Origin of the sequence: Nocardia miyunensis NBRC 108239 (assembly GCF_001613065.1) — a bacterium.
Lineage (GTDB): Bacteria > Actinomycetota > Actinomycetes > Mycobacteriales > Mycobacteriaceae > Nocardia > Nocardia miyunensis.
In genome coordinates this window covers 344,578-401,693 of sequence record NZ_BDBQ01000001.1, presented here as the reverse complement: position 1 = coordinate 401,693, position 57,116 = coordinate 344,578, and the positions used below count along the sequence as shown (strand labels likewise).

Annotated in this window: 54 protein-coding genes and 2 pseudogenes (1 of these 56 running past the window's edge); 34 read left to right on the top strand and 22 right to left on the bottom strand. The window is 65.9% G+C overall.

Features of this window, described 5'->3' with window-relative positions:
• The 5 genes from NM2_RS01830 to NM2_RS01810 all read right to left on the bottom strand — a co-directional run.
• Positions 1-1,495, bottom strand: partial view of an acyl-CoA dehydrogenase family protein gene (locus tag NM2_RS01830; RefSeq protein ID WP_067662883.1) — the 5' portion only. The gene continues 647 nt to the left of window position 1, outside the view; 1,495 of the gene's 2,142 nt are visible here — the first part of the coding sequence; the start codon lies at positions 1,493-1,495; its stop codon lies off the left edge, out of view.
• A 28-nt stretch (positions 1,496-1,523) separates the two neighbouring features.
• The gene (locus tag NM2_RS01825; protein WP_067662881.1) at positions 1,524-2,282 is read right to left on the bottom strand and encodes an SDR family NAD(P)-dependent oxidoreductase; all 759 of its coding nucleotides are present in this window, start codon (positions 2,280-2,282) and stop codon (positions 1,524-1,526) included.
• 319 nt (positions 2,283-2,601) lie between these two features.
• Positions 2,602-4,974, bottom strand: coding sequence for an acetyl-CoA acetyltransferase (locus NM2_RS01820; protein ID WP_067662879.1), 2,373 nt, complete (start codon positions 4,972-4,974; stop codon positions 2,602-2,604).
• An 86-nt stretch (positions 4,975-5,060) separates the two neighbouring features.
• Complete coding sequence (locus NM2_RS01815; RefSeq protein ID WP_067662877.1) at positions 5,061-6,176, bottom strand: acyl-CoA dehydrogenase family protein; 1,116 nt, start codon at positions 6,174-6,176, stop codon at positions 5,061-5,063.
• A gap of 10 nt (positions 6,177-6,186) precedes the next feature.
• Complete coding sequence (locus tag NM2_RS01810) at positions 6,187-7,422, bottom strand: acyl-CoA dehydrogenase family protein (RefSeq protein WP_067662875.1); 1,236 nt, start codon at positions 7,420-7,422, stop codon at positions 6,187-6,189.
• Positions 7,423-7,712: 290 nt separating this feature from the next.
• Between NM2_RS01810 and NM2_RS01805 the strand changes: the two genes are divergently transcribed.
• The 5 genes from NM2_RS01805 to NM2_RS01785 all read left to right on the top strand — a co-directional run bounded on the left by NM2_RS01805 (position 7,713) and on the right by NM2_RS01785 (position 14,855).
• On the top strand, positions 7,713-10,106 hold the full coding sequence (locus NM2_RS01805; protein WP_281182371.1) for a CaiB/BaiF CoA-transferase family protein: 2,394 nt from the start codon (positions 7,713-7,715) through the stop codon (positions 10,104-10,106).
• Positions 10,107-10,188: 82 nt separating this feature from the next.
• Entirely contained in the window at positions 10,189-11,109 is a 921-nt protein-coding gene (locus tag NM2_RS01800; protein ID WP_067662868.1) for a LysR family transcriptional regulator, read from the top strand.
• Between the two features lie 388 nt (positions 11,110-11,497).
• Positions 11,498-11,806, top strand: a complete 309-nt coding sequence (locus NM2_RS01795; protein WP_040831124.1) for a hypothetical protein — start codon at positions 11,498-11,500, stop codon at positions 11,804-11,806.
• Positions 11,807-11,845: 39 nt separating this feature from the next.
• Positions 11,846-13,342, top strand: a complete 1,497-nt coding sequence (locus NM2_RS01790; RefSeq protein WP_067662866.1) for a class I adenylate-forming enzyme family protein — start codon at positions 11,846-11,848, stop codon at positions 13,340-13,342.
• A gap of 241 nt (positions 13,343-13,583) precedes the next feature.
• On the top strand, positions 13,584-14,855 hold the full coding sequence (locus tag NM2_RS01785) for an FAS1-like dehydratase domain-containing protein (RefSeq protein ID WP_040831019.1): 1,272 nt from the start codon (positions 13,584-13,586) through the stop codon (positions 14,853-14,855).
• A gap of 383 nt (positions 14,856-15,238) precedes the next feature.
• On the opposite strand, the gene NM2_RS01780 is transcribed toward NM2_RS01785, so the two are convergent.
• Positions 15,239-15,880 (bottom strand): TetR/AcrR family transcriptional regulator, encoded by a 642-nt coding sequence (locus NM2_RS01780; protein WP_174435114.1) that lies wholly within the window; start codon positions 15,878-15,880, stop codon positions 15,239-15,241.
• Between the two features lie 133 nt (positions 15,881-16,013).
• Here NM2_RS01780 and NM2_RS01775 point away from each other — a divergent pair, with 133 nt between their 5' ends.
• Both NM2_RS01775 and NM2_RS01770 read left to right on the top strand, forming a co-directional pair.
• Positions 16,014-17,429: an amidohydrolase family protein gene (locus NM2_RS01775; RefSeq protein ID WP_067662859.1), complete on the top strand. Its 1,416-nt coding sequence runs from the start codon at positions 16,014-16,016 to the stop codon at positions 17,427-17,429.
• Between the two features lie 130 nt (positions 17,430-17,559).
• Positions 17,560-18,141: a nuclear transport factor 2 family protein gene (locus NM2_RS01770; protein ID WP_040831021.1), complete on the top strand. Its 582-nt coding sequence runs from the start codon at positions 17,560-17,562 to the stop codon at positions 18,139-18,141.
• 61 nt (positions 18,142-18,202) lie between these two features.
• On the opposite strand, the gene NM2_RS01765 is transcribed toward NM2_RS01770, so the two are convergent.
• The 4 genes from NM2_RS01765 to NM2_RS01750 form a co-directional block, all read right to left on the bottom strand.
• Complete coding sequence (locus NM2_RS01765) at positions 18,203-18,997, bottom strand: FadR/GntR family transcriptional regulator (RefSeq protein WP_067662858.1); 795 nt, start codon at positions 18,995-18,997, stop codon at positions 18,203-18,205.
• Between the two features lie 216 nt (positions 18,998-19,213).
• Positions 19,214-19,948: a hypothetical protein gene (locus NM2_RS01760; protein ID WP_067662855.1), complete on the bottom strand. Its 735-nt coding sequence runs from the start codon at positions 19,946-19,948 to the stop codon at positions 19,214-19,216.
• The gene (locus NM2_RS01755) at positions 19,945-20,448 is read right to left on the bottom strand and encodes a hypothetical protein (RefSeq protein ID WP_157120833.1); all 504 of its coding nucleotides are present in this window, start codon (positions 20,446-20,448) and stop codon (positions 19,945-19,947) included. The genes NM2_RS01760 and NM2_RS01755 overlap by 4 nt, the downstream gene beginning before the upstream one ends.
• A 93-nt stretch (positions 20,449-20,541) precedes the next feature.
• Complete coding sequence (locus tag NM2_RS01750; protein ID WP_067662849.1) at positions 20,542-23,034, bottom strand: CaiB/BaiF CoA transferase family protein; 2,493 nt, start codon at positions 23,032-23,034, stop codon at positions 20,542-20,544.
• A gap of 303 nt (positions 23,035-23,337) precedes the next feature.
• Here NM2_RS01750 and NM2_RS01745 point away from each other — a divergent pair, with 303 nt between their 5' ends.
• The 5 genes from NM2_RS01745 (at position 23,338) to NM2_RS01725 (ending at position 28,255) form a co-directional block, all read left to right on the top strand.
• Positions 23,338-24,531, top strand: coding sequence for a thiolase C-terminal domain-containing protein (locus NM2_RS01745; protein ID WP_040831024.1), 1,194 nt, complete (start codon positions 23,338-23,340; stop codon positions 24,529-24,531).
• Positions 24,528-24,959, top strand: coding sequence for a Zn-ribbon domain-containing OB-fold protein (locus NM2_RS01740; RefSeq protein ID WP_040831025.1), 432 nt, complete (start codon positions 24,528-24,530; stop codon positions 24,957-24,959). The genes NM2_RS01745 and NM2_RS01740 overlap by 4 nt, the downstream gene beginning before the upstream one ends.
• 190 nt (positions 24,960-25,149) lie before the next feature.
• A complete protein-coding gene (locus NM2_RS01735) occupies positions 25,150-26,193 on the top strand; it encodes a phosphotransferase family protein (protein ID WP_067662847.1) in 1,044 nt (347 codons plus the stop codon).
• A gap of 51 nt (positions 26,194-26,244) precedes the next feature.
• Positions 26,245-27,549 carry an acyl-CoA dehydrogenase family protein gene (locus NM2_RS01730; RefSeq protein WP_067662845.1) on the top strand — a complete coding sequence of 435 codons (1,305 nt, stop codon included), beginning with the start codon at positions 26,245-26,247 and terminating at the stop codon, positions 27,547-27,549.
• A gap of 256 nt (positions 27,550-27,805) precedes the next feature.
• On the top strand, positions 27,806-28,255 hold the full coding sequence (locus NM2_RS01725) for a nuclear transport factor 2 family protein (protein ID WP_067662842.1): 450 nt from the start codon (positions 27,806-27,808) through the stop codon (positions 28,253-28,255).
• A 99-nt stretch (positions 28,256-28,354) separates the two neighbouring features.
• Here the strand turns inward: NM2_RS01725 and NM2_RS01720 are convergent, their stop codons facing one another.
• Positions 28,355-29,341, bottom strand: coding sequence for an NADPH:quinone oxidoreductase family protein (locus NM2_RS01720; protein WP_067662839.1), 987 nt, complete (start codon positions 29,339-29,341; stop codon positions 28,355-28,357).
• 192 nt (positions 29,342-29,533) lie between these two features.
• Here NM2_RS01720 and NM2_RS01715 point away from each other — a divergent pair, with 192 nt between their 5' ends.
• Positions 29,534-30,382, top strand: coding sequence for an SDR family NAD(P)-dependent oxidoreductase (locus NM2_RS01715; RefSeq protein WP_067662836.1), 849 nt, complete (start codon positions 29,534-29,536; stop codon positions 30,380-30,382).
• Between the two features lie 54 nt (positions 30,383-30,436).
• Entirely contained in the window at positions 30,437-31,324 is an 888-nt protein-coding gene (locus NM2_RS47095) for an FAS1-like dehydratase domain-containing protein (RefSeq protein ID WP_084530371.1), read from the top strand.
• Between the two features lie 22 nt (positions 31,325-31,346).
• On the opposite strand, the gene NM2_RS01705 is transcribed toward NM2_RS47095, so the two are convergent.
• The gene (locus NM2_RS01705) at positions 31,347-32,177 is read right to left on the bottom strand and encodes a mycofactocin-coupled SDR family oxidoreductase (protein WP_067662833.1); all 831 of its coding nucleotides are present in this window, start codon (positions 32,175-32,177) and stop codon (positions 31,347-31,349) included.
• A 109-nt stretch (positions 32,178-32,286) separates the two neighbouring features.
• Complete coding sequence (locus tag NM2_RS01700; RefSeq protein WP_067662829.1) at positions 32,287-32,901, bottom strand: TetR/AcrR family transcriptional regulator; 615 nt, start codon at positions 32,899-32,901, stop codon at positions 32,287-32,289.
• 219 nt (positions 32,902-33,120) lie between these two features.
• Here NM2_RS01700 and NM2_RS01695 point away from each other — a divergent pair, with 219 nt between their 5' ends.
• The 9 genes from NM2_RS01695 to NM2_RS01660 all read left to right on the top strand — a co-directional run bounded on the left by NM2_RS01695 (position 33,121) and on the right by NM2_RS01660 (position 43,934).
• Positions 33,121-34,584: an aldehyde dehydrogenase family protein gene (locus NM2_RS01695; protein WP_067662827.1), complete on the top strand. Its 1,464-nt coding sequence runs from the start codon at positions 33,121-33,123 to the stop codon at positions 34,582-34,584.
• 70 nt (positions 34,585-34,654) lie between these two features.
• Positions 34,655-37,123: a CaiB/BaiF CoA transferase family protein gene (locus NM2_RS01690; protein ID WP_245717788.1), complete on the top strand. Its 2,469-nt coding sequence runs from the start codon at positions 34,655-34,657 to the stop codon at positions 37,121-37,123.
• Between the two features lie 85 nt (positions 37,124-37,208).
• Positions 37,209-38,741, top strand: coding sequence for an AMP-binding protein (locus NM2_RS01685; protein ID WP_169816085.1), 1,533 nt, complete (start codon positions 37,209-37,211; stop codon positions 38,739-38,741).
• A 647-nt stretch (positions 38,742-39,388) separates the two neighbouring features.
• Positions 39,389-39,784, top strand: coding sequence for a hypothetical protein (locus NM2_RS01680; protein ID WP_067662822.1), 396 nt, complete (start codon positions 39,389-39,391; stop codon positions 39,782-39,784).
• A gap of 222 nt (positions 39,785-40,006) precedes the next feature.
• Complete coding sequence (locus tag NM2_RS01675) at positions 40,007-40,783, top strand: SRPBCC family protein (RefSeq protein WP_218025823.1); 777 nt, start codon at positions 40,007-40,009, stop codon at positions 40,781-40,783.
• A 214-nt stretch (positions 40,784-40,997) separates the two neighbouring features.
• Complete coding sequence (locus tag NM2_RS01670; RefSeq protein WP_245717787.1) at positions 40,998-41,711, top strand: DUF7064 domain-containing protein; 714 nt, start codon at positions 40,998-41,000, stop codon at positions 41,709-41,711.
• A gap of 5 nt (positions 41,712-41,716) precedes the next feature.
• The gene (locus NM2_RS51270; RefSeq protein WP_245717786.1) at positions 41,717-42,070 is read left to right on the top strand and encodes a hypothetical protein; all 354 of its coding nucleotides are present in this window, start codon (positions 41,717-41,719) and stop codon (positions 42,068-42,070) included.
• Between the two features lie 64 nt (positions 42,071-42,134).
• Entirely contained in the window at positions 42,135-42,767 is a 633-nt protein-coding gene (locus NM2_RS01665; protein ID WP_245717785.1) for a hotdog fold domain-containing protein, read from the top strand.
• 252 nt (positions 42,768-43,019) lie between these two features.
• Entirely contained in the window at positions 43,020-43,934 is a 915-nt protein-coding gene (locus tag NM2_RS01660) for an NAD-dependent epimerase/dehydratase family protein (protein ID WP_245717784.1), read from the top strand.
• Positions 43,935-44,126: 192 nt separating this feature from the next.
• Here the strand turns inward: NM2_RS01660 and NM2_RS01655 are convergent, their stop codons facing one another.
• Positions 44,127-45,134, bottom strand: coding sequence for an alpha/beta hydrolase (locus tag NM2_RS01655; RefSeq protein WP_067662818.1), 1,008 nt, complete (start codon positions 45,132-45,134; stop codon positions 44,127-44,129).
• A gap of 84 nt (positions 45,135-45,218) precedes the next feature.
• Between NM2_RS01655 and NM2_RS01650 the strand changes: the two genes are divergently transcribed.
• The 4 genes from NM2_RS01650 (at position 45,219) to NM2_RS01640 (ending at position 47,078) form a co-directional block, all read left to right on the top strand.
• A complete protein-coding gene (locus NM2_RS01650; RefSeq protein WP_157120831.1) occupies positions 45,219-45,605 on the top strand; it encodes a beta-ketoacyl-[acyl-carrier-protein] synthase family protein in 387 nt (128 codons plus the stop codon).
• A gap of 14 nt (positions 45,606-45,619) precedes the next feature.
• A complete protein-coding gene (locus NM2_RS01645) occupies positions 45,620-45,853 on the top strand; it encodes a hypothetical protein (RefSeq protein ID WP_067662812.1) in 234 nt (77 codons plus the stop codon).
• Positions 45,810-46,139 (top strand): hypothetical protein, encoded by a 330-nt coding sequence (locus NM2_RS52870; protein ID WP_369690291.1) that lies wholly within the window; start codon positions 45,810-45,812, stop codon positions 46,137-46,139. Before NM2_RS01645 ends, NM2_RS52870 begins: the two co-directional genes overlap by 44 nt.
• A gap of 189 nt (positions 46,140-46,328) precedes the next feature.
• The gene (locus NM2_RS01640; protein ID WP_084530369.1) at positions 46,329-47,078 is read left to right on the top strand and encodes an enoyl-CoA hydratase-related protein; all 750 of its coding nucleotides are present in this window, start codon (positions 46,329-46,331) and stop codon (positions 47,076-47,078) included.
• A 56-nt stretch (positions 47,079-47,134) separates the two neighbouring features.
• Here the strand turns inward: NM2_RS01640 and NM2_RS01635 are convergent, their stop codons facing one another.
• Positions 47,135-48,220 carry an NADH:flavin oxidoreductase/NADH oxidase gene (locus NM2_RS01635; protein ID WP_067663285.1) on the bottom strand — a complete coding sequence of 362 codons (1,086 nt, stop codon included), beginning with the start codon at positions 48,218-48,220 and terminating at the stop codon, positions 47,135-47,137.
• A 109-nt stretch (positions 48,221-48,329) separates the two neighbouring features.
• On the opposite strand from NM2_RS01635, the gene NM2_RS01630 reads away from it, so the two are divergent.
• The 6 genes from NM2_RS01630 (at position 48,330) to NM2_RS51265 (ending at position 51,737) form a co-directional block, all read left to right on the top strand.
• The gene (locus NM2_RS01630; RefSeq protein ID WP_157120830.1) at positions 48,330-49,112 is read left to right on the top strand and encodes an enoyl-CoA hydratase/isomerase family protein; all 783 of its coding nucleotides are present in this window, start codon (positions 48,330-48,332) and stop codon (positions 49,110-49,112) included.
• A 30-nt stretch (positions 49,113-49,142) separates the two neighbouring features.
• The gene (locus NM2_RS01625) at positions 49,143-50,330 is read left to right on the top strand and encodes an acyl-CoA dehydrogenase family protein (RefSeq protein ID WP_067662806.1); all 1,188 of its coding nucleotides are present in this window, start codon (positions 49,143-49,145) and stop codon (positions 50,328-50,330) included.
• Between the two features lie 53 nt (positions 50,331-50,383).
• Positions 50,384-50,641, top strand: coding sequence for a TetR/AcrR family transcriptional regulator (locus NM2_RS52510; protein WP_281182368.1), 258 nt, complete (start codon positions 50,384-50,386; stop codon positions 50,639-50,641).
• On the top strand, positions 50,626-51,000 hold the full coding sequence (locus NM2_RS50815) for a hypothetical protein (RefSeq protein ID WP_218025821.1): 375 nt from the start codon (positions 50,626-50,628) through the stop codon (positions 50,998-51,000). The genes NM2_RS52510 and NM2_RS50815 overlap by 16 nt, the downstream gene beginning before the upstream one ends.
• 72 nt (positions 51,001-51,072) lie before the next feature.
• Complete coding sequence (locus tag NM2_RS01615) at positions 51,073-51,474, top strand: transketolase C-terminal domain-containing protein (protein ID WP_084530368.1); 402 nt, start codon at positions 51,073-51,075, stop codon at positions 51,472-51,474.
• A gap of 98 nt (positions 51,475-51,572) precedes the next feature.
• Entirely contained in the window at positions 51,573-51,737 is a 165-nt protein-coding gene (locus tag NM2_RS51265; protein ID WP_281182375.1) for a lipoyl domain-containing protein, read from the top strand.
• A 155-nt stretch (positions 51,738-51,892) separates the two neighbouring features.
• Here NM2_RS51265 and NM2_RS01605 read toward each other — a convergent pair whose 3' ends face one another.
• The 6 genes and pseudogenes from NM2_RS01605 to NM2_RS01585 form a co-directional block, all read right to left on the bottom strand.
• Positions 51,893-52,324 (bottom strand): carboxymuconolactone decarboxylase family protein, encoded by a 432-nt coding sequence (locus NM2_RS01605; RefSeq protein WP_067662790.1) that lies wholly within the window; start codon positions 52,322-52,324, stop codon positions 51,893-51,895.
• Between the two features lie 37 nt (positions 52,325-52,361).
• Positions 52,362-53,165, bottom strand: a complete 804-nt coding sequence (locus NM2_RS01600; RefSeq protein WP_067662787.1) for an SDR family NAD(P)-dependent oxidoreductase — start codon at positions 53,163-53,165, stop codon at positions 52,362-52,364.
• A gap of 36 nt (positions 53,166-53,201) precedes the next feature.
• The gene (locus NM2_RS01595) at positions 53,202-54,413 is read right to left on the bottom strand and encodes a cytochrome P450 (protein WP_067663279.1); all 1,212 of its coding nucleotides are present in this window, start codon (positions 54,411-54,413) and stop codon (positions 53,202-53,204) included.
• 26 nt (positions 54,414-54,439) lie between these two features.
• Positions 54,440-54,676 (bottom strand): annotated as a pseudogene (locus NM2_RS01590) (oxidoreductase C-terminal domain-containing protein); the annotation flags it as partial.
• A gap of 77 nt (positions 54,677-54,753) precedes the next feature.
• Positions 54,754-54,951: pseudogene (locus NM2_RS52505) on the bottom strand (FAD-dependent oxidoreductase); the annotation flags it as partial.
• Positions 54,948-55,142, bottom strand: a complete 195-nt coding sequence (locus NM2_RS01585; RefSeq protein ID WP_040831085.1) for a ferredoxin — start codon at positions 55,140-55,142, stop codon at positions 54,948-54,950. The gene NM2_RS01585 and the pseudogene NM2_RS52505, both read right to left, overlap by 4 nt.
• Positions 55,143-55,283: 141 nt before the next feature.
• Between NM2_RS01585 and NM2_RS01580 the strand changes: the two genes are divergently transcribed.
• Complete coding sequence (locus NM2_RS01580; RefSeq protein WP_040831086.1) at positions 55,284-55,934, top strand: TetR/AcrR family transcriptional regulator; 651 nt, start codon at positions 55,284-55,286, stop codon at positions 55,932-55,934.
• 118 nt (positions 55,935-56,052) lie between these two features.
• On the opposite strand, the gene NM2_RS01575 is transcribed toward NM2_RS01580, so the two are convergent.
• A complete protein-coding gene (locus NM2_RS01575; protein ID WP_067663276.1) occupies positions 56,053-57,084 on the bottom strand; it encodes a TIGR03617 family F420-dependent LLM class oxidoreductase in 1,032 nt (343 codons plus the stop codon).
• Between the last annotated feature and the right edge of the window lie 32 nt (positions 57,085-57,116).

Genomic DNA, 57,116 nt, shown 5'->3' with positions numbered 1-57,116 from the left:
AGTTCTGCGCGTTCGAGGTCCACACCTTCTGCCCGGTCACCCGCCAGCCACCCTCGACCCGCACGCCCCGCGTGCTCACTGCGGCCGCGTCCGACCCCGCACCGGGTTCGGAGAACAACTGGCACCAGACCAGTTCGCCAAGCAGACTCGCCCGGATCCACCGCTCGATCTGCTCGGGTGTGCCGTGCTGGCTCAGCGTCAGCGTGACCCAGGCGCCGATGCCGAGGTTGGGCAATGGCACGCCCGCGAACTCTTCGTCGATGACGAGCTGTTCGACCGGACCGGCGTCGCGGCCGAAAGGCTTGCGCCAGTGCGGCATCAGATAGCCGGAATCGACCAGCATCCGGCGGCGGCCGGATTCGGGCGCGGCGCTCAACTCGGCAACGAACGCGGCCGCCTCGGCGCGGAACTGCTCCGCCTCCGGCGGCAGGTCGACGGCGTATTCGCGGCGCACCCCCGCGAGCGCGCTCGCGTACACCGCGTCCAAGGCGGCATCCACCGTGCCGAACAGTGCTCGAATGCTTTGCGCGCGGCGCAGATACAGGTGGCAGTCGTGCTCCCAGGTGAAGCCGATCCCGCCGTGGATCTGCAGGCTCTTCTCCGCATTGCGCACGTACTCGTCGTAGGCGATCGCGCCCGCGACGTTCGCGGTCAGGGTGCCCTGGTCGCCGTGCACGCCCGCGCGCGCGGCGTCCCATGCGGTGGCCACCGCGAGTTCGGAACCGGCCAGCATATTGGCGAGGTGGTGTTTGATCGCCTGGAACGAGCCGATGGTACGGCCGAACTGCTCACGCACCTTCGCATAGCCGAGCGCGTGTTCGAGGGTGGCCCGCGCGCCACCCGCGGCCTCGGCCGCACCCAGAATCCGGGCGGTGCGGGCGGCCGCGCCGGCGGCGCCGGGCAGCAGCGCCTCGGGGACGACCTCCCGCAGTGTCACGTTGCGGATGTGCAGCGTGGGGTCCAGCGCGTCCACGGTGTGGGAGTCCACGCCGTCGGCGTCGGACCGGACCAGTGCGATATCGTCTCCGACCCGCACCGCCAGCAGGTTCGCCGCGCCCGCGCCGACGATATGACCGGCATCGCCACGCAACACACCGGAGTCGTCGGCGACGAGCGCACCGCGCAGGCCGAGTCCGGCGATCCGTGAGCCGTCCACGAAACCGGGCAGCAGTGCCCGCTTGGCGGCATCGGCACCGAATGCGGCCAGCAGCGATGAGGCGGCGACGGTCGTGATGAACGGCACGGGAGCGACCACCGCTCCGAGTTCCTCTGCGACGATTGCCAGTTCGGGCAGCCCGTAGTCGTCGCCACCGAATTCGGCCGGTAGGTGCAGCCCGAGCCAGCCCAGGTCAGCGAGCTGTTTCCACAGCGCCGAGGCGTCGGTTACCGGATCGTCGAGGAAGCGGCGCGCGAGGTCGTGCGCCTTCTGGTCGGTGAGGAAGGATCGGACGGCCTCGGAGATGGCGAGGTGGTCGTCCGTCAGTGCCAACGGCATGGAGATCTCCTAGCTGGTGCGGGTGGGATCAGCGGGGCGCGAACCGCTGGCCGGCGTCCAGTCGCAGGCACTGACCGTTGAGCATCTGATTGTCGACGATGGCGAGCGCGAGCTTCGCGTACTCTTCCGGGCGTCCCATCCGCTTCGGGAAGGCGGCGTCCTCCACCAGCGGCGCGACCTGTTCGTCGGTGAAGGCGGCGGTGGCGCCGGTGGCGAACAGGCTTGGCGCGATGGCCAGCACCCGGATGCCGAGCGGGCCGAGATCTCGGGCCATCACCAGCGCCATCCCCGCGATGCCCGCCTTCGATGCGGTGTAGGCGACCTGACCGATCTGGCCTTCGAAGGCGGCGATCGAGGAGGTGTTGATGATGACGCCGCGCTCGGAGTCCTCGGGCTCGTTCTTGCTCATATGCGAAGCCTGCAGGCGGTTGAGGTTGAACGTGGAGACCAGGTTCAGGTCGACGACCTGACGGAACGTCTCGAGATCGTGTGGGCCGCTGCGGCCGAGAGTCTTCTTCGCGGTGCCGCCGCCCGCGGTGTTGACGGCGATGTGCAGGCTGCCCAGCTCGGCGATCGCCGCCGCGAGTGCGGTTTCGGCGCCGTCGAAATCGGTGATGTCGATGGCGTGGAAGATGCCGCCGATCTCGTCGGCGATCTTCTTGCCGTCACTGGCTTCCCGGTCGAGGATCGCGACCTTCGCGCCGGCCGCCGCAAGAGCCTGCGCGCTGGCCCTGCCCATCCCGGACGCGCCGCCGACGACGACCGCGTTCTTTCCCTTGATCTGCATATTTGCTTCCTGTCCACTGGGTGCGTCGGGCTCGAGTTGAGCTGTTCGATGGGTCGTTCCCACGACGCATCGAGGCGTGTCTTGCTTCGCTTACTTATAGTACTATCTTAACTATGTGACAGGGCTGCCTGGGGACGGGTGAAATATCGACAGCGTTCACGCATGATGTGAGGCGCGGACAACCTGGATGATGCTCACCAGGAACGGATCGAGGCCGAGACCGCGGTGCGGTGGGGCCGGTCGGTCAGAGGCCGCCGCAAAACCCTTGCGCCCAGCCCCGACTCGTAGAAAATGCCCCGCCCGAGGGCGGGGCGTCTGATCACCGATTGCGCCAGCTCGGGCGGCGTTTGGCCGCGAACGCGGTTATGCCTTCTACGCTGTCCTCACTGAGCAGCAGTTCGTCGAGTGCTGGAGAGGGATGAGTGACGGCGTCGAGAGTGCCGGCGATGCCGGCGGTCTCGGTCATGATCTGCAGCGAGACCCGGACCGAGGTAGGGCTGCCATCGAGGATCTCCTCCGCCAGTGCCCGCGCTCCTTCCAACGCGGTGCCGGAAGCGACCACGCGGTTCACCAGGCCGTAGGACTGTGCCTCGTGTGCGCCGATGCGCCGGCCGGTGAGGATCATCTCGGTGGCCACTTTGGGCGGCACGGTGCGCGGCAGGCGCACCAGCCCGCCGGCTCCGGCTGCCAGCCCGACCTTCACCTCGGATAGCGCGAACTTCGCGGTCTCGTCCGCGACCACGAGATGGCAGGCCAGCGCGATTTCGCAGCCGCCGCCCATCGCGAAGCCGTTGACGGCGGCGATGACCGGTTTGGTCATCGAGCGGCGGCTGGTCAGTCCGCCGAATCCGTTCTTGGGCACCCACATCGGTTTTCCCGACGCGGAGTAGACCAGATCGTTGCCCGCGGAGAATGCCTTGTCGCCGGCGCCGGTCAGAATTGCCACCCACAGGTCGGGGTCGGCGAAGTAGGCGTCGAAGATCTCGTCGAGTTCTTCGTTCGCCGCCGGGTGCAGGCTGTTGCGCGCCTCCGGGCGGTTGATCGTCACCTCCAGCAGGTGCCCGTTACGGCGGACCAGCACATGGTCGTAGTTGTCGCGCAACACAGCCGGACGTGCCGGGAACAGCTCGTCCATTCTGGTCCGTGTGGTGGTCACGCGATTGCCGAAACCGAACGAACGCACGTAGACCCGGGTGCCGATCGGTTCGCCGGTGCCGAGGTGATCGAGGATCTCCTGGTCGCCGGTCTGAGTTCTGGCGACGAACCGGCGGTCGTCGGCGTCGAGTCGCCCGATCACCACGCCGGTCGGCGCCCCCTTGCCGTATTTGATCGTGTAGGTCTCGATGGTCGCCCAGCCGTCAGCCTGCGGTGCCTGCGCGGGTGCCGCCCACGCATCGATCTCGGCCTGCAGTTCGGCGCTGCGGTCGCGACGCCACTGTGCTGGGGTTGTGGAGTAGATCCCGGCGGAGTACTTGCTGAGTGTGCCCCCGTTGGCGCCGACGAGGCCGAACACACCCGGTTCCGCGCGCAGGCGGGCGACCGTTTCTGCGACGGCGTGCATCGAGTAGTTGTTGCCTGCACCTCCGAAGAACGGCAGGCCACCGGTGACGGTGAGGCCGCGGGGGTCGTCCGGTGCCAGGTTCAGACCGTCGCAGATATTGAATACCGCGATGGGAAAGCAGCTGTAGAGGTCGATGGTGGCGATGTCGTCCAGGCCGATCTCGGCGACCTCGAGCGCGTGCTGGATCGCACACACCGCCGTCGGCGCGGACGAAAGATCCGCGCGGTCCATCAGCGCGGGTTCGCGCAGGTCCGCGTGACCGTGCAGGAATACCCAGCGGTTCTGCGGCACACCGAGTCGCCGTGCCGCGCCGATCGACATCAGCACTACGGCGGCACTCTGGTTGACCTGGTCGCGGGCGACGAGGAATCGGGTGTAGGGCTCGGCGATCAGGCGATTGCGTTCGGTCGGTGTGCACAGTTCGGCCGCATCGCGTTCTACCGGCGCGGCGGCGTGCGGGTTGGCCGCGGCCACTTTGGTGAACGGGGCGAACAGTTCGCCCATCGCGTAGGCGTACTCCTCGCGTGACTGCTTCAGCCGGGCCCGCCGGGCGTTCTCGAACAAGGCATATTGGCTCGGCGCACCGGTGAGTCCGTGTGCGGCCAGATGCCGGGAGCTCAGTCCCTTCAAGCCATAACCCCGGTCCTCGAGACTCCCGGCGGTCGTCTCGGTGAAATCCGGCTTGTCCGGAGATTCGGCCAGGTGCCGGGTAGTCGAGATGGCCTCGGAGCCGAAGATCAGTGCGACCTCGGCATCGCCGTCGGCGATCGCGCCGGCCAATTCGGTGATCAGGTGCTGCGGAGACTGACCGCCGCTGACCTCGAGGATTGCCCGCCGGGGTGCCGCGCCCACTCGGTTCGCCACAGAACGCGGATAGTTGTCGGATTTGCCCAGCGGTGCGCGAGCACCCGGAGTGGAGATCTCGAACTGCCGCACGCCGGCGACGGTGTCTATCGCCGCACTGATCGCGGTCATGTCCGCAGCGGTGTCCGTCAGTGCGGCCCGGGCGGCGTCCGCGGCGAGGTCGACTGCGGAACGGGCACGGTACTGCGGGTCGTCGAGGCGTTCGGAGGATTGCCCGACGCCGACGATGACAGGTGTGTGAGGGTCGAGTGCGGCGTAGTCGGTCATGATGTGGTCCTGTCGTGAATGAGGCGGCCTGGCGCAGTCGAGTTCTGCCAGAACTCGTGGGTGAGTAGTGATTTGATCACTGCTGGTTAAATGCCGATGCGCTGAGCCAGTGCCTCGCGATGTGCGAAGGCATCACCCAGGAACACTTCCGACGAGCGGGCGCGCTTGAAATACAGGTGAGCCGACATCTCCCAGGTGAAGCCCATACCGCCATGGAACTGGATGTTCTGGTGCGCCGCGGTCACGAATGCCTCGGTGCAGTAAGCCTGGGCCAATGCGGCCGCGGCGGGAAGTTCGTCGTTGTCTGCTGCGGCGGCTTCGAGAGCGTAGTACGCCGCCGACTTGGCCGACTCGACCTCGATGAGCACATCGGCGGCCATGTGTTTCAGTGCCTGGAATGCACCGATCACCTGCCCGAACTGCACACGCGAGTTCAGATAATCGACGGAGGTGTCCAGCACCGCCTGAGCCCCGCCGGCCTGCTCGGCGGCGAGGGCGACGGCAGCGAAATCGAAGACCCGCTCCAATACGTGTCGGGCGCCGCCTTCGGCTCCGATCAGGCGTGCCGCAGCGCTGTCCAGCTCCACCGTCGCGAACTTCCGCGTTTGATCGAGAGTGATCGAGGTTTCGCGGGTCAGTCCGGAAGCCTCCGCGTCGACGGCGAACAACGAGATGCCGCTCGCGGTCCGCGCGGGCACGATGATCAGCTGCGCATTTGCTCCGTCCAGCACGAAAGGCATTGCGCCACTCACGGTCCAACCGTCGGGCGAGTGGTTCGCCCGAACGGTGACACCATCCGGGCCCCAGCGTCCGTGGTCTTGCGGCAGTGCCACGGTGGCGATCAGGGAACCGTCGGCGATCGCGGGTAGGTACTGTTGCTTCGCCTCTTCGTCACCCGACTCGAGCAGGGCAGTGGCAGCGAGTACCACCGTGGAGAAGAACGGCGCGCACAGCAGCGTGCGGCCCATTTCCTCGAGCACGATGCCCAGTTCGACCCAACCCGCACCCTGGCCCCCGTATTGCTCCGGGATCGCCAGGCCTTGCAGGCCGAGTTCTTGCGCCATCTGGGTCCATACCGCGGGGGCGTACCCTTCCTCGGTATCCATCAAGCGCCTGACCTCGGTTTCCGGTGACTTGGCTCGAAGGTAGTCACGGACGAGATCGCGCAACTGGTCCTGGGTTTCGGTGAATGATCCGAACATCGTCGTGCTCCTAGCTCTCGGACGGTCGGGTCGTGCCGCCCTTGCGGACGTCGCGGAATGGCACGCCCCGGTCTGGTTCGTAACCCTTGGGCAGGCCGAGGATCCGTTCGCTGATGATGTTGCGTTGAATCTGATCGGTGCCGCCGCCGATCGAGTTGATGAACGACCACATCAGCTCGTGGTCGACCTCGTAGGCTTGTTCGTCGGCTTGGTCGTAGAGCAGACCGCGTGCGCCGAGCAAACGGAACCGCAATGCCCAGGACGAGTGCAGGATGCGCGATTTCGCGAGTTTTCCCAGCGATGCGAGTGAGGAACCGCCGCCTGCCTCGATCTGCTTGCGCGCGCGTATCGCGTTCCAATCGTTCACCAGACGCCACGAATGGATGCGCATGATCTCCTGCCGCACGGCCTGGTCGTCGAGTTCACCGGCTTCCCGCGCCGCCGCGATGAGGTCGTTCGAGCCGGTGAAAATCGGTGCCCGGCCGTCCTTTTCGCGTTTCGCCGCACCGAGCTCGAAGCCCATCGTGCGGCGTTCCTCCTTGAGCGCGGTCTGCAGCACTCGCCATCCGTCGTTCAGTTCACCGATGAGCGCACCCACCGGAACACGGACCTCGGTGAGGAACACTTCGTTGAAGTCCGACTCCCCGGTCATCTGCTTGATCGGGCGGACCTCGATGCCGGGCAGATCCATGGGGATGATGAAGAAGCTGATCCCGGCATGTTTCGGCTTGTCCCAGTCCGTCCGCGCGAGCAGCAGCGCGCAGTCGGCTTCGTGCCCGCCGGTCGTCCAGATCTTCTGGCCGTTCACGACGAACACGTCGTTGTCCAGTTCTGCCCGTGTCTGCAATCCTGCCAGGTCCGAGCCGTTACCGGGTTCGCTGTAGAGCAGGCACCCGCGACTCCATTCGCCCGACAGCAATTTGGGCAGCACGTCGCGCTTGAGGTCCGGGGAGCCGAATTCGACGATCGTATTTCCAGCGAGCGCGGTATAGCCACGGCTCTCGATGGCCGCTCCGCGCGCGCCCACCGCACGGAATTCCGCCGCGATCGTTTTCGCATCCGCTCGGGATAGGCCCAGGCCGTAGGCATCCTTCGGCCAGGTGGGCGCGGCCCAGCCGGCGTCGACCACTCGACGTCGCCACGCGGCGTCGTTCACACCCTGCCAGTTGTCCGCGAGCCAGGAACGTACTTCCTCGGCAACGCTCACCTGTGGCGCCGTCACCGGCGGCCCATCCGTGCTCGTCATGTTTCCCTCTCCGAAATGTCACCCCGTTGCGGTCTGATCCCGACATTTCCATGTCCCGCGACGGCGGTAAACGATCTGCTTGCTCACAACCAGATGTGCGGTTCGGACATGCACCAGGTCCCGGTAGATGAGCGATCCGCACATGGGTCGGTGTCCCGATCCGTGATGTACAGCGCAGGGTGCGCGCGCCAGCATTGGGCTCACAGTGCCCGGTCGTACGTCGTCCTGAGCAACGACGCCGAGATATGGGCGGCGTGAGAACGCCAATCGCACCGACAAGGAAGTTGGCCTTGAGTAACAGCACCCCCAGCTACGATCCGCCCCTGCTCGGCGTCCGGGTCGTCGACCTCATCTCCGGTCCGATGCAGAACGTCGGCCGGCATCTCGTCGATCTCGGCGCATCGGTCACCCGTGTGCACCTGACAGGCGTCACCGATGATGACAGAGGCTTCGGCCCGGTCGTCGACGGTGTCCCTCTCGGCACCGCCATCGCCACCCGGGGTACCCGGGCGGTCGTTATCGATCGGTCGACTCGTGCCGGGCGAGCGGATTGGGACGAACTCCTGACGGCGTCGGACATTCTCCTCGAGAACACCGCGCCCGGTAGTCCGGCCGAGGCGGCGCTGGATGCCGCAGAGATCCGGAAGGGGCACCCGGGCCTGGTTCTGTTGTCCGTCAGCGATTTCGGCCGCGGCAACGACTTCAGCACCTGGCAGGCCACTACGCCTGTCCTGCACGCACTCACCAGCGAGCTGTCCCGTTCCGGCCTTCCGGGGCGCGACCCGCTCGTACCGCCTGGAGAGCTCCCCTACGACGTCGCCGCCGCACAAGCGGCGTTCCTGACTCTGAGTGTGTACCTCGACCGTCTGCGAACGGGACGGGGCGACCGCATCGACTTCTCGATCCTCGACGGCGCGATGCAGGCACTCGATCCCGCCTACGGCATGACCGGCAGCGCGTCGGCCGGGGTGCCGCTCAGCGCACTACCTCGAGGACGCGCCGACGAGCGGTACAAATATCCGATCATTCCCTGCAAGGACGGGTTCGCAAGGATCTGTGTGCTGGCCACGCGGCAATGGCGGGGCATGTTCGAGTGGATGGGCCGTCCCGAGGAATTCGCCGGCCCGGAGTACGACAAGCTGATAGTCAGATTCCGGTCATCGACTCTGCTGCCCGCCATCGCACGGCATTTCGCCGACAAGACGCGCGCCGAACTCGAGCAGCAGGGACAGCGATACGGGGTCCCGACGGCCGGGGTGCTGACGTTGGACGAAGCGCTGACAACCGAGCAGATTCGTGCGCGCGGATTCCTGCGCCGGGTCGAAGTCGCACCGGGTCTGGCCGGTCCGATTCCGGCCGGGGTGGTCGAGATCGATGGTGCCCGAGCGTGGGTCGACGCCGCGGCCGACGGCGCAGTGGGGCGGCCGAGCAGCGCGATCCTGGCTTCACGCCCGCGGACCCGGGACAACCTGCCACTGGACGGGATTCGTGTGCTGGACCTCGGTGTCATCGTGGTGGGCGGCGACACCGGGCGGCTGTTCGGCGATCTCGGCGCGGACGTGATCAAGATCGAGAATTCCGCCTTCATCGACGGCGCCCGCGGCTCGCAGGGGCCGGCCGGTATGACACCCGGATTCGCCGCCGGTCACCGCAACAAGCGCAGCATCGGCATCAACCTCCGCGACCCCGAAGGCAAGCGACTGGTCCGGGAACTCGCCCGCTCTGCGGATGTCGTGCTGACGAATTTCAAACCCGGAGTGATGAATTCACTGGGGCTCGACTACGCCTCGCTCGAAGATGTCAATCCCGGCATCGTGGTCGTCGACAGCTCCGCCTTCGGGCCCACCGGTCCATGGTCCAAGCGGCTGGGCTACGGCCCCTTGGTCCGGGCCGCCACCGGCTGCACCGATCAGTGGGTGTATCCGGGCGAGCCCGGCAGTTTCAGTGACGCGATCACCGTGTACCCGGATCACGTCTGCGCTCGAATCGGCGCGATGGCCGCGCTCGCGCTGCTGATCCGCCGTGAACGCACGGTGCGTGGCGGGTCGGCGAGCATCGCGCAGTCGGAGGTGATGTTGAGCCATTTCGGCTCGCGGATCGTCGCGGAAGAACTTGCCGAGGGCGGCCGCGCCGTGACCGGCGGCGTGCACGATGCCCCGTGGGGTGTTTTCGCCGCCGCGGGCGACGACGAATGGGTGGCGGTCACGGTACGCGGCGATGCCGATTGGGCGGCGCTCTGCGCGGTGATCGAGCGCCCCGATCTGATGTCGGATGCGAGCTTGTCCACCGCGGCCGGACGGATGACGCAGCGCGAACGCGTCGAGACGGCGGTATCGGACTGGACTGCCGAGCATGCCCCTTTCGACGTGATGGCGACATTGCAGGCCGCCGGGGTTCCCGCCGGTGCGATGCTGCGCGCGATCGATCTGCCGGAATGGGAATACTGCCGCGGCCGCAACACATTTCGCGTGGAGGATCATCCGTACGGGAGAGAGCCCTATGTGATGGAGAATGTGCAGATTCACGCCGAGAGTGTGGCCGTGCCGCCGCTCGGTCCGGCACCGCTGCTCGGTGAGCAGACCTACCGGATCGCGCAGGATCTACTCGGCTTGGACGAGGCGCAGATCGATGACCTCGTGAGCCGGGGAGTCCTCGAAGTCGCTTCTCGTCCCGAGGTCCGGTAGCCGTGGCGGACCTGGGCCATGGGTGGTTCGGCGTCCTCACATAGCATGCGTCCGGGGGTCGACGACGACGTGGGGCGATCACATGAATATTGACTTCACCCGCCTGAAGTATTTTCTGGCGGTCGCGGAAGAACTGCACTTCAAGCGTGCCGCCGATCGGTTGCACATCACCCCGCCCCCGCTCAGCAAACAGATCAAGCTTCTGGAACGCGAAGTCGGCGGCCCGTTGTTCGAACGCGACTACCATGCGGTGCGGCTGACGGCGTTGGGCGCTGCCCTCGTCACGCCTGCGCGGCGGATACTCGATCTGGTCGCCGAATTCGAGGCGACCGCGAACAGCATCACAGATCGCGTCGAGCCGCTACGGGTGGGCGCGACGGCGTATGCGCCCTCGGATCTGTTGTACGCATTCGAAGACGCGGTGTGTCAGCTGACTACACCGGCGGAGTTCAGCATTCCGGGTTCCGCGGCAGAGGTGGCCGCACACCTGGTCGCCGGTCATTTGGATCTGGGCTTGATCCATCTGCCGTGCACCGACTCCAGGGTCGATTACCGGGTGATCACCCGCTACCAGAGTGGGATCGCGGTACGCAGTGATGATCCGTTGGCGTCACGCTACGCCGTGACCATGGCGGATCTGCGTGATCGGCAGGTTGCCATAGACATCGCCAGTGTCAACCAGCTCGCAATGTCGACCCTGGTTCGCCAGCTCGACAAGCGCGGTGTGACCCAGGTCGTTCACGCCGCCCCGGGTCGCAGGGGAAGTGAGGTCGAACTCGCGGCACAGGTCCGCAGCAAACGACTGGTGCTTCTGGTCGCCTACGCTCCCGATTCGTCCTTGGGGCGGGTGTTCTCACCGCCGGAGTTCAAGCTGATCCCGATCGAGGACAGAAGTTGGCGCGAAGGTCAGCTTGCACTCGCATGGCTGCGTGACCAGGCAACGCCGCACCCAGCGCTGGCGTCGGCGATCGAGGACTTGACCGCCCTTTTCGAAACCGAGTGACAGATGTGGCCCGATGTCACCGCGCGGCTACTTTCGCAGTCGCAGTAATTCCTCCGGCACGGTGCTGGCTACCAGAGGGTGCTGTTCCGGTCTGGACGTGCCATTCGTCGGAGCGGAAGTCCTGGAACCGGACGGAATGGTGGAGGCCGACGCGCTGCATGCCCGGGTTCGTCGACGGTGATGGTGTGCGGGGAGTGCGGAGGACATCCGTGTCGAGCGGTGAATGCCGCTCGCCCGAGGGGACTACGCGAGGCACATTGCATGTACCTCGCATCGCTTACTTATAGTACTATCTAAACTATGTGACAGAGGCCACCGGCCGGTGCAGTATCGAGAACACTCACCGGTGATGTGGACCGGTCCGGCAACAGGCACACATGGAGGCACCGTGATTCTGAAGGTAGGCCAGGCGCTGGCGAGTACCACCGATGCGACCGCGCTCATCGTCGTGCGCGCACCCACCCGGGACATCGCCTTGACCTGCGGCGGTGCGGAGATGGTGGCAGGTAGGGCCGGGGTCGGCGACGGCAGCGGTATCTCCCCCGCGCATCGCGGCGGCACCCTGCTCGGCAAGCGCTACGTCGACGAGGAGGCCGGGCTCGAGGTGCTGTGCACCAAGGCCGGTGACGCCTCGTTGGCGGTGGATGATCGCCCGCTGGAGGTCAAGCAGGCCAAACCGCTTCCTTCCTCGGACTGACCACCGGCTCGATCAGTACGTGAACCCTTGGAGTTGCGAATGAATGTGACGATGCTGCTGGATATGGCGGTCGACGGCTTCGGCGACCGGGTGGTGATCGGCCGCCGCGAAGGCGGTATCACCGCCGTGCGGCTCGCGGAGATGTCCGCGGCGGGTGCGGCCGCGATCCGCGAATCCGGTGCGGACTCGGTGGTCTACCTCGCGGTCAACGGCCCGGCCTTCCCGGTCGCCATGTTCGCCGCCGCGCGGGCCGGGGTTCCGCTGGTGCCGGTGAACTACCGTCTCGGGGCGGAGCAGCTCCAGTCGCTGCTGGCCAACCATCCGCGGGCGATCGGTATCGCCGACGAGGCGCAGGTGCCGACATTGCAGGCGGCCGGGCTCACTGTGCTCACCCCCGAGCAGTGGCTGGCCAGGACCGCCAAGCCCGTCACCGCGTCGCCGGACGCCGGGGAAACCGGCGCCCCGGCGGTCGTCATCTACACCAGCGGCACCACCTCGGCGCCCAAAGGTGTGCTGCTGCGGCACGAGAACCTCACCTCGTACGTATTCGGTTCGGTCGAGTTCGGCTCCGCCGAGCCGACCGATGCCGCGCTGATCAGTGTGCCGCCGTATCACATTGCGGCAGTGGCGAATGCGATCACCAGCCTGTATTCGGGCCGGCGCACACTGGTGCTCGAGCGGTTCACTCCCGCGCAGTGGTTGCAACTGGCCCGCGAGGAGGAGATCACCAACGCGCTGGTCGTTCCGACAATGCTCGCGCGGATCGTCGAATCCGACGCGGACAAGGCGCTGCCGTCGCTGCGCGCACTCGCGTACGGCGGTGCGCCGATGCCGACCTCGGTCATCGAGAAGGCGCTGCGGATGTGGCCGGAGGTCGGATTCGTCAACGCCTACGGACTCACCGAGACCAGCTCCACCGTCGCGGTGCTCGGTCCCGAGGAGCATCGCGCCGCGCTGGCCGGCGACGATCCCGCCGTGCGTGCTCGGCTGGGGTCGGTCGGCCGAGCGGTCCCCGGCATCGATCTGGAGATCCGGGATGCGAACGCCGTGGTGGTGGGTCCCGGCGTCACCGGTAGCATCTGGGTCCGCGGTGAGCAGGTGTCCGCCGAGTACGCCGGCATCGGTCGCGCGGTCGACGACAGCGGCTTCTTCAATACTCGCGATCAGGGATTTCTCGACGAGGAGGGGTACCTCTACATCGGCGGACGGGTGGACGACACGATCATCCGTGGCGCGGAGAACATCGCACCGGCCGAGATCGAGGATGTCATCCTGCGGCATCCTGCCGTGCTGGATACCGCCGTCGTCGGTGTGCCGGACGAGGAATGGGGACACCGCATCGAGGCGGCGGTGGTGGTGCGCGCTGGAATGCGGCTGGACCCCGAGGAACTGCGCGCTTATGTGCGAAATGTGCTGCGCGGCAGTAAGACACCCGAGCGGATCGTCTACTGGGACGAGTTGCCGCGCACGGAGACCGGCAAGCTGGTCCGGCGGCACGTGCTCGAACGGATCGTCGCCGACGACCTGGTGGTCTGAACGCGTACACCTGTCGATACCGATGCCCCTTCCGGATTCCGGAAGGGGCATCGGTATTTTCGGGCTCACGCACTGCTGTCATCGCTAACTTAGATATCTAACTGATGCACAAACCTCCATCAACCTCTTTCACTTAGTATACTTTCTAGGTAAGGTGGGGTCTGCGCCCCTCAGGTATGGGGCCCTGTCGCCGAACCACGGCACGGGTCCACATCGGCTCACGACCACGGAGGTAATACGGATGACGACGGCGGAAGAGACGCAGAAGGACGCACCGAAGGTGTACACCTTCCGCGACGAGGACATCCAGCGCGCACACGATCTTGTCGGCATCTATCACGCGGTCACCCAGCGTGAGCAGTTCACTCGCGCAACGCCCGACGTCATGCGCAATTTCGCGCGCAGCTACGGCGACGACAACCCGCTGTTCGTCGACGAGGAGTACGGCCTCGACACCCGCTGGGGCGGGCAGATCGCACCTCCGATGATCAATATCGCGCTGACCCGGGAGCTGCGTGCGGATCCGGTCCCGAAACAGCAGCGCCGCCCGTCGTTCCGCGGTATCCACGTGTTCGTCTCGGGTACCACCACGGACTGGTACCGCCCGGTGTACGACGGCGACACCCTGTACTCGTTCCAGGGTTTCAGCGACGTGGAGCTCAAGGAGTCCGAGTTCGCAGGTCGTTCGCTGATCGTCACGCGCTCGCACGTCCAGATGAACCAGCGCGCCGAGGTCGTACAGGTGCAGAAGGTCATCACGATCCACACCGAGCGTCACGAGTCGAAGAAGCGCAACAAGTACCAGGCGATCGAGCCGGCCTCCTACACTCCCGAGGATATCGCGAAGATCGACGAGATCTATGCGGCCGAGCAACGCCGGGGCGCGAATACCCGCTACTACGAGGATGTTTCGGTCGGCGAGAGCCTCGGCACCATGGCCAAGGGGCCGCTGACGACCACCGATATGGTCGTCTTCCATTCCGGCGGTTACGGTTTCGCCCCATACACCCCTTCGACCGCGCGCCTGACCTACAAGAATCGGCAGCGCATCGCCCCGTTCTACATCCCGAACGAGCAGGGCATTCCCGATGTCGCACAACGCATTCACTGGGACAGCGACTATGCCCGATCGATCGGCCTGCCCGCCGCCTACGACTACGGCATGATGCGCGACTGCTGGCTCTCGCACTACCTCACCGACTGGATGGGCGATGACGCGTGGCTGGTGAGCATGTCGAGCCAGATGCGGAAGTTCAACTACCAGGGCGACACTCACACCATCACCGGTGAGGTCGTCGGCAAGCGGGTCGACGGTGATCGCCATCTGGTCGATGTCGAGTTCCGCGGCACCAGCCAGCGCGGCGAGATCACCTGTCCGGCGACCGCCACCATCGCCCTGCCGAGTCGCGAGGCCGGACTGGTCGCCTTGCCGACCCCGCCGAAGGAGCTCGAGGTGGTCGCGGCGCAGATGCTCGCCCGGCACGGCGAGCTGCGTGCCGCGAAACGCGGCTGAATTCGGAACTCGGACGGGCTCGCCGGGGTGCGCACCGCGCCGCCGGCGAGTGCGTCATATGTCGGGCAGGTTCGACGACGTAGGTCCTTCATGCCGTGTCGGACCGGTCACATCCATGCATGCGCCCGAAAACCCTTCTGCCGCAGCGACTTGCGTGCCATGAGCGGTTTCGATCCCTACTTGCCGGTCGAAGATCCAGCGCGCACTTGGAGGTCTGTCGCCGCGCCTACGACCGGTCCGGCGTTCGCCCGGTTTCTCCACCTGCTCACCATCGGCGGCGGACGCGACCGCCGCCGATGGTGCGGAACGGCAACTCCGCACGCTGTTCTGCGTGTGGTCTGTACACGCCGGCGGCCGATCCTGTGCCGAGGTGCCGCAGAGTCTCAAGATCGTTGGCGGCCGAGGGCTTCGAGTAGTCCGTCGATCACACCGATGGCCTCGTCGCGGGCTCGGAGAGGATCGGCGGAGTTGGCGACGAACTGTGCGGCCTCATCGGTGGCCGCGAGCAGCACATGCGCCAGCACATCGAGTGGCTGGGGGGTCATCGTGCCCTGGTCCACTGCGCGTGCGAGCAATGCGCGTATCGACCCGAGCCCGAACTCGACCTGAAGCTCGCGCCACTGCTGCCAGCCGAGGATGGCGGGACCGTCCACCAGCAGGATGCGCTGGACCTCGCCGGTCAGCGACGATTTCAGGTAGGCGCGCAGGCCTTTTCGGAGATCGGCCAGCGCGTCGTCGGTCTGGTCCGGCTGCGGCGCCTGACTGTGCACCTGTTCGGCGACGGCGAGAAATACGGCCCTGAACAGCGCCAGCTTATTGGGAAAGTGGTGGTACAGCGCGCCGCGGGTGCCTACGCCGGCAGCTGCGACAATCTCCTCGGTTCCTGTTGCGTGATAACCCTTTTCGACAAACAGCCGGCGTGCTGCGGCGATGAGTGCGGCGCGGGTGGCCTCGGCTCGGTCGGCGATCTCGGCCGTGCGCACGGGCCGCTTCTCGGATTTCGCCGCCGATTGACCCTTGTACATACAGCTTGTATCCTCCACATGCAGATTGTATGTCACCGGCCATACAAGGGTAGCGACATAGGCCTACCGGGGTCCGATCGGCCTGGTTGGACCGTATCGCCTGGCACCTGCAAGTCCGGAGCAAGGAGACAGTGTGGCTGACACACCCGGCAACATCGTGATTTTTTCGGCGGACGGGCACGCGGGGGCCAAACGGATGAAGGACTATCTGCCGTACTTCGCCCGCGACGTTCGTGACACCGTCGCCGACCTTCTGGTCGAGGAGGAACGCGCGTATCGCCGCATGATCGCGCCGGACTTCACCTCACGGCCTGCCGAACAGAAACCCGAGGGCTCGGAGCGGTTGTGGTCCCCGGCGGCTCCCGAACGCTTCGGGGGCTGGGACATCGCGGTTCGCATGGAACAGCTGAACCGCGAAGGGGTCGCGGGCGAATTGCTGGTGCCGGGGCACCAGTTCTCCTCGCTCCCGTTGTTCAGCGTGGTCAACAAACCGTTCGAGGCGGACCTGCGCACGGCGGGCGTGCATGCCTACCACCGTTGGCTGGCCGATTTCATGGCCGGGGGCGATGGTCGCCTGCACGGCATGGCCGATCCGGGGCCGTGTCACGACATCGATGCTGCCGTCCGCGAACTGCGATGGGCTCGGGAACACGGCTTCGTCAGCGTAGGGGTGCCCGGCATCATTGAGGATCCGAGTCTGCCCTCGCTGCTCAGCGACCACTACGAGCCGTTCTGGCAGGCATGTGCCGACCTGGACATGACCCTGATGGTGCACGCCGGGTGGGGGTTCCCGCAGGGCCGCTATCAGGAGTTCATCTCCGCATTCGTCACCACGCACCTGGGTGAGCAGGAGGCCACCCAGATGCTGGCCGCCCAGCAGCATCTCGACGAGGAGGCGCGGGCGGCGCTGCAGAAAGAATTCGCCGAGTCCCCGGCCTCGCCGTTCCGTCTGGATTTCGGTCCGCGGCGGCTGCTCTGGCAGCTGATGCTGGCCGGTGTCTTCGACCGCTACCGCTCGTTGCGCTTCGTGCTGGCCGAAGTCCGTTCGGACTGGGTCCCGGCGACGTTGCAGCTCTTGGATTCCTGGTACGAGCAGCGGACGACGCCGCTGAAGATGCGTCCGAGCGAATACTGGGCGCGACACTGCTTCGCGACGCCGTCGTCGATCCACAAGGCCGAGGTGGAGGCCCGCGAGGCCGTCGGTGTCGAACGGCTGATGCTGGGCATCGACTATCCGCACCCGGAAGGGATGTGGCCGGACACCTGGGACTGGATCCGGGTGGCATTCGACGGCGTTCCAGAGAGCGAGGCACGACTGATTCTCGGGGAGAACGCGCTGCGTGCGTTCCCGGTCGACGCTGCGCACATTCGAGCCGTCGCCGAACGGATCGGCCCCGATCCGAGTCGCTTGCTGAGTGATCGAGAGGATGTGCCCGCTGGGCATATCGAGCATTTCCATCGCAGAAGCGGATTCCTGCGTCCCGCTGAACGAGTGGATACCGATGCCACCCTGGAACTCGCCGATGAAGACCTCCGGTTGGTCGGTTGAGCGGTCGGCAGCCACCAGGCCACACATGACCGCCGACGTCGGCAGCGGCGGTCTCGGCAACCCACGGCATCGCTGGGCCGTTGACTCGATGCTGCTACCAGGAATGTCACAACGATTACGAGGGAGTTCCATGACGGATTACGCAGAGGTCGAAAGAGAGTTCAAGCGTTACTTCATGACGGGTCCGGTGCTGGAGGACTGGACGGCATGGGTGGATCTGTTCGCAGAGGACGCAACGTATTTCGACCATTTCTACGGAACATTCACCGGCCGTGCGGAGATTGCGGCGTTCATCGAAGGCACGATGGGCGCCTCGCCTCATGTCTATACCGTGCTGAAGTGGTATGTCATCGACGGAAATCGAGTCGTTTATCAGGCGCTCAATCGCGCCGACAACCCGGAGCCGGGCGTGCCGCCGATCGACTTCCCCTCCTATCAAGTCATCGACTACGCCGGAGGCGGTAAATGGAGTCGCGAAGAAGACATCTGGATCATGGGCGAGATGAAGAGCTTCGCCCGCGCTTACGCAGAGGCGGAACGACGCTTTCCGCAAGCCTTGGAGGACAAGCTGTCCCGCAATGACTGGGGTGACTGGGTGCGCTGGGCACGCCCCGAACCAGGACACGTCGCTCGCCCATCGTGGTTCGGCAGGGCGGACTTCAGACCGTTCGCCAGCATCGACGACATCGACGTCGGCGTGCGATCTCACTAGGGTCCGCGCTGATCGAAAGGGCTCTCCCGCAACGGATTACGGGCCCTCGGGCCGGGGGCGATCAGTCGAGGATATCGCGAACCTGAACGTCCTCACGGCCCTCCAACAACGAGAGCCGGGCGTTGACCATGTGCTTCTGCCAGTGCGCGAACACGCCGTCGGCATCGCGCGCACGCAGCAGTTTGATCAGGCGGCGGCACGAACGGATCTCGAGTTTGTAGGAGGACTCGTAGCCTTCCTTGTCCGCACGGGTCTCGAACAGCACCGCACCGGTGTGGCGCTCGGTGATCTCGTGCAGCATGCCGGCGATGATGGCGAGCGTCGCGTTTCCCGACAACTGCACGATCCGCAGGTGGAAGGCCGAGGTCCCGGCCGCCAGATTGTCGGAGGCGAAGGCGGCGGGGATGTCCTCGTCGACGATGCGCTCGAGCTCGTCGAAATCTTCCTCGGTGCCCTCGGTTGCGAGAATGCGTGCTGCATCGGGCTCGATGGCCTCGCGCGCGACGAAGACGTCGGCGACCGTGGCGCCGGAGAGTTCGAGCAGCAGCGATGCCGGTCGGGCGACGATCTCGGGACCGGGCACGCAGACGCGGGCGCCGGAGCGCGAGCCGCGGCGCACCTCGACGAGTCGTTCGGATTCCAGGACGCGCACGGCCTCGCGCAATGTGGGCCGACTGACCGAGTAGTGCTCCATCAGTTCGGCCTCGTGGGGGAGGTGGTCACCGTCCTTCAGCTCGCCATCGATGATCATGCGGCGAAGGTTGTGTGCGACCAGCTGGGCGGTCTTGGGCGTGCGGATCGCGCGTGAGGCCGCGCCGCGCGAATCGAAGATCGGTGCCAGGGCCCTGTCAGCCACGTGCTTCCTCCCAATGGATCGTTATCGTCGACCGGCTCGACCTGATAGCCGAGCCGATGCTCGCCGGTAGCCTATGCGCCGCTGCATATTCACGGTTTTCCTTGAACGCCAGAATATATCGTACTAGGTTTAATAAGTTTTGCAGGTCTACGCGTAGTCGTCGAGTGGCGATGTTCCGGCGATCGGTGTGACGGGCATCCGGAACATCGCTGGTCGTCAGCTGTTGCTCGGCCGGGTCGGCGACGGTGTGCGCGACTGACCTTGTTGCCCCTGGAGCTGATCGAACTTCTGCGTGCCGGCCGCGATGCCCACCGGGATGGCCACCGCGGCACCGCCGAGACTGGCACCAAGTCCACCCACGGCCACAGCACCCACCGCGCAGGTCGCGACGACGGCCGGAATGGTCATCGTCCCCAGCGTGGCCAGGGACAGCAGGGTTCCGCCGGTGGCGATTCCGAACGGGCAACCGAGCGCTATGCCGATCACGGAGCCGCCCAGTGCGCCGACCGCCATCGCCAGACCCATGTGCGGCGCTGCCGCGGCAACCGATTGATTGATATCCGACATGAGGTCCTCGGGCGCCGACTGCGCCGCAACCGTGTTCGGGCGGCTCGCGATGTCCGATGATGTCCGGGGAGGGGGCGCTTCGACGGTGGTGGCTTCGGGTGTGGCGGGTAGGTCGATCGGTGTGCCCAGGACGGTGTTCCCCGCCGCATCGCGCAGGTCGAACCCATTGGGCCGCACCGCGACTGTGCCGCTCGGCGTACGTACGGCCGCGATGCCGGTGGCGACGTCGTCGGCGAAGACGACCCCGGGCGCGAGTTCGGTATGCAGCCAATCCTGTGACGGTGTGGTCGCCGGGGTGGTGTCGGCGTGTGCGGCGCCCGCCGCCACGACAACGGCTGTGGCGATGAGCGCGGTCACGGCGGCGCTGTGTGTACTGCGCTTCATTTCGACTCCTCCGTGGACTCTGCGGATGGCACCTGCTGCGCGATCAGCCCGCGGGCATGAAGGGAGCTGTACTGCTGGCTCATCGCGTTGGCCAAACTCGGTGTGCCGGTGACGATTCCGCCGACCGTTGCGCCGAGAAAGCCCAGCGCCGCCCCGCCGACTACGCAACCGCCGATAATGCCCACCGGGGTCAGCACCGGTACCGGAATCGTCAGTGAGCCGCCGGTCACCGCGCCGAGTGGACAGCCGACCGCGATACCGGCTGCCGTGCCCACGACCTGGCCGACTATCGAGGTGCCGGCCCACGCACCGGCGATCGCATCGAAGGCCTCGAGATATTCGGTGCGAGGGTCGGTCGAGGTGGCAGCGGGAACGGGGGTTGGATCGGCCGATGTGCTGATTGCCGGTTGGTCCGCGGCTGCGACAGCGGGCTCCGCTGCCGCAACCGAGATGGAGGCGGCAATGGCCACAAGGGCCGCCGCCCAGGTGGTGTAACGCATCGATTCTTCTTTCCGAAGGTGAACAGGGTCGAGCTACTCGCCGGGTAGGCGTTGCCGCACGTGGGGGTGAGCGGCTTTTCTCGCCCGGGTCGTTCAAGCCACGATCCCGCGGGCCCGCAGATCGGCGATTGCCGCTGCGTCGTACCCGATTTCGGCGAGTAGGGCGTCGGTGTGCTCGCCGATGAGGCAGCCGCCGTCGGCCTTGGTTCGGGATCGCGAGAAGGTGGTGGCCGGGGCGAGCCTGCGATGCACGTCGAATGTCGGATGCGTCGCGGTCACGGTGTAGCCGGCCTCGAAGTACTCGTCCTGCTGCAGCGTCTTCTCCGCCACCTGTTCGGCCACCGCGACGCAGCCGATATCGGCTCGGCCGAGTTCCTTCTTCCACAAATCTTTTGCGCGAGAAGCGAAGACGCCGGCCAGTACCTCGGCGAGGGCGGCGTCGTTCGCGGTCCGGGCGTACTCGGTGGTGAAACGCGGGTCCTCGGCCAGCCGGACGTACGGTTGGAGCGCCGCGGTCAGGACCGGCCATTCGTGTTCGAGCGGTGCGGCCAGGAAGATCCAGCCGTCCTCGGCACGGTAGAGGCGGTAACGGGCGCTGTAGCCGTACATCTCGTGGTCGGGGCACAGCGCCTCGACCCGTCCCGGATAGTCGACGTTGCGGTCCACCAGTGCGTGGGATCCGGTCGCGATCATCGTGGTGGTCAGGGAGCCGAGCGGCCGGCCGCGACGGCGGGCGAGCAGTCCGAGCAGCATGGCCGAGGCGGCCCCGAGCGCCGCGACGCCGTCTGCCTGCACCGATAGATTGGCGGCCGCGGCATAGAGGCGGATCACCGCGGCCTTGACCTCGTCCAGGGTGCCGACCCGCGCGGTGGCGTCCGGTACGTCGGTGAGTCCGAGGCCGGTCGCCGCGCCGATCGAGGGCGCGTAGGCGGGTTTCGCGCCGTATGGTCCGTCCACCCCGTAACCCGGTGCGCACAAGTAGACGAGATCGGGGTTGAGCGCGGTGAGCGTGGCGGCGTCGACTCCGGCCCGCTCGGCCGCACCCGCACGGTAGGTCTGCAGCACCACATCGGCTCGCTTGGCGAATCGGTGCACGATCGCCAGACCCTCGGGGGTGTGCATATCCAGGGCGATGGATTCCTTGCCCTGCATCACTTTTGCGCCGCCGGCTTCCGGGAAGGGCACCAGTCCGCGAATGGTGTCACCCGTCAGCGGCTCGACTTTGACCACCCGCGCACCGAGGTCGGCGAGCAGTGTGGCGGCGTAGGGACCGGCGAACATCGAACCGAGCTCGAGAATGGTGATGCCCGCCAGCGGAAGTTCACCAGGGGCACTGCCGGATGGAGTTGGGGCGCTCGGGGTTTGGCCTGCACTCGGCCCGGCTACCGCGGTCCCGGCCCGTTGCCGTAGTGCTGCGCTGTCCGCGCCCGGACGCGGTGCCAGGCGTGGCGGCGCCAGGGCGGCGCCGTGCACGTGGACCAGGGTGGAGGGTTGGGTGACTTCGCCGAGATCGGGATCGGTGATCGTCACGACCCGTCCGTCGTGCACCAGCTGCGGATGCCGCAGGGCGTCGGCCGGGGTGCGGAAGACCTCCGCGCTCAGATCGGGATTGGTGTCGAAGACCTGCTGCCACTCGGCGAGTGTGCGGGCCGATGCCCGCTCGAGCATGATCTCCCACAGTTCCGTCCGCAACGCGACGTCGTCGAGTCGCGGGACGCCGGCCCATTTCGGATCGGTGAACATCCAGGTCAGGTCCAATTCCTTCATCAGCGCGAGGAACAGGCGCGGCTCGGTCTGCGCGAACTGGATGAAGTGTCCGTCCTTGGTGGGCGTGATGAGCAACGGGTAGATCAGATGCCCGTTGGGGTTGCCCTCGTCGTCGAACGCGGATACCGGGACGAAGGCGTCGGGCCACCGGTTCACCACCAGCTCCGAGAACCACTGCCAGGTATCCATCGTCGCGATGCCGCGGACCAGATCGGCCTCGACGTGCTGGCCGATCCCGCTGTCCTCGCGTTCGAGCAGTGCGGCCAGGATGCCGTGCAGCGCGGTCTGCGAGGCGCCCCAGGAGGCGAACGGAGTGGGCACGAACGACGGACCGGGGCGGGTCGTGGTCTGGCGTTTGCCGTACATGATGCCGAGCTTTGCCATTACCAGGGCCTCATAGCCCTTCATGTCTTTGAACGGTCCGGTCGAGCCCCAGCCGGTGATCGCGGCGCTGACCAGCCGGGGATTCAGTCCGGCCAGTGCGGCGGGGCCGAGTCCGAGCCGGGCGGCGGATGCGGGACGCATGGTGGTGACCAGCACGTCGGCCGTGCGCAGCAGGCCGCGCAGTGTCTCGGCGTCCGCGGTCTCGTGCAGGTCGAGGGTGATGCTCTGCTTGCCACGCCCGAGCGCGGGCCACCCCGGCAGCGCACGCAGCCGACTGCCCGAGGGGGGCTCTACGAAGATCACTTCCGCGCCGGCATCGGCCAGGAACATCGTGGCCTGTGCGCCGGGCAGGGTGGTCGACAGATCGATCACCGTCAGGCGATCGAGGGGCCCGGCGTCGGCAGGGGTGTCGTTACGGGATGGCTCAACAGTCACTGGTGATCCTCCGGATCAGGGGTGAATTTCCGATCGGACGCATGGGGAGGCGGGCTGTGAGGCCGAGCGCTGCGCCGGTGGGATGTGATCTGAATCTCAGGCTAACGCTAGCTTACATAGTTCACAAGGTTTGATTTCTGAACCGCGAAACCGCGTAGCTTAGATCGATTCCTGGCGGCTAGCGATCTGATAGATTACTTTGTAATACAGGTGATCGATGGCTCCGCAGGCTTGTGACGCCGAGGCGTGTGGTGCGCTTGCTGCAGGCTCGGTGGTCGGCGGCAACCAGAATGGAGTGTTGATGTGTCCAACGGTTTGAGAGATGTCGCGATCGTCGGTGTGGGGGCGACTCCGTACTACAAACGCGGCGGGTCCGCACCACAGACGAATCTGGAGTTGGCGGGCAAGGCGATCCTGGCTGCCTGCGAGGACGCGGGCATCTCGGTCAAGGAGATCGACGGCTTCGCCTACTACTCCGGTGCTGGTGCCGGGTACGGCGACAAGATGGACACCGCCGATTTCATGGAAACCCTGGGCATTCCCGAGGTCACTTTCACCGCCTCGCTGACCTCCGGGGGCGGCGGCGCGGCGGGCTCGATCGGGCTCGCCCGCGCGGCCATCGTCGCCGGTGATGCCACCACGGTGGTCACGGTGATGACGCTGCAGCAGCAGAAACAGCGCCTGGGCTCGGTCTTCGCGGCCGCGGCCGCGGATCCGATCAACTCCTTCCTGCAGCCGTCCGGGCTGTCGGGTCCGGGCCATCTGATGTCGGTGCTGGCGCGGCGGCACATGCATCTGTACGGCACCCGGCGCGACGCGTTCGCCGAGATCGCGATCTCGACGCGGGAGAACGCGCTCAACCGCCCCAAGGCGATTCAGAAGACGCCACTGACCAAGGAGGAGTACTTCAACGGCCGCATGATCGCGGATCCGTTGTGCCTCTACGACTTCTGCCTCGAGACCGAGGGTGCGGTCGCGGTCATTACCACCAGTGCGGAGCGAGCGAAGGATCTGCGACAGAAGCCGGTGCCGGTCGTCGCGGTCGCGCACGGCGGTCGCCGCGAATGGGGCCGCGCGTTCGCCTGGTATGGAATGCCGGACGAGTACTTCGCGTCCTCGGGCAACGCGCCGATCGCCGAGCGGCTGTGGGCGCAGTCGGGGCTGACGGCCAAGGATATCGATGTAGCACTGCTCTACGACCACTTCACCCCGATGGTGCTCATGCAGCTCGAGGACTACGGATTCTGCGGTAAGGGTGAGGGTGGCGAGTTCGTGGAGAGCGGCGCCATCCGGTACAAGGGCGGCTCGATTCCGGTCAATACCCACGGCGGCCAGTTGTCCGAGGCCTACATCATCGGGATGACCCACATCAAGGAGGCGGTGGAGCAGATGCGAGGCACTGCGATCAATCAGGTGAAGGACGCCGAATTCGCGCTCGCCACAGGCGGTCCCGCGTCCCTGCCGGTCTCCGGCCTGATCCTCGGGAGCGCGGCATGAGCGACGTGCGCGCGACCACGCTGCCCGCCGAGGCGGTCCACATCACCACGAACAGCGATACCGAGCCGTTCTGGCAGTACGCCAAGGAGGGCAAACTCGTTGCGCTGCAATGCGGTTCGTGCGGACACTTCCGGATGCCGCCGACTCCGTTCTGTCCGGAATGTCAGTCCACCGAGAAGAACTGGAAAGAACTGTCGGGTCGCGGCAGCGTCTACAGCTACGCCGTCATCCACGGCTTCCCTGGAATCCCCGATATCACTCTCGTCGGAGCGGTGATCTCGCTCGACGGCGCCGGCGATGCCCGGTTGGTGACCAATGTCGTCGACGTCGATCCGAGTGAGGTCGAGATCGGGATGGAGGTCGAGGTGACGTTCTCGCCCATTTCCGACGGCTGGCAGTTGCCGGTGTTCCGTCCGGTCCAGGGGTGAGGATCCTGTCGGTCTGAGACGCCGAATATCAAGTGCCGCAACGCGGGTCACGGTTTTCCGGGCCCGCGTTGCGGCGTTTTCGGGGTTGACACCGAGCAACGAATGCAGAATTCTGTTCTGAGAACACTATTCTGAATGTGATCCGCCGGGCGTGCTCGATCGTCCAGGTCCGATTCGAAAGGGCATCCCAGTGCAACAGTCCGATACGGCCACTCACCTCGACGGCCAGACTTACGCCGATCGGCTTGCGGATCGCGCCACCGCCGCGGCAGCTCGGACCGGAGCCGGCTCGGCGGTATCCGGTGTGCGGCAATTGACAGGTGGTTCGTCGAGCCTGACCTTCGTCGCCGACCTCATCTCGTCCGGGGCGGCCACGCCGGTGGTGCTCAAGGTCGCGCCCGCCGGGCTGGCGCCGGTGCGCAACCGGGACGTGCTGCGGCAAGGTCGGGTGATGGCCGCGCTGGCGCAGGCGCCCGGCGTCCGGGTGCCTCCGGTGCTGTTCGACGACGAAGGGCAGCCGCCGCAGATCCCGCCGTTCGTGGCCATGGATCTGGTGGCGGGCGAATGCGTGGAGCCGCTGCTCGAGGATGCGCGTGATGCCGGGGCGGCGCCCCGGATCCGGGCCCGCTACCTCGACGCCGCGCGAATGCTCGGTCACCTGCACCGCCTGGAGCCGGCGAGTATCGGTCTCGGCGACGAACCCGTTGTCGGTCTCGATGCCGAGATCGACCGGTGGACAAGGGCTTTCGAGACAGTGCCGGAGGACCTGCGGGGCGACTTCCGCGCCTGCGGGCGGGCATTACGCGAGACCATGCCGACGCAGGCCGGGCCGGTGGTCAACCACGGCGACTACCGATTGGGCAACACCCTGTGCGAAGGCGACGAGGTCACCGCGATCATCGATTGGGAGATCTGGTCGGTCGGTGATCCACGGGTGGACCTGAGCTGGCTGACCTACTTCACCGACGAGTCGGGCCATCCCGCCGCGCCGAGCACACAACCGTGCGGTACGCCGACCATCGCCGAGGTAGTCCGGGAATACGAGCAGGCGTGGGGACGGCCGGTGACAGACCTGGTGTGGTTCGACGCGCTGACCCGGTACAAGGAGGCGGCAGCCACAGCGCTGCTGATCAAACGGGCTCGCAAGGCGGGCGCCATGCCCCCGGCGTTCCAGCGGATGGAGCCCGGGCTGCCGGGCATGCTCGACGAGGCGATGGCCTTGATCGGGCAATGACGACCGCTGTCGAAACAGCCGATTACCTTCTGAGACAAAGGAACAGAGCATATGTGGGATTTCCGGACCGAGCCCGATTTCCAGGCGAAGCTGGATTGGATGGATACGTTCGTGCGCGAGGAGTGTGAGCCGCTGGACCTGCTCTTCCCGCATATCGGCCAGCCGTACAACACCGAGAACGCGGCGGCCCGCGCGATCGTCAAGCCGCTGCAGGATCGAGTGCGCGAGCAGGGCCTGTGGGCGTGCCACCTCGGCCCCGACCTCGGCGGCCAAGGCTACGGGCAGCTGAAACTCGCGCTGATGAACGAGATCATCGGCCGATCCATGTGGGCGCCAACGGTGTTCGGCACCGCGGCACCCGACACCGGAAACGCCGAGATCCTGGCCATGTTCGGTACCGCGGAACAAAAGTCGCGGTATCTGCAGCCGCTGCTGGACGGCGACATCGTGTCCTGCTTCTCGATGACCGAGCCGCAGGCCGGCGCGGACCCGAAGGAGTTCGTGTGCGCCGCACGCCGTGACGGGGACGAGTGGGTCATCAACGGGGAGAAGTGGTTCACCTCCAATGCGCGCTACGCGGCCTTCTTCATCGTCATGGCCGTCACCGACCCCGACGCCTCGCCATATCGCCGGATGTCGATGTTCGTCGTACCCGCCGAGACGCAGGGAATCGAGATCATTCGCAACGTGACGGTGATGCCCGACCGGGAGGAACTCGACGAAGGCACGCACGGCTACATCCGCTACAACGATGTGCGGGTCCCGGCCGATGCGATCCTCGGGGGCCCCGGCCAGGGATTCGAAGTGGCGCAGGCGCGCCTCGGCGGCGGCCGGGTGCATCACGCGATGCGCACGGTCGGCAAATGTCGACGGGCATTCGACATGATGGCCGAGCGGGTGCTTTCCCGGCGCACCCAAGGCGAACTGCTGGCGGACAAGCAGATGGTGCAGCAGTTCATCGCGGATTCGTGGATCGAATTGGCCCAGTTCCGGCTGCTGGTGATGCAGACTGCGTGGATCATCGACAACGAGCCGCACGGCGCGGCACGCGCCAATATCGCGATGTGCAAGGTGGCGATGGCGAAGATCTTCGGCGACATCATCGGCCGGGCCGTGCAGATCCACGGCTCACTCGGTGTCACCACCGAGTTGCCGCTCTACGAGTGGTGGACCAGCGTGCCCTCGCTGGCACTGGCCGACGGGCCGACCGAGGTGCACAAGGCGACTGTCGCCAAACAGGTGCTCAAGGGCTACAAGCCGGCCGCGGGACTGTTTCCCTCCGAACACATTCCGACCCGACGCGACGCTGCCCGCGCACGGTACGCCGGCATTCTGAAGGAGTACGGACTCGTATGACAGTCCGGGTCAACACCATCTCCGCGGGCCCGTTCCTCACCGATATCGCCAAGTCCTGGCCAGAGGAGGGGCGGCGGACCAGTTGCAGCGCGGCGGGCCGTCCCGGTGACCGTCCGAGATTGTCACCACTGCACTGTATTTTGCCAGCCCGGCATCGAGTTACACCACGGCATCACTGATCCGGGTGGACGGCGGTCTGTACTGAAGGCCCACTTCTGCCCGATGGGTGAGCGCATCGCCGAACCAGGAGGACGGAATGGATCACGCCGAACTGATCGCTCGCGAGAAAGTGCGTGACCTTGTCGCCGCGTACGCGCACAGCGGGGACCGGATGCGGCTCGCGGAGCTGGCTGGATGCTTCGCCGAGGACGGAATACTCGAGGTCAAGGGCCGCCCACCGGCAGTCGGCCGTGCCGCGATCATCGAGATGCTCTCGGCGGCGCCGGATCGGGGTTCCGAATCGACCGCACCGCGGATCATTCGGCACTTCGTGACCAATCTTCGGTTCGACTCGATCGCTCCCGGCCGGATCGAAACATCCTCGTACTTCGTGGTACTGACCGCCTACGGCCCCGACCACTGGGGCCGCTACCGCGACATCCTGGTCGAGGCAGGGGAGAAGTGGCTGTTCGCACACCGGTTGGTCGCCGTCGACGCGGCAGTTCCGGGCGGCTGGTTCGCCGCCCGTCAACCGGCGCGGCCGTGACTCGGCCGACGGTCGAAGTGGCACCGAATCGGTCTCGAGCGGCGGCCGTTACCTACTGTGGCGTTTGGCCCGGCGTATGTGCACTGAGTCGGCACCCCCTCACCGTGGTCGCATCGTGGGGTCCAGGACGATCTTCCCGTGGGCCGCGCGGTCCTGCATCAGTGCGAGTGCGCGGGGCGCATCCTCGAGGGGCCACACCTCGGACACGTGCGGTCGCATGCCCTCGGAGATCAGGCGTGCGATCGCCTTCTTGCCCTCGGCCACGGCGTCGGGCCGGTGTTCGGCGAGTGTCCTGATCTCGAAGCCACGCAGGATCGCCCCTTTCAGGAGAACGAGATTCATCGGTATGCGCGGAATCTCGCCGTTCGCGAAGCCGACGCACACGTAGCGTCCGCCCCAGGCGATCGCGCGGATCGACTGTTCGGCGTATGCGCCACCGACAGGATCGATGATCACGTCGGCGCCGCGCCCGCCGGTGATCACCTTGATGCGTTCCTTCAGGTCCTCATGCTCGTAGGCGATACCCGCGACCGCGCCGAGTCGGCGGCACAATTCGATTCGCGCCTCGGACGCCGCCGCCGCGATCACTCGGCCCCCGAGTCGTGTCGCGATGTCGACACACGCGGTCCCCACTCCGCCTGCGGCACCCAGTACGACCACCGAGTCACCGGGCCGCATCTCGCCGATGGTGACGAGCGAGTGATACGCCGTTCGATACGTGACGCCGAATGCCGCGGCCTGGATCATGCTCAATCCGTGCGGAATTGGCGACAGGGCGGATTCGGGTACCGCGATCTTCTCCGCGAAGGCGCCGGTGAACGACACGCCCGCCACCGGGTCTCCGGGTGCGACGGCCCGCACTCCGGGGCCGACGGACAGCACGGTGCCCGCGAACTCGCTTCCCACGGTGAAAGGCGTCGGAACGCTCACCTGATAGTGGTCGGCGGCGACGAGCACATCGGGGTAATTGACGGCTGCGGCCTCCACTCGGACGACTACCTGCCGGGGACCCGCCACCGGAACGGGGATGTCTCTGACGTTGAGGGTTTCGGGCCCGCCGTATGCCTCACATCGAACCGCACGCATTGGTCGTCTCCTCATCGGTAAACTTCAGAACGCGGTTTTCAGAATAGCGTTCTTGACTGCTGGTCGCTCAGGTACGGTCACATCTCCGATGCTCGGCCACATTCGGCTGTACTAAGTAGTCTTATATGACATAGTGATCTATCTCTAGCCTGTCGGCTCGTCTTCGTGAGGATGTGACTACACGTGTGTGCGATGCAGATCGACCTGTCCGGTCAGGTAGCAGTGGTCACCGGCGCGGGAGGTGGTATCGGGCGTGGAATCGCTGTCGCACTGGCTCGCGCCGGGGCGGATCTTGTTCTCGCGGAAATCGATCCGGATCGAGGAAAGCAGACTTCCGAGATCATCGACGCACTCGGCCGCACCGCGATCGTCGTCCGGACCGACGTGATGAACACCGACGACGTCCGCGCCGCTGTCGCGCGGGCAGACGAAAATTTCGGCCGACTCGACATTCTCGTGAACAACGCGGGCGGCGTCCGGGGTGGAAGGTTCGTCGAGCAGAGCGAACGGAGCTGGCGGCGCCACATCGACATCAACTTGGTCAGCATGCTCGCCGGGACCTCGGCGGCCGTCCCGCTGATGGTGCGCGGCGGCCAGGGGGGATCGATCGTGAACGTCAGCAGTATCGAGGGCACCCGGGCGGCACCGATGTTCGCGGTCTACGCCGCCTGCAAGGCCGGTGTGCTCAGCTTTACGCGGACGATGGCGCTGGAACTCGCCGAACACGGCATCCGCGTCAATGCGATCAATCCGGATCAGACCATCACGCCAGGCAATCACGGTCAGCGCAGCGGGCCGATCGATGAAGCGGCGTTTGCGCGGCGCGACACGGGAGAACAAGCGGCACTCGACCGATACATCCCCCTCGGGCGTGAAGGCGTCATCGAGGAGTGCGGGTCGGCAGCGGCATTCCTGTGCTCACCGCTGGCCGGGTACATCACCGGCGCGGCTCTTCCCGTGGACGGTGGAACCTGGGCCGCAAGTGGATGGAGCCGCAACGTCGGCGGCGGTTGGAATCTGGGCGAGTTCGCCATCAGCTGACGTCGCCCGCGCCGATGACGAACCGCCACGAAGGAGAACCACGACTTGTCGACGATGCCCATAGAACGCGGAAAGATTCGAGAGTACGCACTGGCCACCGGCAATGCGCGCAGCGAGTACCTCGAGGACGACAGAGCGCCGATACCGCCGACTTTCCTTGCCACCGTGGTGTTCTGGGAGGATCTGCTCGCCGTGTACGAGACACCCGAAGCGAGGCGCGCCTGGAACGATCTGAAGTTGGAGCGGGACGTACGGAATCTGCTGTCACTGGAGCAGGAGTACATCTTCCACGGTCTTGTCCCGCGAGCGGGGGACGTTCTGGAGACTTCCGTCCGTTTCATCGGGCTCGAGGTGAAACAGGCCAGGAGCGGACCGCTGACCTTGGCGCGTTTCGTAGTGGCATTCCGCGATCGAACGCACGAGTTGCGAGCTGAATGCCTATACACCTCAGCGTATCTCAGCGTTCCCGGAGGTCGCGGACCTGAGTCGACGGCGCAGCGGGAGAGTGCACCGATCGCTGCTCGTGTGGAGACACCACTCGGACCGCATACAGTCGGTGCGCGGTTCGCGCCCAGGCGATTCGGCCCGGTCACGATGACGGACATCGTGCGGTATCAGGGTGCGAGCGGCGATATGAACCCCATGCACCACGATGACGAGCTGGCGCGGTCGGCCGGGTACCCGGCGGCATTCAGTGTCGGCATGCTCGGCGCCGGATATCTCGGAACCTACTGCACGGAGGCGTTCGGGGTCGACACCGTGCGGCGCTTCCGAACGCGTTTTCGCAAGGTCGTGTACCGCGGGGAAACTCTCACTGCCACTGCGGAAGTACTCCGGGAATTCGATTCGCACGGCGAAGCGAGAGCCGAGGTTCGGATGAGCTTGACCGACGGCAGCGGGGCAGTCGTCGTCGACGGCACCGCCGAGTTCGCGACGCGGTGACCCCGCTCCCGCCGAGCCTCGGTCAGCGGATGGAGAAGCCGGCGTCCACCGGCAGAGAGACGCCGGTGATCCATTTCGCCTGATCGGAAACCAGGAATGCGATGGCGTCGGAGATGTCGCCCGGCTGCAGGATCGCGATCGGCATCGCATTCTGCATCTGCGAGATGGAGTTGTCGCCGCCCGCGGCTGCCTCCTGGGCGAGCCGGGCCATCGCTTCGTTCATCGTCATGCCCGACGCGACGCCGGTCGGGTGCACGATGTTGACTCGGATCGAGTGCTCGGCCAGCGAGGCGGCGTACTGCTTGCAGATGCCGACCAGACCCCATTTGGAGGCGGTGTAGGCCAGTGCGGCGGGATTCAGGCTCGCGGTCGGGCGCACGCCTGCCGTCGACCCGGTGAACACGATCGAACCGCCTCGGCCGCCGGAAATGATATGTGGCACAGCGGCATTCACGACATGGAAGCCTCCGCTCAGATTGGTCGACACCACGTCCTGCCAGATCTGCGCGTAATCGTCGGGCCCGTCGCTGAGCCGGACGATGCCCGCATTGGACAGCACGATATCGATCCGCCCGAATGCCTCGTGGCCCTGGTCCACGGCCTTGCGGGTAGCGGCGGCATCGCGAACGTCGGTCTCGAACGCGACGATCCGGCGGCCGAGCGCCTCGACCTGCGCAACGGTTTCCTTCAGGTCTGCGGATGAGGCATTGGGGTAGTCCATCGTGGCGATGTCCGCGCAGATGTCGAGGGCGATGATGTCGGCTCCCTCGCCCGCCAGGCGCACCGCGTGGGAGCGGCCCTGTCCTCGTGCGGCACCGCTGATGAGTGCGACTTTACCTTCGAGACCGGTCATGGTTGGTCCTCCGTCGAATCGACACGGGTGCCGCGGGAGGGCCCGTGTGCGGGTGAGTGCATGCGGGGCATACGTGACGAAGTTAACGCACCAGGTTAGCTATGTGCAATCACTTCTTCATCGGTCGAGCCGAGCGCACGATCACCTCGACGAGTGGGCCTATGTGCTCGCTGGGATATGCGCGGGCGTGATCGCGCTCCTGTTGTGTGCGGGACAGCGTATGCATCAGCACCGCGCCGAACAGGGACTCGATCAGCGGTTCGTGTGCGGTGTTCGGGCTCATCTCGCCGCGTGCAACGGCCCGGGAGAATGCCCCCGTCGCTGCCGTGCGCAGCGATTTCACGATGCGTTGCTGGAATGGCTGGAGGTCGATGAAATCGGCCGTGACGTCGATGGTGATCCGCAGTGTTGCCCAGCCGATCGGATCGAGAAAGTGTTCGAGTAACGCGGTAGCCAGTGCCGTCAAATCGCCGGTCAGTGAGCCGGTGTCGACGTTGACGCGCAGGGTCAGTGCCACCGATTCGACGCTGTCGAGCAGTAGTTGTTCCTTGTTCGCCCAACGCAGATACAGCGCGGATTTCCCGACGCCGGCGCGTCGGGCGACGCCTTGCATCGTGAATGCGCCCCAGCCGAGTCGAGCGTATTCGAGAAGTGCCGCGGTCATCAGTTTCTCGTCGAGCTCGGGGTCGCGCGGGCGTCCGAGCGGTGTGGTTTGCCGGCTCATGTGGTCTCACTCCTCGGGGTGACTGTCCGCGCGTTCGTTTCGGATCAACCAATCACAGGGGGCTGCCGACGCGGTCGGGCGGTGTCCACAATTTTGCTACTTGCAGACACTTAGAGTCCGTAATACAGTGTGAGCTGCACAACATAGATAACTAAGATGGCGTTGTTGTATCAACCCGTCTCGCCACCATCTGATCGCAGCGAAGCGAGTGACGAATCCATGACCAGTCAGGCAATCGACACGACCAGGCCCACCGTGCACCTCCGCATCGGCAGCGAGCGGGTCGAGACGGGATCAGGCGGGGTGCATGAGCATGTCAATCCCGTCGATGGCACGGTGGACGCGCGGATCCCGTTGGCAGGTCCGGCCGAGGTCGACCGGGCGGCCCGCACTGCACACGACGCCTTCGCCACCTGGCGGCGCACCCGGCCGGCCGAGCGGCGGCAGATGCTGACCAGGCTCGCCGATCTGATCGAGGCCAACGCCGAAGAGTTCGCCCGCCTGGGCGCACTCGACAACGGCACGCCCATTCCGGTCGCGGCCGGCCTGGTTGCGACGTCGATCGAGTGGACGCGGTACTACGCGGGCTGGGCCGACAAACTCACCTCGGAGGTGACCGGTTCTTTCGGCCCGGACGGAGAGTTCTCCTACTCACTCGGCCAGCCTTACGGCGTGATCGGTGTGATCATCACCTGGAATGGCCCGCTGATCTCACTGGCGATGAAGATCCCGGCCGCGCTCGCGGCGGGAAATACGGTGGTGGTCAAGCCGTCGGAGCTGACTCCGTTCACCGCCGAGTTGTTCGCGGACCTCGTCGAACAGGCCGGCATCCCGGCCGGTGTGGTGAACGTACTGCCCGGTGCGCCCGAGGCCGGTGCGGCGCTCGTCGAGCATCCCCTGGTCAAGAAGGTGACCTTCACCGGCGGCCCGGACACCGCCCGGAAGATCCTGCACAGTTGCGCCGAGGCGATGAAGCCATCGGTACTCGAACTCGGCGGCAAATCGGCCAATATCGTGTTCGCGGACGCTGACCTCGACCAGGCCTGCTCGCACGGCACGATGATGTCCATCGGCGCGCTCAGCGGCCAGGGCTGCGCGCTTCCCACTCGAATGTTGGTGCAGGACAACATCTATGAGGAGATGATCGGCCGAGTCAAGGCATTCGCCGAATTCATCACCGTCGGGGATCCGCTGGCCGAGGGGACCGTGTCCGGGCCCGTGGTCAACGAGACGGCTCTGCATCGGATCCTGGGCATGATCGAGCGCGCCCAGGCCGACGGCGCCCGTCTGGTCACCGGCGGTCACCGGGTCGAAGGGGCGCTGGCCGACGGTTTCTTCCTCGAGCCGACCGTATTCGCCGATGTCGACCCGCAATCCGAACTCGCGCAGAAAGAGGTGTTCGGTCCGGTGCTGGCCATCACCCCGTTCGCGACCGAGCAGGAGGCGATCGAGATCGCCAACAGCAGCGAGTACGGCCTGTCCGGCTACATCCAGACCAACGATCTGCGCCGCGCGCACCGCGTGGCGGAGGAACTGGTCACCGGCGAGGTGCTCATCAACGGCGCTATGAACCTCGGTGTCAATCGCGCGTTCGGTGGCATCGGCCTCAGCGGTCTCGGCAAGGAAGGCGGCCGCCAGGGAATCGAGGAGTTCCTGCGGCTCAAGAACATCGCCATCGCTTGATCTTTCGCCGCGCCCACGGGCAAGGCGTGGCACTGCGGTGCCGACCAGTTTTGTTACGAAAGGATTCACCGTGACGACAGGACCGGACCAGGCGAAGAGCTCGGGTCCCCTCGCGGACCTGGTGGTCGTCGATCTCTCGACCACGCTGCCCGGCGCGCAGGCGAGTCAGTTTCTGGCCGACTGCGGTGCGGACGTCATCATGGTCGAGCCGCCCGGCGGTAGCGATCTGCGCGATCTTCCGGGCTGGCCCGGCCTGTTGCGGGGCAAGCGCAGCATCACCCTGGACCTGCACGCCGAGGACGGCCTCGCGACACTGCGCGCGCTGCTGAGCACCGCGGATGTGCTGATCACGACGATGCGGCCGACCTCGGCGACCCGGATCGGGCTCACCCCGGCGGCGCTGGGCGAGAAGTATCCACGGCTGATCTGGGCATCGATCACCGGCTGGGGGAGTACCGGTCCGTGGAAGGACTACAAGGGCTGGGAAGGCCTCGTCATGGCCAAGACCGGGGTCATGTTCGAGAAACGGCAATTGACCACTCGGCCCGGCCCGGCCTTCGTCACCGCGCCCTACGCCTCGTTCGGAGCGTCGCAGGCCGCGGTGCACGGCATCCTCGCCGCGCTGCTCGAGCGCATGTCCAGTGGGCGCGGGCAGGCCGTGGAGTCCAATCTGGTGACCGGTATGGCAGCGATGGATCCCTACAACTGGTTCTACGAGATGGTCCTGGAGCGCTACCCGGACGCGTTCAGCCCGATGGACGTGGCCTACGACGACGCCGGGCGCCCACAGGCGTATCTGATCTACGCCCTGCTGATCGCGGCGACCAAGGATGGTCGTTGGCTGCAGTTCGCGCAGACCGCGCCACGGTTGATGCAGGCATGGCTGACCGAACTCGATCTGGTGAGGGAATTGGCCGACCCCAAGTGGACCGGCTTCCCGATGCTGCCGACCGCCGAACTCCGGACGGAATTCTGGCAGATGATGCTTGATCGGGTAGGCGCCCGCACATTCGAGGAATGGCAGCAGGTCTTCGAGACCAACGACGACATCAGTGCCGAGGCCTTCCGCACCCCCGACGGGGCATTGGACCACCCGCAGGTCGTCGCGGAGGGCCGAGTCGCCACGGTCGACAACCCCGGGATCGGCCCCGTGCGGCAACCATCGACCCTGATCCATGCCGACGGAAAACCGCTGACGCCGCTGCGCCCGGCGCCGCTGCCGGGTCAGCACGACGACGAGGTGCGGGCCACCATCGCCGCGGCCGCGGCCGCACCGGCAGCAGGGACTCCCGCACCGGACGAGTTGCCGCTGCGCGGGGTGACGGTCCTCGAATTCGGCACCATGTTCGCCGGCCCGTACGGCGCGACGGTGCTCGGCGACCTCGGGGCCAGGGTGATCAAGATCGAACCGGTCGACGGCGACAATATCCGCAACCTGGTGGCCTTCCCCGAGGCCGGTGGTGCAAAGGTATTGCAGGGCAAGGAAAGTGTGGCGATCAACCTCACCAGTCCCGCCGGACTCGAACTCGTCCACGAGCTGGTCAAGCGCAGTGACGTTGTGCTGCAATGCTTCCGGGGCGCGGCCGCCGAACGTGCGCAGATCGACGAGGCCACACTGAAGGCGATCAATCCGGATATCGTGTATCTGAGCACCCCGGGATACGGCGTCGAGGGCCCGTACGCGGCCCGCCCGGCCTATGCACCCTCGGTGGGCGCGGCAACCGGCCTGTCGGCCGTGGACGGTCGCGACGCCACGAACACACCGAGCGACGCGGACGCGTTGCGTGCCGGAGCTCGGACCCTGCACGCTGCCGGTGCGGTGCCGGCCGTTCAGTCCGACGGCATCGCCGCATTGGGCGTGGCCTCGGCGATATTGGTGGGCTTGTACGCCAAGCGCAACGGAGTCGAACTCGCCAACATGGTCACCACCATGTTGGGCACCGTGCACCAGGCTCTGATCTCCTACAACACCAGCTACGAGGGCCGGCCGGAGATCGCCGTCGCGGATGCGCAGTTCTACGGACTCGGCGCGCTCTACCGGATGTACCAGGCCGCCGACGGCTGGGTATTCCTGGCCGCACCGCTGCCGCATGAATGGGAGACGCTGGTGAAGGCGTTGTCACCGTATGTCGATCTGGCCTCCGACGCGCGGTTCTCGACCCCGCAGGGGCGCGGCGACAACGACACCGCCCTTGCACGGGTACTCGCGGATGTGTTCGCGGGCAAGGGGAAACAGCAGTGGGAGGACGAACTCGCGGCTCTCGACGTGGGTTGTGTGGCGATCCTCGAACGCAACTCCGAGTCGGCGCTACAGTCCGATCCGTTCTTCGAGGCCGGGTACAGCGTGGAGGCCGTGAGCCCGATCTTCGACGAGCACCGTCGGCTGGCCCCGCTGACCCGCTTCTCGCGTTCGCGCACCAAGGCCGATGCGGGCTGCACCATCGGGCAGCACACCCGCGCGGTGCTGGGCGAGATCGGTGTGGGCCAGGAGCGTATCGCCGAGCTGCTCGAGCTCGGAGTCATCGCCTGCGACAATTGAATTGGTGAGCCGATGCCGGCGTCTGCCCTTTCGTGCATCCGGACGCCGGATCGCTCCTGAAGCATGAGAAGAAAGAGAACCCGGATTGTCTGCCGCATCGATGTTCGTATCCAAGGTGACCGATCCGGCATCGGTGTTGCCGGTTCACCTGCGTTCTCGCGCTCTCGCGGAGCCGGACCGGCCGTTCCTCCACGAGGTGACCGGAGCCCACGCCACCTACGGTGCGACGTGGGAGGGGGTGCGCGGCTGGGCGGAGTATCTACGCACCCTCGGGGTGGTGCCGGGCGTGCGGGTAGCGACGCTGCTGCCGCCGTCGATCGATGCGGCGATGATCTGGATCGCCCTCGGTTGCCTGGGTGCGGTGGAGGTTCCGGTCAACCCGGAGCTGAAGGGGACCTTCCTCGAACATGTCCTCGACGACGCCGCGCCGGTATTGTGCGTGGCCCGGCCGGAATTCGTCGACGACGTCCGAAATACCCGACCGGCCTTGACAGTTCGTGCTGTCGAGCGTGGTGAATGGCGGAACTTTGCCGCGGCCACCATCGAATTCGATTCGCCGGCCGCACCGGCCGACATCGCCTGCGTGATCTACACCTCCGGCAGTACGGGACCGGCCAAGGGGGTGATGCTCGACTGGGCCCAGTTCGCCACCATGGCCGACCGAATTCCCTTGGGGCCGAACGATATAGCCTACAACTGCCATCCGATGTTCCATGTCACCGGACGTAGTCCGCTGGTGGCGATGTGCGCCACCGGGGGCCAGGTCGTCTTCCGGGAGCGGTTCTCGGCGAAGGCCACCCTGGACGACGTACGCGAGTTCGGTTGCACCACAGGGACTCTCCTGTCCGCGCTGCTGCTCGCGCTACCGCCGCGCGCGGACGATGCGGACAACCCGCTCGAGGCCGTTTTCGCCGGCCACAACGTCGCTCTCGCCGCCGAATTCGCCCAGCGATTCGGTGTGCGGTGCTACGACCTGTACGGCTCCACGGAAGTGGGTTTCCCTCTGGTGCTGAGTGATCCACCCGATCTCGAACACACGTGGTGTGGTCGCGTGCGCGACGGCTATCGGGCCCAGGTCGTCGACGAGAACGGCCGGCCGGTCGCCGACGGTGTTCCCGGCGAGCTCTGGATCCGGCCCGACGACCGGCGCATGATCATGGTCGGCTATCTCAACCAGCCGGACGCGACTGCCCGGGCGCTGGCCGGCGGCTGGTACCACACGGGCGATATCGTCATCCGTCACCCTGACGGCAATTTCGAATTCCGCCACCGAGCCGGCGACACCATTCGTCGGCTGGGCGAGAACATCTCGACCACCGCCGTCGAGGCCGTCATCGACGAGCATCCGCAACTGGTCGCATGCGCGGTCATCGGTGTGCCCGATACCGTTGCAGGACAGGAGATCCTGATCGCGGCAGAGGTCATCGAGAACAGCATTCTGGACGAACCGGCACTCTATGACTGGATGACCAGCCGCCTGCCCAAACATGCGCTGCCGAAGTATTTGACCCTGACCGACACGCTACCTCGCACACCCACCAACAAGATCCTCAAGACCGGGCTACTCGACACCATCGACCTGAGCGGCACGTGGAGCCCGCCGCTGCGACGACACTGATGCGAGCGCTCTCGTCGCGGGCTTGGCAACCGCTCGGGCCATAGGCCTATTCCGACTCGTATGGATCAACCAAAGTGACCGACGTGCGGACGATTCGAGCGGCGTCCTCCGGAAACGCCTCGCTGGCCACCTGGAAGCGCTCGCGGGTTCGCCCGACCGGCCCGAGTATCCGGCGACGCACCTGATCACGCAGATCGCGTTGCGCTTGTTGTGGACTCAGGCCCTCGCTCTGCTCGTAGCGTGTGCGACGGACCGACCGGACAGCGCCACATCGTGCACGGCGCTCACCAGTCGCTCATTACCTCCGGTCGTCGACGGGAATCCCGACAGCGATTCCGGCACTCGGCCGGACCCAACGAACCGAGCGTGTACGGTTTGTGCCTGTCGGCGATGGGCCGTCAGATTGAGCCGGGACCCATTCGGACACATCCTGATCCGGCCGATACACCGCGCCCCGCCGCGCCAGCATCTGATAATACTCCCACGAGTTCCCCGGCCTGCCGAGCCACGCCTCGATCGACGAAAACTCCGGTGCCAGTACACCTTCCCGCGCGATCATGAGCGTCTGAAGCGACCGCGACATACGACCGTTGCCATCCGTACACCGGCCCGCCACAGGCCGCCGGTCCATTTCGCAGGACGAAATAGTGGGGCGTCTGCAGGACGCGGCGGGGCGTGCGACGACGTTGGTCGGCCGCCTCACCGCCATCCTCGAAGAGGCGCTCGCATGCGTCGCGGACTACCCGTCGGTGACGAGATTCGAGGCGATCTCGTTCGAGACCAGTCGACATCCCGACCTGTCCGCGCTGCGTACGAACCGTCGCGATGCGGAGGAAGAGCTGTACACCCAGCTGATCAGCAATGCAATCGCCGCCGGTGAGCTTGCTCCCGACGTCGATTCGCAGTCTCTCGTCGATGTCATCTTGTCGATTTCGTCAGGGTTGACGTACCTGTCCGCGACGTCGATTCCCGAACGGCATCGTCGCGCGGTTCGCGCCGTCGAAGGGATACTCGCTTCCGGACTGCCGGTAGTCGGGAAGTAACCGCGCGTTCGTGCGCGAATACGTTGCTGGACTCGGGATTTCACCTGCTGACCTCCGAGGCTCACGCCTGATCGGGTCATGCGATCACCGACCCGACGCGGGTCCCTGTCGAGCGGTACTTCTCCCCGGAGTTCCCCGAGCTGCAGAAGAACAAACTGTGGCCCCGGATCTGGCAGATGGCATGCCGCCTGGAAGAGATTCCTCGGGTGGGGGACTTCACCGATGAAGGTGCGCTGGTGGCGGCACCTGGTGTTGCCGGGCAACTGGAAGATGGCGCAGGAAGCGTTCATGGAGGCCTACCACGTGATGCAGGCGCACCCTTCGCTGAGCATGGGCGCCGCGGACGAGGACTACGACGTCGATGCGCTCGGCGGCGACTTCGAATGTTTCGGCAACGGCCACGGGCACGCGCTGCTGAGTAGCGCCGGAGGCACTCCGGTCGCGAGAATGTCGTTGGCGGACTACTTCATTCAGTTCAACAACGCCTCGTACGTCGGAACCGATGCCTACACCACCGACCGGGAGGTGTTCATCCAGCAAGGTTTGCTCGAAAAGGACATCGACGAGAACGGGTTCCTGATGGTGTTCTTCCAAGCGCTGTACGAATACGCGCAGGGCGCCGGCATCCCGCTGCCGCCACCGACCACCGAGACCAGTGGATACGGGCACATCTTCCCCAACATCACCGTACTGCCAGCCTACGGGAATTCCATCATCTACCGCGTGCGGCCCAACGGCGACGATCCCGAATCGTGTCTGTTCGAGGTGTGGGCGGTACAGATCCCCACCGCCGAGGAGGCCGACGTCGATCGCCCGGAACTCGAGGGGCCAATTCCGGTCGAGGAGTGGCCGCAGATCTTCAAAGAGGACTTCCTCAACATCGAACGCCAACAACGCGGAATCCACACCCAGGGGCTTTCGGATCTGATCATGTCCGACAAGTACGAAGCGATGATCGTCAACAGCCACAAGACCATCGATGAATATCTCGCCCCGTAATCGAACGTGGTGCAGGTGGGGTGGAACCCGCCGGGATCGATCTCGACGTCCCACCCGTGGTTTCGGAAGGCTGAGCCGGGCGCGGCGGATGGCATCGGAGTGTGTACCTATGACAAGGTTCACTTGTATCACCTAGTTGGAGTTAAATAACGATTTTGAGCGGATTCGCGGTGCGGCCCCGTTGATCGCCGCGGACCGGAACAGGAGTAGTCCCATGACGTCGATGACCGTCACCGATCAAAACGTCCCGTTCCTGCCCGAGGACGACACCTATCACCGGCTCAGTGACGACCCGTACGAGACCGAGACGACCTGGTGGTCGCTCAATGTCCCCGAACGGGGGATCGGCTCCTGGCTACATGTGGCCTACCTGCCGAACCAGGGGACGGTGATCTGGCGCGTCTTCGTGTGGGATCCGCGAGGTGCCGATCCCGGCCGATTGGCGTACTACAAGAACTCGGGCCCGCTACCCATGGCCGGCAATGCCGACCTCCGCGACATCGTGTTTCCCGCAGGTGGGTTCAGCGTCGAGACGTTGACACCGACGATGGACTACCACGTCGGCTACGCCGATCCGGAAGGCAACTTCTCGATCGAGTTCGAGCACCGCAGCGTGCACGCCCCGCAGCGGTTCATTCCCGGCGAGCCGCCGGCGCTGTACAGCCCGCACTTCGATCAGCTCGGGCACATCACCGGGGAACTCGTTCTCGACGGCGAGAAGATCGCGATCGACTGCCATTCGGTGCGTGACCGGACCTGGGGTCCTCGTGGCGGGCATCATGATTCGAGCCGCAAGAAGAGTATGTCGCCGGGGCGTATCAGGTGCGCGAGCCCGGCGGTCCGACCTGGCGTCAAGTGGAGCGGCAGCGCGGACGGGGGCGGGTCCAGTACATCTTCGGGCACACCGACGACCGGACCGGTTTCCTGAGCTTCGTGCGGCCGCAGGACGGCAACGCCGAGGGGTGGTCGCCGCTGAACGTCGGATGGCTGCTCCGCGATGGTGAGTTCCAGCGTCTCGACAAGACCAAGTCCGTCATGCGCAATTACCGCGATCCGAGGACGGGGTGGAGCGCGCACATGCAGGTCGAACTCGTCGATGTGACCGGGCGTGCGATGCAGGCCGAGGGCTTCACCGTCAGTCACATGTGCGAGAACGGCACGGGTTCGAACGCGCTGATGCGCCGGGAGTTCGACGGCAAGATCGGCTGGGGTGAAGATCAGGACGTGTGGAAGCCCGACCGCTGGGCGGCACTGATCTCCGCTCTGCGTGACACCGGACGCCACTGAGCCGTGGGTGGCGCGATGTGGCGGAAGTCAATGGCCGACTATGCCTCGAATACAGTCGGCTGACATGAGCGCAGACAAGATCGACGAATCCGGTGTCGGCGACATCAATCCCTGGGGCGGTCCCGATCGGCCGAGTCCGGCGCTTGCTGCCGCGTACGAGCGAATGACGGAGTCGCTGAGAAACTTTCAGAACATCGTATCCGCGGCGCGGCCGACAGCGGCGGTGGCGGACGAGATCTCCGGGATCCTCGATACCGCTGCCGGAGCGCTCGACGAGTTCGCGGTCGACGAGTCTGCTCAGATCGCTGGCCGGCAGACCAGGTATCCGGGCAGGTCGCAGGCCATGTCCCCGGTCTTGCGTTACAAGTCGCAGTCCATGGAGGAGGTGACCGGGTCGGTCGAGTTCGGCCGGTTCTACCTCGGTGGCAACGGTGCGGCCCATGGCGGCGCCATCCCGCTGTTCTTCGACGAGGTGCTCGGCCGTCTCGCGGGAGGGGGCAGGCCTCGATGTCGTACGGCCTACCTGCACGTGAACTTTCGCAAGATCACCCCGATCGAGCGGCCGTTGACGTTCACCGGCAAGGTCGACCGGATCGAGGGGCGCAAGTTGTTCCTGGTCGGCACGCTCAACGAGGGCGAAGATCTCCTTGCCGACGCGCAGGGCCTGTTTGTCACGCTCGAGCCGGGCCAGCCCTAGCGCTGTGCCCCGCCGCCGAGGCTTGCCTACATCGCTAACTTGGTATAGACACTGAGGACGGGCAATTGTCCGAACCCCGCCGGTGACGCGAATGATCCACGAGGCCGGGATCTCGCCCGGCGGGACTGTGCGTCCCTGTCCCGATGTGGCTCTCGAATCGGACGACATCGCGAGGCATTTCGCGGCAACCGGTCGGCAAGATTCGCAAGGCCGAATGCGCACAACGGCATTCGGCGGATGAAAGGTGATCCAGTGACCCCGGAAGGTACTGCGAACGTGCTGGTCTTCGGTGCTGGAGGATATCTGGGATCGGCGATTGTCCGACGCTTTGTGGCGGCCGGCCATCAGGTGACCGGCCTGGTGCGCCGCGAGGACGCTGCCGACCAACTGCGTGCTGTCGGTGCCGAACCCGTGCTCGGTGACCTCGGCGACATCGAGGCGGTACTGCCTCTGCTCGACGCCGCGGACACTGTTGTCTTCGCTGCGCAGCTGATGATGGAGGCCGAGCGGACGACGGTGTCGGCCATGATCGATCGCCTCGCCGGAACCGGTAAGGCCTTCGTGTTCACATCGGGGACCGGGGTGTTGTCACAGCGCACCGACGGCGAATGGAGCGAGGACACGTTTGCCGAAGACGACGACTTCGTGCCGTCGAAGTACATCGGCCGACGCAAGGACACCGAGGATCTGGTGCGCGCCGCATCCGCTACGGGCCTGCGCGCCATGGTGATTCGGCCCGCGATGATCTGGGGCCACGGTGGTTGTCCGATGCTGTCGGCCTTCCATGCGTCGGCGGAGAAGACCGGAACCGTCTGCTACGTGGGGCGCGGTCTCAACCTGTACTCGGGTGTCCACGTCGACGACGTTGCCGAGCTGTATGCGCTCGCGGTCGAGAAAGGGACACCGGGTGCGCTCTATCACGCCGTATCCGGTGAGACGAACTTCCGCACCCTCGCCGAAGCGGTGGCACGTAGCCGAGGAGTGCAGTCCCGCAGTGTCGACTTCGCCGAAGCGATCACCATCTGGGACAAGTTCACCGCACTGGTGGCGCTCAGTGTGTGCAGTCGGTCGCGCGCTCCACGTTCGCGGTCCGAACTGGGTTGGGCGCCGCATCCGGACCGGCTCGACATCATGGAGGACGTCGCTCATCCTGCCTATCGGTCGTAGGCCCGGCAGGTCCGCGGAGCCTGCGGATATTCCTCGGCGACACAACGGAGATCGGCCGTCCGCATGGCTTGTTCGGTGGCGATGAGGCCGACAGCGTTTGTTGCGGTCGGGCCGATCCCACCTGCGGCGGTCGGCGACGGGTACCCGGCCGAGTTTCCCGCTGCCGCAGGTGACGACCACTCGTCGGGCTGTCTACTCCTCGGTTCGTGGTGGTCTGCGGGGCGAGGGTGACGACTGAGGGATCCATGCCGCGATGCGGTCCCACAGAATAGTGCGGTTGCCCGCGAAATTGTGGCAGTGTGCGGATCCCTCGACGAGATGCAGGGTCACATCAGGGGAGAGACGGTAGTTGGCTGGCTCGGCATGCGGGTCCGGTGACATATCGAGCACCGCCCCGAGTCCGATGAACACCGGCACATCGATCGCCTTGGCGAACTTGGCGACGTAGCCGGGTGTGGTGACTTCGGATGCGGCGCGGACCGGGACCACGGACTCGACGGCATCGTCGGCCGCGATGACGTCGTCGGGGACGTCGGGGGCGTGGAAGATCGCGCGCAGGTGTGCGCGCGGGACGATGCATGAGTTGGCTTGGGGCACAACGCCGTTGAGCTCACGGAAGATGCGCTCACTCTCGGCGATGCGGTCTTCGAGGGCGGCGGCGTCATTGGATTCGTCGTAGACGTTGGTGATATCGACGCCATAGCCGAGCAGGACGAGCGCGGCGTAGGGGCGCTGCTGCGCCTGCACGATCGTGGTGAGGCAGGCCCCCATGGAGTGGCCGACGCCGATCAGCGGGATATCGAGTGGGGGCAGGCCTGCGCTGAGCGTGCCGGCGGCCACTCGTTGCTTGACCTGGTGTGCGACGGCGGCGTCCCCACGGGCGAGAAGTGACAGACCGACAGGCCCCGCGTCTGTCGGGTCACTGCTTTCTCCGACGCCCAGATGATCCAGGGCCAGGACGGCGAACCCGCGCCCGGCGAGGTGTTCGGCGAAACTGTATCCCCGCCTGCCGGGCACCTCGAGGTGCCAATAATGCCAGTCATAGGTGCCGCCGGCGAGGCAGACCAGCACGGCGGATGTGCGCTCGGGGTGCTCGGGCAGGAAGAGGCGGGCGGTCTGGGCGAGCGATGCCCCCGATCCGACGGCATCGGTGACGTCGAACGTGATCGGTGCGGTGAGATGGGCGGCGGTTCCGGACATGTCGGTTTGTCTCCTTGACGCGCTCGGTGGTGATCTAAACGCGGGAGACAAATAATACTTGGTGAGCTATCTCGCTGGAGCGGTTTGAAACCCCGGGCTTTCGGGCTCGCCAAAGGCGGCTCACCCCTTGGGATCCGCGCGGCGCGCATCGGCATCCTCAACGTGACCGGCCCGATGGTCAGCCAGGCGTGCGCCACCGCGGTGGCTGCCCTGCGTGCCGCGGCCGCATCGGTCACCACCGGGAGCGGAACCGACCTGGTGATCACCACCGACCGCACCAGCAACGGGCCCACCGTGGTCTATCCGCAGCCGTCGGCAGCCGGAGGCTCTCCCCAGGTGGAAGACTTCGTCCAATCGAACTTCGCACGTGATCCATGGGTCGGCACCTTGATGCTCGCCGCCGCGGAAACGGTCGCGCGCGAGCGAAGGATCAGTCGTGAGGAAGTCGACGGCATCGCGGCTCTGCGCTAGAGCAATATCAACGGGTGCTGGCCGACGAGCGGGCATTCCAGCAGAACTATATGGTCCCTATCGAAATGACCGTCGGCCGCAGATCCGTCAGTATCGTCGAGGACGCCGGTGTGCGCCCGGTCGATCGAGCCGCCATCTCGGGCTTGTCGCCCGCAGTGACCGAGGGCGTGCACACCGGCGCATCACAGACCCATCCTGCCGACGGTGCCGCCGACGCGCTGGTCACCACGGCAGGCACGAGCGCGTGAACTCTGCGATGGGCCGATCGTGCGAATCCTCTCCACAGGCTTTGCGCGCGTTGCTCCCACTCACATGCCGGAGGCACCAGTACCCGCGGCACGGCGAGCCCTGGACGCTGCGGGCCTCACCGTCCACCAGGTCGACGCCATCACCACAGCGGTCAACGACATAGTCTTCGCACGCGAAACCGGTGTCGATCCGGCCGAGATGAATTCCTATGGCTGCAGCCTGATTTGGGGGCACCGCAGGCGCCGACCGGGATGCGCGCGATCGCCGAACTCGTCACCGAGTTGACGGCCAGGGGGAGGAGGCATCGGCCTGTTCAGGCCCCAGCCTGCGACCGGGTGCCGGTCGATCATCCGCGTCGATGCCATCTGGCAATCTGTGTCGTGTGGGCGCCGCGCCTGGCGAGAAGGCGGACCGACCGCTCTCGATACCGGGTCCGGTCGTCCTGGTGGCCCGCAACCGGGAGAGGACAGAACAGTGACTGTTCGAGAAACCGTCCACGGGCGAGTGCTTGTCGTACACATGGAACGTGAGGCGAAGCGCAACGCCATCGATCGCGAGATGGCCGAGGGAATCAGTGCGGCGCTCGACCGGCTTGACGACGATGATCAGCTGTGGGTCGGTGTCATCACCGGCACCGAATCGGTGTTCTCGGCGGGCACCGACCTGGCCGGTGGGGGTAGCGCCGCGACCGAACGGGGCGGGGAATACGGACTGATCCGGCGGCAACGCATGAAGCCGTTGATCGCGGCCGTCGAGGGTCCCGCGCTCGGCGGGGGCTTCGAGATCGTGCTCGCCTGCGACCTCGTGGTCGCCTCGACCACCGCCCGGTTCGCCCTGCCCGAGACACGGCGCGGCGTGGTGGCGACCTCGGGCGCGTTGTTCCGGGCAGTCCGGGCGCTGCCGCCGCCGATCGCGAAACAACTGCTCATCACCGGGGCCGGATTGTCCGCCGAGCGGGCCCACCACTTCGGGGTGGTGAACACTGTGACCGAGCCCGGCACCGCGGTGCGCGAGGCGCTGGTGCTCGCGGAGGACATCTGTCTTTCGTCCCCGATCGCGGTCCGTCAGACCCTCGCCGCACTCGCGGACCAGTACGTGTCCGCGGACGAGATCGGCTGGGCGGCAACCGCGCACGCGATCGAGGTGGTCGCCCACTCGGAAGATATGCGAGAAGGTGTGCGGGCATTCTTCGAACGCCGCCCGCCGCAATGGACCGGGCGATGATGCCCGAGGTGAATCGGCCGAAGGTGGCAGCCGGATCGCTCGTGCGCCGGGACCGATCAGGGGATGCTGCCCCGGTACCGAGCTGAACGGTACGGTCCGGGCCAGCGCAGCTCCGATTTCAGCTCGACCGCCGCGCGGAACGGCCAATGCGGTTCCCGCAGTAGCTGCCGCCCGAACATCAGAGCATCGGCCGCGCCGTCGACCAGGAGCTGCTCGGCCTGGACTGCCTCGGTGATCAGTCCGACCGCGATCACCGGGATGGAGCTTGCCGCGCGTGCTGCGCGGGCGAACGGGACCTGGTAGCCCGGGCCCACGGTGATCTTCTGATGCGCGACCATGCCGCCGCTGGACACGTCGATCATGTCCACGCCGGTGCCCTCGAGTGCCGCGCACAGTCGTACGGTGTCCTCGACGGTCCAGCCGCCCTCGGCCCAGTCGGTCGCGGACAGACGTACGAACAGCGGCATCGACTCCGGGATCACCGCGCGGATGGCCGCGACGACTTCGTGCAGGATGCGGGTGCGGCCGGCGAAGTCGCCGCCGTAGCGGTCGGTGCGGTCGTTGCCGAGCGGGGAAAGGAACTCGTTGAGCAGATAGCCGTGCGCGGCATGGATTTCCAGGACCTGGAAGCCTGCCTCGACGGCGCGCCGCGCTGCCGCGGCGTAGGCGGCGACGATATCCGCGATCTCCTCGACGGTCAGCGCGTGCGGTTCCGGAAGTCCCTCGTAGGCGATGGCGGAAGGGGCCACGGTACGCCAGCCGCCTTCTTCCTCGGTGATCGCGTCGCGGCCCTGGGTCGGGATCTGGGTGCTGCCCTTGCGTCCCGCGTGCGCGAGTTGCATGCCGGGAATCGAGCCCTGCCCGACGATGAATCGGGTGATCCGCGACCAGCCCTCGGCATGTTCGTCGCTCCAGATCCCGGCGTCGGGAATGCAGATGCGTCCCTCCGGGAGCACCGCGGTTGCTTCCGACATCACCAGTCCGGCGCCGCCGCGGGCCATGCCGCCAAGATGGGCGAGGTGCCAGTCGGTCGGAATGCCGTTGTCGGTGGCGGAGTATTGGGCCATGGGCGCGACCCACAGCCGGTTCTTGACCGTGGCCCCGCGCAGGGTCAGCGGTGAGAAGAGCAAGCTTTGTGTCATGGTCGGGTATCTCCTGGCCTCGTCCTCGTCGGCGTGCGCGCCGACTGCTGACATTTGAAGGATAACTTAGTAAGCTTTGTTGACACAGTAGGCGACTACAGGAGGAACGGTGGATCTGAACGGGTTGACAACGGTCATCGCGGAGCTGAAAGAGCACGTCCTGACCATCACGCTCAACCGGCCGGATCGGTTGAACTCCTTCAACGACGCGATGCGCGCGGAGTTCAAGGCACTGTGGCGATTCGCCGACGACGAGGACGACGTGCACGCGATCGTGTTGCGGGCCAACGGTGATCGCGCCTTCTGTACGGGTGTGGACGTGAAGGAGGGGACCTACCTCGCCGACAACCCGTTCAGCAGGCAGGACCCCGGCGTCGATCTCTCGCCCAAGCAGAACGGCTGCTGGAAGCCGCTGATCTGCGCGGTGCACGGCATGGTCGCCGGTGGTGCCCTCTACTGGCTCAACGAGGCCGACATCATCATCGCAAGTGACGACGCACAGTTCTTCGATCCGCACGTCTCCTACGGCATGGTCGCGGCCCTGGAGCCGATCGGGCTCGCGCATCGCATCCCGATCGGCGAGGTACTGCGGATGGTGCTGCTCGGACTCGATGAGCGCATGTCGGCCGAGCGCGCCCAGCAGATCGGCTTCGTCAGCGAGATTCTGCCGCGCGAGCAGCTGTGGGATCGTGCGCAGGATCTCGCCGAGCGGATCGCCGCCAAACCGCCGGCCGCGATACAGGGCAGCATCCGGGCGATCTGGGAGTCCCGCGACACCGGTCGCTCGAGCGCCCTGGCCACCGGCATGACATACACGATCATCGGCAACCCGATCGGGCAGGAACAGGTCGTGCGGTCCGAGGTGCCCACCCGCAAGTACGAGGTTCGCTGACCGCCGGGTCGCGGCAGAAGGAGTAGCTGGATGGACTACGGAATGAGCCCCGAGCTCGAGCAGTTCCGCCGCGAAGTGCGGGAATTCGTCGAGGCCAACGCGCCGGCGATCCCGCCGAAGGCCGGTGTGCGCAGTGCCGAGAACCGGGCCGAGCACACCTTGATCACCGAGTGGATCGGCAAGCTGTTCGCCGCCGGATACATGGGCGGGGACTGGCCGGAACAGTATGGGGGACAGGGGGGTTCGTACTCGGCCGAACGTGATGTGGTGGTCGGGGAGGAGATCGCGCGAGCCCAAGCGCCGCACTTCGCGGGCGCGGGCAGTCTGGTCTCGCATGCTCTGATCGATTTCGGCACCGAGGAGCAGCGTCAGCGCTACCTGCCGGGCATCCGCTCCGGTAAGGACACCTGGTGCCAATTGTTCAGCGAGCCCAGCTCTGGCAGTGATCTCGCCTCGTTGCGCACCAAGGCGGTGCGGACCGAGGCAGGAGTCTTCCGGGTCACCGGTCAGAAGGTGTGGACCACCAACGGGCACTGGGCCGATTACGGTTACCTGCTGGCCCGCACCGATCCGGACGCGCCCAAGCACAAGGGCATCAGCGCCTTCATCGTCGATATGAACCTGCCCGGTGTCGACGTGCGTCCGCTACGCGAGATGACCGGAACGTCGGACTTCAACGAGGTATTCCTCGATGACGTCGAATTGCCCGCCGACGCTCTGATCGGCGAGTTGAATTCCGGTTGGGCCATTGCCAATTCGAGCCTCGGGCATGAGCGCAGCGGTGTTGCAACGAGCGTTGTGCGGCTACGGCAGAACGTGGATGCGCTCGAGGATCTGGCAAAACGAACCGACCGGGGCGGACGCCCGGCCATCGAGGACGGTGCGGTCCAGGAGCAACTGGGCAAGTTCACCGCGGAGGTCGAGGCCCTCTCGGCGCTGGTATACGCCAACATCAGCCGATGGTCGCGCGGCACCGAGCGAGTACAGGACGCCCCCATGGCCAAGCTGATGTTCAGCGAACTGGGCGTGGACATTTCGCGATTCGCACTGGAGTTGAGCGGCGAGGCGGGCATCCTGGTCGAAGGTGATGCCGGTGCCGTCGACCACGGCCGGTGGCAGGACGAGTTCCTCTACGCGCGCGCATACACGATCGCCGGTGGAAGTTCGGAGATCATGCGCAACATCATCGCTGAGCGGGGGCTGAAGATGCCCCGCTGACCGCGCATCCGATCAGGCCGTCACTTTTATGCCGACGACGTCCACATGCGAAAATGGTGATCCGCGAAGTGGAGGGAGACGGCTATGGGTGGCCTGTGCATGTGGGGCGCCCGACCGGCGCCGACGGGGAACAAACCCGAAGGCGCATTCGGACTGCCGCTATGAACCATATGGCGGACGTCGGCTATGCCAATGCCACGATGAAGGCGATCGCCGAACAGGCCCATCTGACGAGCGCGGGGATCTATCACCACTTTCGCTCGGAAGAGGCCCTGTTGTCGACACCCTCGAATCGATGCTCGATGAAGTGACGCGCAGGCTCGAAGCCGCGGCGGCTGTCGAATCGACGCTGGTCGGCCGCCTCACCTCGATCCTCGAGGAAGCAATCACCTGTGTCGAGGACTATCCGTCGCTGACCCGGTTCGAGGCCAGCATCTGCTATGAGACGAGTCGGCACCCCGATCTGTCCGCCGTCCGTGCACGCCGTCGCGAGTCCGAGTCCGAGCTGTACTTCACCCTTGTCGACGACGCCATAGCAACCGGCGAGCTACCGTCGAACGTCGATCGCCAGGTGCTGGTCGATGTCTTGTTGGCGATCTCGCTGGGACTCACCCACCTTTCCGCGACGTCGTCCGGCGAGCGGCATCGTGCGGCTGTCCGTGCGTTCTAACTGAGCGATCAGTTAGTGATTCAGCTCACAATTGTTGGTCGCCCATCTATTTCCGCACGGAGGCACGAGTGACTGGGGGTCGCCGCCATCGCCCGGCCCGGCAGCGATGCCACGATCCTGACCTACGGCAGGCAGGTCGTCGAAAGCCTCGCGGCCGCAGAGACATTGGCGAAGGAAGGCATCGATGTGGAAGTGGTGGACCTTCGCACACTGCGGCCGCTCGATGTAGCGACCATCCTCGCCTCGGCGAGCAAGACGAAAAGGGTGGTCGTCGTCCACGAGGCAGTACGCCGTAACGGCTTCGGTGCCGAGCTGGCCGCGATCGTGCAGGAGGAGCTGTTCGGCGAGCTGGCGGGCCCTGTGCTGCGTGTGACGGCCCCCAATACTCCGGTGCCATATGCCGGAATTCTCGAGCAGGCATTCCTGCCCGGCCAGGACAAGATCGCCGCCGCGGTCCGATCCCTCGCGGGCTGAGTACCGGCGCAGCCACCATCTATCGAGGAAAGCGCACCGTGGAAATCAAGATACCGCAGCTGGGAGTCACGATGACCGAAGGCGAGATCACCGAATGAATTGTCGAGGACGGTGATTCGGTCCAGCCGGGGGACGCGATCTATACCTTGGCGACGGACAAGACGGAAACCGACATCGAATCCCCGGCGGCCGGCACGATCCGGATACAGGGAGAGGTCGAGCGGGTCTATCCCGTGGGAACCGTTGTCGGCAGGATCGAATAGCCGGAAGGAAACGCATGCACCGGAACACTGTGCACGGATGATCCGCACAGTCCGGCGATGTCGCCGCCACCCGTGCCTGCGGCGCACGCCGGACTGGACGGGCCTCGAACCGCAGGTCACGAGCGTTGAAACAGTGTGGCGGAAACACGGACCGGTCAGCCGGGGTTGTTCTCGCCGGTGGCTTTCATGTGGCGGAGCGGGTCTCGCGCTGCTGCCTCGTCGAAGTCCAGAACTTCCTGACCGGCGAGCCGGGCGGTCGATGCGGCGGGGTATCCGGCGTAGCCTGCCGCGTGGTATACGACTTCTTCGAGTTCGTCTCGTGTGATTCCGTTTCGCAGTGCGATCGGGAAGTGCACTTTTATTTCTTCGGTGGCGCGCTGGGCGATGAGGATTCCCAGCGTCACGAGGCTACGTGAACGCCGGTCCAGGCCGGGGCGCGCCCATAGTCCCCCGAAGACATGGTCGAGGCTCAATTCGCCGAGTTCGGCGGCGAATCCGGAGGTCTGGACCCGATCGTTGTCCGTGCCGAGCATTTCCGGGAGCATCTCTTGGAGTACTTCGAGCGCTTTCGCGCGATTGTCGGTCATGCATTACTCCTTGTGGGGTTCGTTTCGCCGAGGACGGTCAGGGCATTCCTGCGCGCAGGGTGAATCCTCCGTCGACGGGCAGGACGGTTCCGGTGATGAATGCGGAATCGTCGGTGGCGAGGAACAGGGCCGCGTTGGCGATGTCCTGGCTTGTGCCCTGGTGTCCCATGGGGACCAGGGCCGCCCGTTGGGCGGCGACGGTTTCGCGGTCCGCGCCGCTGGCACGTGCGACCGAGTCGACGCCCATCGGTGTGTCCATCATGCCCGGCGCGATGCAGTTGACCCGTATGCCGTGGGGCGCGTATTCGATGGCGAGACAACGGGTCAGCGAGTGCACAGCGGCCTTGGACGTGCTGTAGGTGATGTTGTCACCGGCGTACAGCAGACCGGCCATCGACGAGATGTTGATGACGGCGCCGGTTCCTCGCTCACGCATATGGGGCAGAACGTATTTGCACGTGAGCCACATGCCCGTGAGATTCACCTCGAAACCTTGACGCCATTTCTCGGCCGAGATCTCCTCCGTGCGTCCGGCCGGGACGATGCCGACGTTGTTGTGCAGCACGTCGACCTGTCCGTATGCCCGCACCGCTGCGTCGAGGATGCCCGCACAGTCCTGCTCGACGGTGATGTCCGCGCGGTGCGAGGCGGCGGATCCGCCTTCTGCGCGAACGAGTTTCGCGGTTTCTTCGGCCGAATCGGCATCTCGGTCGACGACCAGTACGTTCGCTCCGTGGCGTGCGAAGGTCAATGCCACGGCACGTCCGTTGCCGAGTGTGGCGCCCGGGGTCTGGCCGCCACCCACGACGACCGCGGTTTTCCCTTCGAGTTTGTGACTCATGTCTTCTCCTGGTTTCGTATCATCGCCTGTGTCCGGTCACCAGGTGACCGGTAGTTCCGCGAGGCCGTAGGTCAGCGCGTCGTTGTGGAAGTGCAGCTCGCTTTCGTCGACGGCCAGGCGCAGCTCGGGCAGGCGCTGGAACAGGATCGGCCAGGCGACCTGCATTTCCACTCGGGACAGGTTCTGGCCGAGGCACTGGTGGACGCCGAAGCCGAATCCGATGTGCTGGCGCTGTACCCGGGTGATGTCGAGGGTCTCGGGGTTGTCGAAGACCGCCGGGTCGCGGTTGGCGGCGGGCAGATTGCAGATGATGCCTTCACCGGCGCGGATGAGCGTGCCGCCGATTTCGGTGTCCTGCAAGCAGACCCGGCGCGGTTCGGTCTGCACCATGCTCCAGTAGCGCATCATCTCCTCGACACAGGTCCCGGCGTACTTGTCCGGGTCGGAGAGCAGAATCCGGCGCTGTTCCGGTTCCCGCATCAGGGCGAGAATGCCCAGGCCGATCATGTTGGCGGTGGTCTCGTGCCCGGCTCCGATCACGAGCATGCCCAGGCGGATGGCGTATTCGAAGTCGAAATCGTGCTTCTCGTCGACGTGCACGTTGACCAGGCGGGAGAGCAGGCTGTTGTCGGGCCGGCTGCGTTTGCGCTGTGCGTGCACCTCCAGGACGTCGTGCATGTCCTGCATGGCGGAGAGCTTCTCTTCTTTGGTGACGCTCAGCTGGACAGTTTTCTTGGAGGCTTCGTGCACGCGGGGACTGTCGGCGGGCGGCACACCGAGCACCTCGCAGATGACGACCGTGGGCACGGCGAGTGCGAAGTGTTCGATCAGGTCGACCGGGCGCTCGAGCGCCTCCAAGTGATCGATGAGCTCATGGGTCAACTCGACGATCCTGGGGCGAAGGGTCTGCGAACGCTTCGCGGTGAAGTCCGGGTTGAGGATTCGCCGGGTCGGCATGTGCTCGGCGCCGTCCTTGCGGAAGAACAGGTCGCCCTCCACGTGGGGCTGGGCGTCGCTGCTGTTCGGGAATCCGGGCAGGGTGACATCGGCGCCGAAACGGTCGGGGGCGCTGAGTACTTCGCGGATCTGGTCGTGGCGGGTGATGAGCCAGGGCTGGTCGCCGTTCCAGATCTGCACCCTGCGAGGGGCGCCTTCGTCACGAAACTCGACCGCGCGTTCGGGCGGGGCGAACGGGCATCCGCGGTGCAGTGGGAACTGGGGTGCCGGGGCTTGTTCGGTGGTCGTCAAGGCTGCTCCTAGGGACGGGATGGTGGTCAGGGGGCTGTGATGTGCGCGGTCGCTGCGGTCGCCCATTCGGTGCGGTCGCTGACCAGAGATCGAAGGCCCCGCAGCGGGCCGACCATGTTGACGCCGATCGCAGCGGTCACCCGACCCTCGCGTGCGCACAGGGCGGTGGACTTGCGGTCCGCAATGGTGCCGTCGACGACACGCATCCGCTCGGTGTCCCGGCTGAACCCGTGGATCTGAATTTCGAGGTCGTCGTACTGGTCGGACCAGACGTAGGGGACGGAGACGGCCGGCTACCGAGTCGCAGCTCGATCCCGAGGTTGTCGTAGATCTCGGCACCCCGCAGAGCGAGCTGGCTGCGGTCCCAGCTGCCCGACAGCAGCTGTTTCGACAAGGGCGGCCGATCGTAGAGCAGATGGGGTTCGGCGCCGACCAATGTGATTCGGCCTTGATAGCCGGATTGGCGAAGACCCGCGACGGTGGCCAGTCCGGCCGCCCACGCGCCGACGATGAGAACCTCGTCTGGTGTCGTGGTCATTCGTGGACCGCGATGGCCGCACCGGGGCACAGATTCGCGGCGTTGCGGGCGTTCTCATGCTCGCCCGGGCCGGGGTCGGCGTCGAGCAGGACGACAACACCGTCCTCGTCGCGCTGGTCGAAGAGTTCCGGGGCGGCCAGTACGCATTGTCCGGCACCGCAGCACTTGTCTTCTTCGATGGTGATCCGCATGGGTTCTCCTGGTGGGTTCGGATGACTCGGGCGCCACGTATTTACAGATATAAATTTACACTCGTTTACTTACCCGGCAAGTGCTGGACCACACGCGTGCTTGTTCTGTACGTCACAACTGCGGTGTGCGAACCTGGGACAATGGCTTCATTCGTCGATTCACCCGGTTCGCCCGAAGCTGCCGCTGTCGGCAGGGTGCGCAACGCCCGTGGGACGGGCGCGAAGCTGCGCACGGAGATCCTCGACGCGATGCTGCGGCTGATCGCCGACGAGGAGCGAATGAGCCCCATCCCGCTGTCTCTGCGTGAGGTGGCCAAGGAAGCGAACATCACCGCTCCGGCCATCTACCGCCACTTCCCCGACAAGGAGACGTTGGGGCGCGCGGCCATCCATTCCCTGTTCGAAAAACTGCTGGAGCAAATGGACCGTGCGGCGCAGGACGCGGCCGAGCTGAGGCCCGCTGCCCGGTTCGCGGCGGTCGCCCACGGCTACTGCCGGTTCGCACAGGAGAATCCCGTCGGATTCCGGTTGATCTTCAACGTCCCCCCGGCGGATCTGGCCGATGGCGGCCCCAACGCCACCGATGTGGCCCAGCGTTGGCACATGGCGGTGACCTGGCTGGCCGAGGAGGGCATGCGAATGACGCAGACGCCCTGGGAAGGCGCGATGTCTCTGTGGTCGGCCGTACACGGCCGATTGATGCTCGACATGTCGGTGCGCGATATGTGGCCTCAGGGCAACGTGCACCAGTTCATCGATGAACTGACCCGTTCGGTCACGAACGTCACCTAGCCATTGCCTCGAACGATTTCCGAGACAATGGCTGGTGCCGACAGCCATGGAACATGGCGATCGGGCGGAACATCATCCTTCGGGCGTGGCCCCGAAGGATGCCGCAAAGATCGGTCGATCAGATTTGGCTGGACCGCAATGCGGCAGCGAACTCCAGTTGCAGGCCGGGCGTCGGGATGCCGATGTTGTTGATCTCGTACCGCGTGACGACGTCGCCGACTCGGTCGAGTAGTGCTTTTGCCGCCCCCTCGGGTGTGCCGACGACCGCGAACAGGTCGAGGATGTCGTCGTCGATCAGCGTTCCCATCTCGGACCATTTATCCGCGCGGTCGCTCTTCGACAGTCGGGTCAGCTCCTCGCCGAGTTCGCCGAGACCATGGACCTCCAGCACCGGGCGGTAAGCCGGCGTCGAACCGTAGAAGGCGATCTGTCGGCGAACCGCGGTCATCGATGTGGACAGTGCCTCCTCGGTGTGTCCCAGGGCTGCGAACGTCGATGCCACGATCTCGGGTGCGGCGGCCGGAGCATCGGGTGCCGCCCGGCCGGTCGCCAGGGCCGGCAGGGTGATCTCACGCAGATATCTGTCCGTCGTAAAGGCGTGCAGCAGTAGGCCGTCCGCGACCGCGCCCGCGGTCTCGGTCATTTTCGCGCCTACGCCCGCGAGCAGAATCTTCGGGTCGGTTTGCTCGGTCGCCGGCGTGAACATCGGTGTCATCAGGGTGTGCGAGTAGAACTCGCCCTGGAAGTTCAATTTCTCGCCGGTGGCCCAGGCTGACCAGATGGCGCGCATGGCCGAGACGAATTCGGCCATCCGTGCGGCCGGGGAACTCCACGGCATCGAGAAGCGGCGCTCGATATGGGGTTTGATCTGGCTACCCAGGCCCAGGGTGAGTCGTCCGCCGCTGTAGTCCTGCAAGGCGCGTCCCTGTACGGCGAGCGTCATCGGAGATCGCGCGAAGGCCACGACGATATTGGTCAGCAGGTCGACGCGCTCGGTGACCCCGGCCGCAATCGTCAAGTGCAGCAATGGATCCGAGACGACCTCGCTGTAGGAGACGCCGTCGAATCCGCTCGACTCGGCGTTCCGGGCCATGGCCGCGACATCGGCGAGGGCGCCGGTGGGGGAGGACAGGGGGAGGTCGACCTTCATGATTCTCCGGTTCGTGAAATGAAGCATCCGCA

What these genes read in the sequence shown, in the direction of transcription:
- NM2_RS01825 (WP_067662881.1), bottom strand. Translation starts at nt 2,282, where the DNA reads ATGCAGATCAAGGGAAAGAACGCGGTCGTCGTCGGCGGCGCGTCCGGG.
- NM2_RS01820 (WP_067662879.1), bottom strand. Translation starts at nt 4,974, where the DNA reads ATGACCGACTACGCCGCACTCGACCCTCACACACCTGTCATCGTCGGC.
- NM2_RS01815 (WP_067662877.1), bottom strand. Translation starts at nt 6,176, where the DNA reads ATGTTCGGATCATTCACCGAAACCCAGGACCAGTTGCGCGATCTCGTC.
- NM2_RS01810 (WP_067662875.1), bottom strand. Translation starts at nt 7,422, where the DNA reads ATGACGAGCACGGATGGGCCGCCGGTGACGGCGCCACAGGTGAGCGTT.
- NM2_RS01800 (WP_067662868.1), top strand. Translation starts at nt 10,189, where the DNA reads ATGAATATTGACTTCACCCGCCTGAAGTATTTTCTGGCGGTCGCGGAA.
- NM2_RS01790 (WP_067662866.1), top strand. Translation starts at nt 11,846, where the DNA reads ATGAATGTGACGATGCTGCTGGATATGGCGGTCGACGGCTTCGGCGAC.
- NM2_RS01785 (WP_040831019.1), top strand. Translation starts at nt 13,584, where the DNA reads ATGACGACGGCGGAAGAGACGCAGAAGGACGCACCGAAGGTGTACACC.
- NM2_RS01780 (WP_174435114.1), bottom strand. Translation starts at nt 15,880, where the DNA reads ATGTACAAGGGTCAATCGGCGGCGAAATCCGAGAAGCGGCCCGTGCGC.
- NM2_RS01770 (WP_040831021.1), top strand. Translation starts at nt 17,560, where the DNA reads ATGACGGATTACGCAGAGGTCGAAAGAGAGTTCAAGCGTTACTTCATG.
- NM2_RS01760 (WP_067662855.1), bottom strand. Translation starts at nt 19,948, where the DNA reads ATGAAGCGCAGTACACACAGCGCCGCCGTGACCGCGCTCATCGCCACA.
- NM2_RS01755 (WP_157120833.1), bottom strand. Translation starts at nt 20,448, where the DNA reads ATGCGTTACACCACCTGGGCGGCGGCCCTTGTGGCCATTGCCGCCTCC.
- NM2_RS01740 (WP_040831025.1), top strand. Translation starts at nt 24,528, where the DNA reads ATGAGCGACGTGCGCGCGACCACGCTGCCCGCCGAGGCGGTCCACATC.
- NM2_RS01730 (WP_067662845.1), top strand. Translation starts at nt 26,245, where the DNA reads ATGTGGGATTTCCGGACCGAGCCCGATTTCCAGGCGAAGCTGGATTGG.
- NM2_RS01725 (WP_067662842.1), top strand. Translation starts at nt 27,806, where the DNA reads ATGGATCACGCCGAACTGATCGCTCGCGAGAAAGTGCGTGACCTTGTC.
- NM2_RS01720 (WP_067662839.1), bottom strand. Translation starts at nt 29,341, where the DNA reads ATGCGTGCGGTTCGATGTGAGGCATACGGCGGGCCCGAAACCCTCAAC.
- NM2_RS01715 (WP_067662836.1), top strand. Translation starts at nt 29,534, where the DNA reads ATGCAGATCGACCTGTCCGGTCAGGTAGCAGTGGTCACCGGCGCGGGA.
- NM2_RS47095 (WP_084530371.1), top strand. Translation starts at nt 30,437, where the DNA reads ATGCCCATAGAACGCGGAAAGATTCGAGAGTACGCACTGGCCACCGGC.
- NM2_RS01705 (WP_067662833.1), bottom strand. Translation starts at nt 32,177, where the DNA reads ATGACCGGTCTCGAAGGTAAAGTCGCACTCATCAGCGGTGCCGCACGA.
- NM2_RS01700 (WP_067662829.1), bottom strand. Translation starts at nt 32,901, where the DNA reads ATGAGCCGGCAAACCACACCGCTCGGACGCCCGCGCGACCCCGAGCTC.
- NM2_RS01695 (WP_067662827.1), top strand. Translation starts at nt 33,121, where the DNA reads ATGACCAGTCAGGCAATCGACACGACCAGGCCCACCGTGCACCTCCGC.
- NM2_RS01675 (WP_218025823.1), top strand. Translation starts at nt 40,007, where the DNA reads ATGAAGGTGCGCTGGTGGCGGCACCTGGTGTTGCCGGGCAACTGGAAG.
- NM2_RS01670 (WP_245717787.1), top strand. Translation starts at nt 40,998, where the DNA reads ATGACGTCGATGACCGTCACCGATCAAAACGTCCCGTTCCTGCCCGAG.
- NM2_RS01665 (WP_245717785.1), top strand. Translation starts at nt 42,135, where the DNA reads ATGAGCGCAGACAAGATCGACGAATCCGGTGTCGGCGACATCAATCCC.
- NM2_RS01655 (WP_067662818.1), bottom strand. Translation starts at nt 45,134, where the DNA reads ATGTCCGGAACCGCCGCCCATCTCACCGCACCGATCACGTTCGACGTC.
- NM2_RS01635 (WP_067663285.1), bottom strand. Translation starts at nt 48,220, where the DNA reads ATGACACAAAGCTTGCTCTTCTCACCGCTGACCCTGCGCGGGGCCACG.
- NM2_RS01625 (WP_067662806.1), top strand. Translation starts at nt 49,143, where the DNA reads ATGGACTACGGAATGAGCCCCGAGCTCGAGCAGTTCCGCCGCGAAGTG.
- NM2_RS52510 (WP_281182368.1), top strand. Translation starts at nt 50,384, where the DNA reads ATGGTGATCCGCGAAGTGGAGGGAGACGGCTATGGGTGGCCTGTGCAT.
- NM2_RS50815 (WP_218025821.1), top strand. Translation starts at nt 50,626, where the DNA reads ATGCTCGATGAAGTGACGCGCAGGCTCGAAGCCGCGGCGGCTGTCGAA.
- NM2_RS01605 (WP_067662790.1), bottom strand. Translation starts at nt 52,324, where the DNA reads ATGACCGACAATCGCGCGAAAGCGCTCGAAGTACTCCAAGAGATGCTC.
- NM2_RS01600 (WP_067662787.1), bottom strand. Translation starts at nt 53,165, where the DNA reads ATGAGTCACAAACTCGAAGGGAAAACCGCGGTCGTCGTGGGTGGCGGC.
- NM2_RS01585 (WP_040831085.1), bottom strand. Translation starts at nt 55,142, where the DNA reads ATGCGGATCACCATCGAAGAAGACAAGTGCTGCGGTGCCGGACAATGC.
- NM2_RS01580 (WP_040831086.1), top strand. Translation starts at nt 55,284, where the DNA reads ATGGCTTCATTCGTCGATTCACCCGGTTCGCCCGAAGCTGCCGCTGTC.
- NM2_RS01575 (WP_067663276.1), bottom strand. Translation starts at nt 57,084, where the DNA reads ATGAAGGTCGACCTCCCCCTGTCCTCCCCCACCGGCGCCCTCGCCGAT.